Origin of the sequence: Desulfobotulus alkaliphilus (assembly GCF_007830435.1) — a bacterium.
Taxonomy (GTDB): domain Bacteria; phylum Desulfobacterota; class Desulfobacteria; order Desulfobacterales; family ASO4-4; genus Desulfobotulus; species Desulfobotulus alkaliphilus.
In genome coordinates, this window is the sequence record NZ_VLLC01000011.1 from 29,268 (window position 1) to 86,938 (window position 57,671).

General features: G+C 51.9%; 47 protein-coding genes, 1 tRNA gene and 1 other RNA gene (1 of these 49 only partly in view). 31 read left to right on the top strand and 18 right to left on the bottom strand.

The window, feature by feature from the left end; genetic code table 11:
- Positions 1-123: 123 nt before the first annotated feature.
- Together mnmA and LZ24_RS08085 are read right to left on the bottom strand one after the other, a co-directional pair.
- Positions 124-1,164 carry a tRNA 2-thiouridine(34) synthase MnmA gene (gene mnmA, locus LZ24_RS08080; RefSeq protein ID WP_144684377.1) on the bottom strand — a complete coding sequence of 347 codons (1,041 nt, stop codon included), beginning with the start codon at positions 1,162-1,164 and terminating at the stop codon, positions 124-126.
- Positions 1,161-1,592, bottom strand: a complete 432-nt coding sequence (locus LZ24_RS08085; RefSeq protein ID WP_144684379.1) for an NIL domain-containing protein — start codon at positions 1,590-1,592, stop codon at positions 1,161-1,163. Before LZ24_RS08085 ends, mnmA begins: the two co-directional genes overlap by 4 nt.
- A gap of 291 nt (positions 1,593-1,883) precedes the next feature.
- On the opposite strand from LZ24_RS08085, the gene LZ24_RS08090 reads away from it, so the two are divergent.
- From LZ24_RS08090 to LZ24_RS08110, 5 genes are all read left to right on the top strand, one after another.
- Positions 1,884-2,792, top strand: a complete 909-nt coding sequence (locus tag LZ24_RS08090) for an SDR family oxidoreductase (protein WP_144684381.1) — start codon at positions 1,884-1,886, stop codon at positions 2,790-2,792.
- Between the two features lie 25 nt (positions 2,793-2,817).
- Positions 2,818-4,980 (top strand): alpha/beta fold hydrolase, encoded by a 2,163-nt coding sequence (locus LZ24_RS08095; protein ID WP_144684383.1) that lies wholly within the window; start codon positions 2,818-2,820, stop codon positions 4,978-4,980.
- 83 nt (positions 4,981-5,063) lie between these two features.
- A tRNA-Leu gene (locus LZ24_RS08100) sits at positions 5,064-5,148 on the top strand.
- Between the two features lie 62 nt (positions 5,149-5,210).
- Positions 5,211-6,332: a tRNA-queuosine alpha-mannosyltransferase domain-containing protein gene (locus LZ24_RS08105; RefSeq protein WP_144684385.1), complete on the top strand. Its 1,122-nt coding sequence runs from the start codon at positions 5,211-5,213 to the stop codon at positions 6,330-6,332.
- A 21-nt stretch (positions 6,333-6,353) separates the two neighbouring features.
- Positions 6,354-6,554, top strand: coding sequence for a hypothetical protein (locus LZ24_RS08110; RefSeq protein ID WP_144684387.1), 201 nt, complete (start codon positions 6,354-6,356; stop codon positions 6,552-6,554).
- A gap of 74 nt (positions 6,555-6,628) precedes the next feature.
- Here LZ24_RS08110 and typA read toward each other — a convergent pair whose 3' ends face one another.
- Complete coding sequence (gene typA, locus LZ24_RS08115; RefSeq protein WP_144684389.1) at positions 6,629-8,458, bottom strand: translational GTPase TypA; 1,830 nt, start codon at positions 8,456-8,458, stop codon at positions 6,629-6,631.
- Between the two features lie 442 nt (positions 8,459-8,900).
- On the opposite strand from typA, the gene LZ24_RS08120 reads away from it, so the two are divergent.
- Positions 8,901-9,497, top strand: a complete 597-nt coding sequence (locus LZ24_RS08120; protein ID WP_246118556.1) for a recombinase family protein — start codon at positions 8,901-8,903, stop codon at positions 9,495-9,497.
- 365 nt (positions 9,498-9,862) lie between these two features.
- Here LZ24_RS08120 and ssrA read toward each other — a convergent pair.
- The 3 genes from ssrA to LZ24_RS08135 all read right to left on the bottom strand — a co-directional run bounded on the left by ssrA (position 9,863) and on the right by LZ24_RS08135 (position 14,737).
- Positions 9,863-10,209, bottom strand: a transfer-messenger RNA (tmRNA) gene (gene ssrA, locus LZ24_RS08125).
- A gap of 135 nt (positions 10,210-10,344) precedes the next feature.
- The gene (locus LZ24_RS08130; RefSeq protein WP_144684394.1) at positions 10,345-12,027 is read right to left on the bottom strand and encodes a sugar phosphate nucleotidyltransferase; all 1,683 of its coding nucleotides are present in this window, start codon (positions 12,025-12,027) and stop codon (positions 10,345-10,347) included.
- 73 nt (positions 12,028-12,100) lie between these two features.
- Positions 12,101-14,737, bottom strand: a complete 2,637-nt coding sequence (locus LZ24_RS08135) for a 1-acyl-sn-glycerol-3-phosphate acyltransferase (protein ID WP_144684396.1) — start codon at positions 14,735-14,737, stop codon at positions 12,101-12,103.
- A 510-nt stretch (positions 14,738-15,247) separates the two neighbouring features.
- On the opposite strand from LZ24_RS08135, the gene LZ24_RS08140 reads away from it, so the two are divergent.
- The 4 genes from LZ24_RS08140 (at position 15,248) to LZ24_RS08155 (ending at position 19,907) form a co-directional block, all read left to right on the top strand.
- The gene (locus LZ24_RS08140) at positions 15,248-15,502 is read left to right on the top strand and encodes a hypothetical protein (protein WP_144684398.1); all 255 of its coding nucleotides are present in this window, start codon (positions 15,248-15,250) and stop codon (positions 15,500-15,502) included.
- 115 nt (positions 15,503-15,617) lie between these two features.
- Positions 15,618-16,742: a response regulator gene (locus LZ24_RS08145; RefSeq protein ID WP_186443003.1), complete on the top strand. Its 1,125-nt coding sequence runs from the start codon at positions 15,618-15,620 to the stop codon at positions 16,740-16,742.
- A gap of 90 nt (positions 16,743-16,832) precedes the next feature.
- Positions 16,833-17,276: a hypothetical protein gene (locus LZ24_RS08150; protein ID WP_144684402.1), complete on the top strand. Its 444-nt coding sequence runs from the start codon at positions 16,833-16,835 to the stop codon at positions 17,274-17,276.
- A 180-nt stretch (positions 17,277-17,456) separates the two neighbouring features.
- Positions 17,457-19,907, top strand: a complete 2,451-nt coding sequence (locus LZ24_RS08155) for a heavy metal translocating P-type ATPase (protein ID WP_246118557.1) — start codon at positions 17,457-17,459, stop codon at positions 19,905-19,907.
- 4 nt (positions 19,908-19,911) lie between these two features.
- Here the strand turns inward: LZ24_RS08155 and LZ24_RS08160 are convergent, their stop codons facing one another.
- A complete protein-coding gene (locus tag LZ24_RS08160) occupies positions 19,912-21,318 on the bottom strand; it encodes an amidophosphoribosyltransferase (protein ID WP_144684406.1) in 1,407 nt (468 codons plus the stop codon).
- A 428-nt stretch (positions 21,319-21,746) separates the two neighbouring features.
- Here LZ24_RS08160 and ilvD point away from each other — a divergent pair, with 428 nt between their 5' ends.
- The 7 genes from ilvD to LZ24_RS08195 all read left to right on the top strand — a co-directional run bounded on the left by ilvD (position 21,747) and on the right by LZ24_RS08195 (position 31,902).
- Positions 21,747-23,417: a dihydroxy-acid dehydratase gene (gene ilvD / locus LZ24_RS08165; RefSeq protein ID WP_144684408.1), complete on the top strand. Its 1,671-nt coding sequence runs from the start codon at positions 21,747-21,749 to the stop codon at positions 23,415-23,417.
- A gap of 330 nt (positions 23,418-23,747) precedes the next feature.
- Positions 23,748-25,442 carry a biosynthetic-type acetolactate synthase large subunit gene (gene ilvB, locus LZ24_RS08170; protein ID WP_144684410.1) on the top strand — a complete coding sequence of 565 codons (1,695 nt, stop codon included), beginning with the start codon at positions 23,748-23,750 and terminating at the stop codon, positions 25,440-25,442.
- Positions 25,443-25,454: 12 nt separating this feature from the next.
- Complete coding sequence (ilvN, locus tag LZ24_RS08175; RefSeq protein ID WP_144684411.1) at positions 25,455-25,943, top strand: acetolactate synthase small subunit; 489 nt, start codon at positions 25,455-25,457, stop codon at positions 25,941-25,943.
- 535 nt (positions 25,944-26,478) lie between these two features.
- Positions 26,479-26,811, top strand: coding sequence for a CGGC domain-containing protein (locus LZ24_RS08180; protein ID WP_144684413.1), 333 nt, complete (start codon positions 26,479-26,481; stop codon positions 26,809-26,811).
- 156 nt (positions 26,812-26,967) lie between these two features.
- Entirely contained in the window at positions 26,968-28,614 is a 1,647-nt protein-coding gene (cimA, locus tag LZ24_RS08185) for a citramalate synthase (RefSeq protein WP_342779276.1), read from the top strand.
- 208 nt (positions 28,615-28,822) lie between these two features.
- The gene (locus tag LZ24_RS08190; protein WP_144684415.1) at positions 28,823-30,364 is read left to right on the top strand and encodes a 2-isopropylmalate synthase; all 1,542 of its coding nucleotides are present in this window, start codon (positions 28,823-28,825) and stop codon (positions 30,362-30,364) included.
- Positions 30,365-31,014: 650 nt separating this feature from the next.
- The gene (locus LZ24_RS08195; protein WP_144684417.1) at positions 31,015-31,902 is read left to right on the top strand and encodes a DMT family transporter; all 888 of its coding nucleotides are present in this window, start codon (positions 31,015-31,017) and stop codon (positions 31,900-31,902) included.
- A gap of 15 nt (positions 31,903-31,917) precedes the next feature.
- Here the strand turns inward: LZ24_RS08195 and LZ24_RS08200 are convergent, their stop codons facing one another.
- The 6 genes from LZ24_RS08200 to LZ24_RS08230 form a co-directional block, all read right to left on the bottom strand.
- The gene (locus tag LZ24_RS08200; RefSeq protein ID WP_144684419.1) at positions 31,918-34,539 is read right to left on the bottom strand and encodes a hybrid sensor histidine kinase/response regulator; all 2,622 of its coding nucleotides are present in this window, start codon (positions 34,537-34,539) and stop codon (positions 31,918-31,920) included.
- Positions 34,536-35,678: an ABC transporter substrate-binding protein gene (locus tag LZ24_RS08205; RefSeq protein WP_144684421.1), complete on the bottom strand. Its 1,143-nt coding sequence runs from the start codon at positions 35,676-35,678 to the stop codon at positions 34,536-34,538. Before LZ24_RS08205 ends, LZ24_RS08200 begins: the two co-directional genes overlap by 4 nt.
- 36 nt (positions 35,679-35,714) lie before the next feature.
- Positions 35,715-37,721, bottom strand: a complete 2,007-nt coding sequence (locus LZ24_RS08210; RefSeq protein ID WP_144684422.1) for a methyl-accepting chemotaxis protein — start codon at positions 37,719-37,721, stop codon at positions 35,715-35,717.
- A 260-nt stretch (positions 37,722-37,981) separates the two neighbouring features.
- Entirely contained in the window at positions 37,982-38,419 is a 438-nt protein-coding gene (locus tag LZ24_RS08220; RefSeq protein WP_144684425.1) for an acyl-CoA thioesterase, read from the bottom strand.
- A 319-nt stretch (positions 38,420-38,738) separates the two neighbouring features.
- Entirely contained in the window at positions 38,739-39,257 is a 519-nt protein-coding gene (locus LZ24_RS08225; protein ID WP_144684427.1) for a type 1 glutamine amidotransferase domain-containing protein, read from the bottom strand.
- Positions 39,258-39,831: 574 nt separating this feature from the next.
- Positions 39,832-40,815 carry a phosphotransferase family protein gene (locus LZ24_RS08230; protein ID WP_186443004.1) on the bottom strand — a complete coding sequence of 328 codons (984 nt, stop codon included), beginning with the start codon at positions 40,813-40,815 and terminating at the stop codon, positions 39,832-39,834.
- Between the two features lie 268 nt (positions 40,816-41,083).
- On the opposite strand from LZ24_RS08230, the gene LZ24_RS17840 reads away from it, so the two are divergent.
- From LZ24_RS17840 to LZ24_RS08255, 5 genes are all read left to right on the top strand, one after another.
- Positions 41,084-41,884: a lipocalin family protein gene (locus LZ24_RS17840; RefSeq protein WP_246118558.1), complete on the top strand. Its 801-nt coding sequence runs from the start codon at positions 41,084-41,086 to the stop codon at positions 41,882-41,884.
- Between the two features lie 225 nt (positions 41,885-42,109).
- The gene (locus LZ24_RS08240; protein WP_144684431.1) at positions 42,110-42,481 is read left to right on the top strand and encodes a hypothetical protein; all 372 of its coding nucleotides are present in this window, start codon (positions 42,110-42,112) and stop codon (positions 42,479-42,481) included.
- Positions 42,482-42,516: 35 nt separating this feature from the next.
- Positions 42,517-42,972 (top strand): Lcl C-terminal domain-containing protein, encoded by a 456-nt coding sequence (locus LZ24_RS08245; RefSeq protein ID WP_144684433.1) that lies wholly within the window; start codon positions 42,517-42,519, stop codon positions 42,970-42,972.
- A gap of 69 nt (positions 42,973-43,041) precedes the next feature.
- Positions 43,042-43,809, top strand: coding sequence for an SAM-dependent methyltransferase (locus LZ24_RS08250; RefSeq protein ID WP_144684435.1), 768 nt, complete (start codon positions 43,042-43,044; stop codon positions 43,807-43,809).
- Between the two features lie 3 nt (positions 43,810-43,812).
- Positions 43,813-44,562: a class I SAM-dependent methyltransferase gene (locus LZ24_RS08255; protein ID WP_144684437.1), complete on the top strand. Its 750-nt coding sequence runs from the start codon at positions 43,813-43,815 to the stop codon at positions 44,560-44,562.
- 214 nt (positions 44,563-44,776) lie between these two features.
- Here the strand turns inward: LZ24_RS08255 and LZ24_RS08260 are convergent, their stop codons facing one another.
- Positions 44,777-45,016 (bottom strand): DUF2442 domain-containing protein, encoded by a 240-nt coding sequence (locus tag LZ24_RS08260; RefSeq protein ID WP_144684439.1) that lies wholly within the window; start codon positions 45,014-45,016, stop codon positions 44,777-44,779.
- Positions 45,017-45,026: 10 nt separating this feature from the next.
- Complete coding sequence (locus LZ24_RS18055) at positions 45,027-45,185, bottom strand: DUF4160 domain-containing protein (protein ID WP_144684536.1); 159 nt, start codon at positions 45,183-45,185, stop codon at positions 45,027-45,029.
- Positions 45,186-45,639: 454 nt separating this feature from the next.
- Between LZ24_RS18055 and LZ24_RS08270 the strand changes: the two genes are divergently transcribed.
- From LZ24_RS08270 to LZ24_RS08280, 3 genes are all read left to right on the top strand, one after another.
- Positions 45,640-46,539 (top strand): restriction endonuclease, encoded by a 900-nt coding sequence (locus tag LZ24_RS08270; protein WP_144684441.1) that lies wholly within the window; start codon positions 45,640-45,642, stop codon positions 46,537-46,539.
- Positions 46,540-46,541: 2 nt separating this feature from the next.
- Positions 46,542-47,003 (top strand): GNAT family N-acetyltransferase, encoded by a 462-nt coding sequence (locus LZ24_RS08275; protein ID WP_144684443.1) that lies wholly within the window; start codon positions 46,542-46,544, stop codon positions 47,001-47,003.
- 214 nt (positions 47,004-47,217) lie between these two features.
- Entirely contained in the window at positions 47,218-48,984 is a 1,767-nt protein-coding gene (locus LZ24_RS08280) for a uracil-xanthine permease family protein (RefSeq protein WP_144684445.1), read from the top strand.
- Positions 48,985-49,154: 170 nt separating this feature from the next.
- Here LZ24_RS08280 and LZ24_RS08285 read toward each other — a convergent pair whose 3' ends face one another.
- On the bottom strand, positions 49,155-49,814 hold the full coding sequence (locus tag LZ24_RS08285; RefSeq protein ID WP_144684447.1) for a methyltransferase: 660 nt from the start codon (positions 49,812-49,814) through the stop codon (positions 49,155-49,157).
- A 433-nt stretch (positions 49,815-50,247) separates the two neighbouring features.
- On the opposite strand from LZ24_RS08285, the gene LZ24_RS08290 reads away from it, so the two are divergent.
- The 3 genes from LZ24_RS08290 to LZ24_RS08300 all read left to right on the top strand — a co-directional run bounded on the left by LZ24_RS08290 (position 50,248) and on the right by LZ24_RS08300 (position 54,368).
- Positions 50,248-50,883 carry a CatA-like O-acetyltransferase gene (locus tag LZ24_RS08290; RefSeq protein WP_186443005.1) on the top strand — a complete coding sequence of 212 codons (636 nt, stop codon included), beginning with the start codon at positions 50,248-50,250 and terminating at the stop codon, positions 50,881-50,883.
- 97 nt (positions 50,884-50,980) lie between these two features.
- Positions 50,981-52,993, top strand: coding sequence for a methyltransferase domain-containing protein (locus LZ24_RS08295; RefSeq protein ID WP_144684451.1), 2,013 nt, complete (start codon positions 50,981-50,983; stop codon positions 52,991-52,993).
- Between the two features lie 112 nt (positions 52,994-53,105).
- Entirely contained in the window at positions 53,106-54,368 is a 1,263-nt protein-coding gene (locus tag LZ24_RS08300) for a glycosyltransferase (protein ID WP_144684453.1), read from the top strand.
- A gap of 199 nt (positions 54,369-54,567) precedes the next feature.
- Here the strand turns inward: LZ24_RS08300 and LZ24_RS08305 are convergent, their stop codons facing one another.
- Together LZ24_RS08305 and LZ24_RS08310 are read right to left on the bottom strand one after the other, a co-directional pair.
- Positions 54,568-55,326, bottom strand: coding sequence for a hypothetical protein (locus tag LZ24_RS08305; RefSeq protein WP_144684455.1), 759 nt, complete (start codon positions 55,324-55,326; stop codon positions 54,568-54,570).
- Between the two features lie 246 nt (positions 55,327-55,572).
- Complete coding sequence (locus tag LZ24_RS08310) at positions 55,573-55,803, bottom strand: hypothetical protein (protein ID WP_222427583.1); 231 nt, start codon at positions 55,801-55,803, stop codon at positions 55,573-55,575.
- A 259-nt stretch (positions 55,804-56,062) separates the two neighbouring features.
- On the opposite strand from LZ24_RS08310, the gene LZ24_RS08315 reads away from it, so the two are divergent.
- The 3 genes from LZ24_RS08315 to lnt form a co-directional block, all read left to right on the top strand.
- Positions 56,063-57,166: an SLC13 family permease gene (locus LZ24_RS08315; RefSeq protein ID WP_144684459.1), complete on the top strand. Its 1,104-nt coding sequence runs from the start codon at positions 56,063-56,065 to the stop codon at positions 57,164-57,166.
- Between the two features lie 86 nt (positions 57,167-57,252).
- Complete coding sequence (locus LZ24_RS17195) at positions 57,253-57,402, top strand: hypothetical protein (RefSeq protein WP_186443006.1); 150 nt, start codon at positions 57,253-57,255, stop codon at positions 57,400-57,402.
- Between the two features lie 76 nt (positions 57,403-57,478).
- On the top strand, positions 57,479-57,671 hold the beginning of the coding sequence (lnt, locus tag LZ24_RS08320) for an apolipoprotein N-acyltransferase (RefSeq protein WP_186443007.1). 1,454 nt of this gene lie beyond the right edge of the window; 193 of the gene's 1,647 nt are visible here — the first part of the coding sequence; it begins with the start codon at positions 57,479-57,481; its stop codon lies off the right edge, out of view.

Consider the following 57,671-nt stretch of genomic DNA (forward strand, 5'->3'; position numbering starts at 1 on the left):
CTGCAAAGCTCTGATCCGAAACGATTGCAATGTCACTTGCAAATAGCCACGGAGCCTTGCAACAGTACGAAGCTGCTGCTGCAATTATAGCATTGGCAGTTCAGAATAAACGGTGCTGAACAGTTACTTACTTTTTTCCTGAATGAAACCGCCGCCCAGCACCCTGTCCTCATCATAAAACACGGCCCCCTGTCCCGGAGTGATGGCAGCCTGGGGTTCTGTAAAATGGACAGAGGCCCGACTGCTGCCCTCGGGTACCAGTGTTGCCGGTACATCCCGATGGCCATACCTTATTTTGACGGTGACCTGCATGGGGGCAGAAGGAAGGGGCATGAGCCAGTTGATATTTGTCACACGGCAGCCCGGCGCCATCATTTCTTCCCGGAATCCCACGACAAGGTGATTGTTGACCGTATCCAGTGCCAGTACATGGTAGGGTGCGGGACCGGGACAGTCCAGCCCCCGGCGCTGACCGATGGTATAGCGGTGCAGGCCCCTGTGGCGGCCGATGACTTTTCCGTCCGGGGTGACAATGGGGCCGGGGACCGGGCTTATTTTTCCTGTTGTTTCAAGAAAATCCGCATAGCCTCCCCGGGGTAGAAAGCAGATGTCCTGACTTTCCTTGTCTGAGAGAGGGGCCAGCCTGAAGGTCTCTGCTTTCTTCCGTACTTCTTCCTTGGTAAAATTACCCAGCGGAAACAGAATGCGGTCAAGGCGGTAACGGGGAAGCCGTGAGAGGAAATAAGACTGATCTTTTTTGGCGTCCCTGCCCCGGAAAAGACCGGGAAGCCCGTCTGCTGCAGGAAGAATGCGGGCATAGTGACCCGTAGCCACGGCCATGCAATTCATTTTTTCTGCCACATCCATGAGGGAGCCGAATTTGATGGCAGGGTTGCAGACAAGGCAGGGGTTGGGAGTGCGTCCTGCCCTGTACTCTTCCACAAAGTTGTCAATGACATATTTCTCAAAGTCTTTGGAAAAATCCACAAGGGCCACCCGGCATCCAAGCCTTTTTCCAAGCGTCTCCATGTCTTTTTCCGGCTTGTTTTTCTGATACCCCGTGAGAAAGTGAACGGCCCGGATTGCATGCCCTTCTTCCTGAAGAATACGGGCCGTCACCAGAGAGTCTATGCCGCCGCTGACGGCCACCAGAATGGGGCTCATTCAAAGAATTTTTCGGTTTTAGTGGCAGTCACACACATTGCCCGGGTGGGACAGGTGGGCACACAGAGCTCACAGACACTGCATTTTTCCTGATCAAAGACAACAGCCATGTCCGGTCTGTGAACATAAAGGGCTGCCGTGGGGCATACGGCGGTGCAGGCGCCACAGTGGGTACATCGGGATTCATCCCTTGTTATTTCCTGTCCGGCATTCTGCACATCAATGCCTTCACTTTCCAGATAGGCAAGGCCTTTTCTGAAATTCTCTCTGGTACCGGAGAGTTCCAGAACCATAAGGCCCTCTTTGCGGGGAAGGATCTGGGCGTGGAGAATGTTGAAGGTCAGTTCAAAGCTACGGGCAAGATTGCAGACCAGCGGTTTCTGGCTGGCTTCTGCAGGAAATCTTAAAATCAGAATTTTGGATTGCAAAGCGGTCTCCTTTTTCGGGTAGCAGTGTCTGGCAAAACGTTATTCGGGTGCGGGTGGCTTGTCAAGGAAGGCTTTGTTTTCTGGATATTTTGATAGACTCTTTCTTGACAAAAATGACGGGTTTACCTAATCTCTGCAATTTAAAAAAGCAATATCTTTCTTGTGGTTGCACAGATAAGGAGGGCAGAAATTTTGCGGGTGAGGGTATCCGGCAGTCAGGGATTGTGCATACCCTTTTCAAGTGGAACAGTCACTGATTTTTTTTGATATATGTGAAAAAGGAGGCTTCTTGTGGATCAGGAAAAAAAGCCCATTCGTTTTGATGATCAGGTTGTGCTCATAACCGGAGCCGGTGGCGGCCTTGGCCGGGCCTATGCCCTGGAGTTTGCCCGGCGGGGGGCAAAGGTTGTGGTGAACGATATCGGTGCCGCCAGAGACGGTGCAGGCAATTCCGAAGGACCGGCTGCTCAGGTGGTGGAAGAAATCCTTGCCATGGGTGGCGAGGCCATTGCAAGCATGGATTCCGTTGCAGATCCCGATGGCGGTGAGGCCATGGTCGCCTCTGCTGTGGGGACTTTCGGGCGGCTGGATGTTCTCGTTAACAATGCGGGCAATCTTAAGGATGTGAGCCTTGTAAAAATGCAGCCCCAGGACTGGAATGCCGTTCTGGATGTTCACCTCAAAGGAGCCTTCTGTGTCACGGCACCGGCATTGCGTGTCATGAAAAATCAGAATTACGGGCGGATTCTTTTTACCACATCCGCAGCAGGTCTTTACGGAAATTTCGGTCAGTCCCACTATGCGGCGGCAAAAATGGGTCTGGTGGGGATGATGCAGTCGGTCTGCATTGAAGGCAGAAAAAATAATATTCAGGCCAATGCCATTGCCCCCCTTGCGGCTTCCCGGATGACCGAAGACCTTCTGCCGCCGGAAGTCCTTGAAAATATGGACCCTGCAACGGTGGCCCCTCTGGTTCTCTGGCTATGTTCCTCTGCCTGCGGGGAAAGCGGAAGTATTTTCAACATGGGCCTTGGCTGCCTCAACCGGGTACAGCTGGTCACGGGCCGGGGTGTCCGCTTTGATCCCAAAAAAGCCATGGCACCCGAAGAGCTTGCAGGGATGTGGCCTGAGGTGCTCTCCATGGAAGGGGCTGCAGCCTATTCCGACATGAACGCCTTTATTTTCGGGCTTTTTTCATGAGCCTAACCCCTGATTCCGGGAAAACATGAACCGTTTTGCCTTTCTTTCCACTGCCTTTGCCTTAAAACGCCTTTATCGTCTCTCCAATGCCAGAACCGCCATCAGCGGCGAGGAGAACATTCCGGACGGGCCGGTGATTTTTACGGTGAATCACTTCACCCGCATCGAGACCCTGTTTCTTCCCTATCATCTGGAAGAAATAACGGGCAGGCCCATCTGGTCTCTGGCTCACCATGCCCTGTTTACAGGGGCCATGGCCGGATTTCTGGAAAAAGGAGGGGCTGTGTCCACGGCAGCACCGGACAGGGACAGTCTCATTATAAAAAGTCTGCTTATGGATGAAGCCCGCTGGATTATTTTTCCCGAAGGCAGCATGGTGAAAAGTAAGAAGGTGGTTTCTGAAGATGGCTTTATTGTGGACAACGGAGAAGAAAAAAAGCGTCCCAGAACAGGCGCTGCCAATCTGGCCCTGCGGGCGGAGTTTTATCGCAGAAGAATTCTGCACCACAGGGCAGAAGAGGGCAGGGAGGCCGCCATGGAAGTCTGTCGGCCCTTTGAGGTGGAAAGCCCTGAAGGGGTAACGGATAAGGCCGTACATATTGTTCCCGTCAATATCACCTATTACCCCCTGCGTGTGAGGGAGAACGCCCTGAACCGTCTGGCCGCCTTTCTGGTGGATGCCCTTCCCCAGAGGGTCAGCGAAGAACTGATGACCGAAGGCAGCATGCTCCTCGACGGGGTGGATGTGGATATCCGTTTTGGCCGTCCCCTGGAGGCGGGAGCCTATCTGGAGGATTCGGTCATCACTTCGGACATTGAGTCGCCATGTCCCTTTGGCCCCGATGATCCCATTGCTTCCCTTGATGCCCTGCGGCAGGCTGCCGTGACGCTGATGCAGGATTACATGGCTGCCATTTATGCCATGACCACGGTGAACCCGGACCATCTGTTTGCAAGCATCCTCAGGGAAATGCCCGGAGATCTCATTGATCCCGAAGACCTGCGGCGCAGGGTCTACCTTGCAGCGACACTCAGGCTGGACAGCCAGCGGCTTTATCTGCACAGAAGCCTTGAGTACAGTCAGATTCATCTCATCACAGATGACCGTTTCGGAAGATGTGAGGATTTTTTCCGCTATGCACAGGACACGGGCGTTCTTCTGTCTGCGGAAAACGGGGTTTTCAGGCGAAACAGCGCAAAGCTCAGCGCAGACTATGATTTCCATGATATCCGTGTTGCCAATCCCATCGCTGTGATGGCCAATGAGATTGAGCCCCTTGCCCTGCTGCGGCCCCATCTGACCCGCCTTGCAAGGGAAACCTCCTTTCACATTCAAAGGCGGCTGGTGGCCCATCTGCTGGAAAAGGGTGTGCGGAGTTTTGAGAAAGCCCGCAGCCGCTATGGTTTTCAGCATGAGTTCATGGATAAGGAAGCAGGACGGCCTTTTTTTCTGGAGGGTATGCCCGGGAGGGCAGGTGTTCTGCTGATCCATGGCTACCTTTCTCTTCCTGCCCGGATGCAGGCTCTGGGGGACATCCTTCAGAAAAAAGGTTTCTGGGTTTATGGTGTGCGTCTGCCCGGCCATGGCACTTCACTGGAGGATCTGGAAAAAGCAAAGGCTGGCCAGTGGGAAGATGCGGTTCTGGAAGGCTACGCCCTCCTGCATGTACTCTGCGGAAAGGTGGCTGCTGTCGGGGTTTCTCTGGGGGGACTTCTTGCAAGTCTTCTTGCAGTCCGTATTCCCGGTCTGAGGGCCCTGTGTCTGGTGGGAGTGCCTTCCCGCATCCAGGAATACAGACTTTGCGATGAGCCCGGATCTGCCATCTGGGATCGTATTTTTTCCCGTATCCGTACCGGAAAAAAGGAAAAAATGCGCCTTCCCTGTGGCCTTGAGGCATCCGGTATGGGATACAGGGAGCATTCGGAGACTGTTTTCAGGGAAATGGCCCTGCTTGCGGAGAAGGTAAGGACAGGGGTTCCCCTGATCCGTGTTCCCTGCATGGTCTTGCAGGGCCGGAAAGATCCTCTGGTAGCACCGGAAGCGGCTCCGGAAATTTTTAAGCGCCTCGAAACAGCGCACAAGGAACTCTACCTTGCCGATTCTCTTTTTCACGATATTCTCTCCGAAGACGGAGGAGAGAGAATCTGGGACCTGATAACGGGTTTCCTGACGAGATGGGAGGGCTGATCCTTTTTAAAAGGACTTTTGAGGGAATTTTCTGTTTTCTGCCTTGACCCCCTGCAAAAAATTCCGTAAAGACTTCCTTTAATGCCGAAGTGGTGGAATTGGTAGACACGCCAGACTTAGGATCTGGTGCCTTGCGGCGTGGGAGTTCGAGTCTCCCCTTCGGTACCAAAGCAAAAGAAGGAGCAGGCCTGCCTTGATGCCGCAGGCCATTTGTGTTTGAGGGGGGCTTCGTGCGTTTTCTCATGCTGGAAGCATACTACGGTGGTTCCCATAAGGCCTTTATGGATGGTCTTTGCCAGCATCTTCCCCACACCACAGAACTGAAGACCCTTCCGGCAAGGCACTGGAAGTGGCGCATGCGCTCAGCTGCCCTCCTTTTTTTAAAGGACATTGAAGAAATTGAAGCCTATGATGCCGTTATCACCACCAACATGACGGGTGTGGCGGATTTCAAGGCCCTTGCCGGTCCCTTATGTCCTCCTGTTTTTCTTTATTTCCATGAAAATCAGTTCGATTATCCCCCTTCTCCCCATAGCGGTCATGATCTGAATCCGGCCCTGACGGATCTGACCTCCGCCCTTGCCGCAGATTGTGTGGCCTTTAATTCCGAAGCCCACAGAATCCGGTTTCTGAAAACGGCCTCTGAGGTCCTTTCCCGTTTTCCTAAACCGGATCTTTTATGGACCCTTGAGGCAGTAGAAAAAAAAAGTGTGGTGCTGTATCCCGGCTGTGATTTTGCACTTTTTTTAAACGGTAAAAAGGATTTTTCCATAAAACCCCGTTGTATTGTCTGGAACCACAGGTGGGAACACGATAAAAACCCGTCGGATTTTTTTGATGCGCTTTCTGAAATCCAGAGGAAAAGAATTCCTTTTCACTTGATGCTTCTGGGGGCAAGGCATGCGAAAATCCCTGAAGTTTTCAATAAAGCCATGGCGGTTTTCAAAGATCACCTTGTGTATTCAGACTATCCTTCAAAAAAAGAAGACTATGCCCGCCTGCTTTCAAAGGCGCATATCTGTGTAAGCACTGCGGATCAGGAAAATTTCGGTATGGCTGTGGCAGAAGCCATGGCTGCAGGCTGTCTTCCGCTGCTTCCGGCAAGGCTTTCCTATCCGGAGCTTTTACCAGAGGAACTTCATCCCTTCCTCCTTTATAAAAACAGGGAAGGGCTGGTTTCCCGGCTGGAATGGCTTTTAAGCTGTCCGGAAAAGGAGCTTGAAAAATTAAAGGGGCTTTCTTCCTGGATCTTACGTTTTGACTGGAAGGAGAGTCTTGTTCCCCTGATGCAGGCGCTGGAGGGTATGGTGCTTGCCAGGCCATCATCCTGTTCAGAAATGATAAGGAAATAACCCTGAAACGAGGAGGATACCTTGAGTCAGTCCGTAACGGTTCATGCAACCATTGATGTCAGTCCCGAGACCCTTGCCTCCCTGGTGAGACATGCCAAAAGGCTTGCCGGTGAGCAGGGAAAAAAGGCCGACCCTGCAGAAACCCTGAATCAGATGGTGAGTCTTTTTCTGGCAAAGAATGATTTTGAAAGTTTTGTGGATGATCCGGCTAATTATTCCTGAAAACCGCAGCCGGTCCCTTTCCTCCATTGGCGGGGAAGGGACCGGCTGAACACGGGTGACAGGCAGAAATTGTCTTATCCGTTTTCTTTCTGCTTTTTTTGCCTTTGTCTCTCATGGATATCGAGATAGGTTTTTCTGAGCCGGATACTTAAGGGCGTTACCTCCACCAGTTCATCTTCGGCGATAAACTGCAGGGCCGCTTCGAGACTCATGGGTTTTACGGGTTTTAAGAGGACGTTGTCATCCTTGCCCGATGCCCGCATGTTGGTGAGCTTTTTTTCCTTGCAGGGATTGACGTCCAGATCATTGTTCTTGGCATGGGCCCCGATGATCATTCCCTTGTAAACCGGTGTGCCCGGAGTGACGATCAGCTCTCCCCTTGGCTCAAGATTAAAGAGGGCGTAAGGAATGGCGGTGCCGGATCTGTCGGATACCAGGGAGCCTGAAAAACGGGACGGGAAATCTCCCCTGTAGGGTTCATAACCGGAAAAAAGGGCATTCAGTATCCCTGTTCCCCTCGTATCCGTAAGGAATTCATCCCTGTATCCGATGAGTGCCCTGGAAGGGGCCTTAAAGTGCATACGGACCCTGCCGGAACCATTGTTTACAAGGGACTCCATGCGTCCCTTCCTGATGGACATCTTTTCCGTGACAACGCCCATGAAGGTTTCATCGCAGTCAATATAAACATCTTCCATGGGTTCTGTCCGGACACCGTTTTCTTCCCTGAAAATCACCTCAGGTCTTCCCACGCAGAGTTCAAATCCTTCCCTTCTCATGGTTTCTATGAGAATGGCCATCTGAAATTCTCCGCGTCCCTTGACAAGGAAGGTCTCCTTGTCATCGGTATCCTCTATCTGAATGGCCACGTTTCTGAGGGTTTCCCGCTGTAGTCTTTCCCTGATTTTCCGGGACTGAACAAGTTTTCCTTCTTTTCCTGCAAGGGGAGAATTGTTGGTGGTAAAGCGCATGGCCACCGTTGGTTCATCCACCCGGATGCGGGGCTGAATCAGGGGATTGTCTGCAATGGTAAGGGTGTCACCGATTTCCACGTCTTCATTGCCGGAAAGCACCACGATTTCTCCGGCAGAGGCTTCTTCCGTTTTCACAAGCTGGGTGCCTTCATATACCTGAATGGTTGAAAGCCGGAAGGGAAGCAGAGACTTATCCGCACTGGCCCTTATGAAGGGCATACGGTTTTTCAGGCTGCCGCTCTGAATTCTTCCGATGGAAAGGCGTCCCAGATAGTCGGAGTATCCGATATCGGAAATCAGCATGGAAAAAGGCCCTTCTGGGTTGACCTTGGGGGGAGGAATGCGGTCGAGGATGGTTTCAAAAAGAAGGGTCAGGTCTTCACCCAGCTGATCCGGTTCCGGACCTGCCACCCCATCCCGGCCGATGGCGTAAAGACATGGGAATTCAATCTGTGCTTCCGTGGCTTCAAGGTCAATGAAGAGATCATAGATTTCATTGAGAACTTCCTGTGGTCTGGCATCCTGGCGATCCACCTTATTAATGACAACGATCACAGGAATTTCTGCCTCAAAGGTTTTTTTGAGAACAAAACGGGTCTGGGGAAGGGGGCCTTCTGCGGCGTCCACCAGCAGAATGGCACCATCCACCATGGAAAGGGCACGTTCCACTTCCGCACCGAAGTCCGCATGGCCGGGTGTATCTAGGATATTGATTTTTATTGTTTTATAGCGTACAGAGCAGTTTTTGGCGGCAATGGTGATGCCCCTCTCCCTTTCAATATCCATGCTGTCCATGATGCGTTCAGCAACTTCCTGATCAGGACGGAAAACGCCACTTTGGCGGAACATGGTATCCACAAGGGTGGTTTTGCCGTGGTCTACATGGGCAATGATGGCAATGTTTCTCAGATTCAATGATTCAAATGACATGGGATTCCTGAAAGCCTCCCCGCCCGGGCGGGTATTGAAGGTGTAAAAAACAGTAAAAAACAGACGTATAACAGCAAAACCGCTACTTATAACTGAAAAAATATGGAATTGACAATTGATAATTTTATCATGTATTCTTTTCTTATCCATTATGCTTTTTTGTCTGTCTGCCCTTATGGCCATGAATTGATTCGGTGCCATCCCTGCCTGACAGCAGAAAGTTTATACACACGGAAAGAAACATTGGCATGATATGGCAGACCTGTCTGTCCATGGCCGGAGTAATTATCTTTTTGGAAAACTTGCGCTGGCATTGTAACAGGGCTATGGTTTCTGTTCCGCATGACTTTGTTTAATCTGTTTTTCGTCAACAGGCCGCAGCATGGGCGTACAGCCTTTGCCTCTCAGTTTTTCAGGACATCCTTGTGGAAGGGAGAATGTCATGAACGAGTTTTTAAAGAATCTCCGGTCCAGTCAGAAAGATCGAAGCCAGGGGGCAGGAAGAAGCTCTCAGGAATCCTATGGTAATCAGGAAAGAAGGGCAGCCTATGATCGTCGATCCCAGCAGAAGAAGAGTACGGCCCAGGTCGGTGAGGATTTTTTCAAGCGCACGGAGGAAATCCTTGTGGGTATACACATGCTTCTGCAGGGGATGAATGAAACCATGGGTCGCCTTGCGGATGCACGGGAGCGTTCTGCGGATGTGGAAGATAGAAAACTTGCCCTCCTCGAAGCCATGCTGCCCCTGACGCTGGATGCCCTGAAGGTGGTGGCGGAAGGCTGGTCCCCTGCGGTGATGTCTCCGGGAAATCAAGAAAAGGAAGGGGGGCCGCCGGAGCAGGAAAGGGAGGCTCCTGTTTTAAAAAAACTATCCGGTGAAGAAAAAAAAGAAATTATAAAAAAAATACGCAGTCTGCGGGAGCAGGGCTATACCTATGATCAGATTGCGGAATATCTGGAAAATAACAGGGTGCCCACCTTTTCCAATAAAGGGAAATGGCACGCCCAGACCATACACAGGCTGTGCAGAATACCTTAGGGATGTAAATTAAAGATGAGAAAGTCTGCCCAGCGTTAGGTCAGTGGACCTGACGGTTACACGTTTAAAAACAGCCCCCGCCATCTGGCAATGCTTACCGTGATTTCCTTGGTGCCTCATTTTCACACACTATTGTCGTGATTTGTTTTTTGTTGCCATATTGCCTCCGATAAGTAACAAAAGAGGAACACAAGGAACAAAATACACAAATAACCCTTGTTTGTCCCTTGTTTTTTGCTCGGTTGACCATGTTTTTTTAGGTTTTGACTGGTTGCATGCGGTTACATGAAATCGGCAAAAAGCCCGTCATTTCTGGAAAATCGGGCACAAAAAAAGCCACCCGAAGGTGGCTTTAAATATGCTGCTGGTGGAGGCGGCGGGAATTGAACCCGCGTCCGAAGACTCTCTATGAAAGTATCTACATGCTTAGTTCAGATTTTGATTTTAGTCCTTGCCAACGCCTCTGAACTGGCTGTGGTTCGGACGATCCTGCTGATTTAACCTGAAAAACCGCAGGCAGATTTTTCAAGCGGTCCCGCGAGTCGACGCCCCGTTCCAGCACTGCGGGAGTGTGCTGGCAGGACGGTAGCTATGCAGCTACGGCGTAGTTATAATCGTCTGCGATTACTTTAGGTTCCGCTGTTTTACGAGCCTGCGGAAGCTCGGCATGCAACCCTCACTTCAACATCCCCGTCGAAGCCATGTCGCCCCCAATTTTAAAGAACATGTTTTTCATGGTGTAATTGTCAATATATGAACAACCCTTTTTTAGAGCCAATCACACCGAAAGATAAGAATACAGGGCTTGGGTGAAACTGTCAATCATTATCAAAAAAAATAGCGGCAATCAGATCCGCAGGCCGGATGCCATGGTCTTCCATCTGGAATCCGCCATTATGGAGACGTCTCTGATGGCTTTCAGTTCAGGCTCCTCAAGAATTTTTTGCATAAGAAGGCTTTTCAGGGCAGGGGATATATAGTCTTTAAAAAAACTTTTGTTTTTTCTTTTCCATAAGAAAGAAAAGGCTCCGAGGATCTGAAGATTGCGGCAAAGGGCAGCGTATCTGTATCCCTTGCGGAAGGTATGCGGGCAGCAGCCTTCTTCTTCCATGAGGCCTGTGCATTTTTCCAGCAGCCTTTCCTGCATGGCAGGGGCAAGTCCTGCATAGGGATCGAGCAGGAGGGAGGCAAGATCGTACTGTAGGGGTCCCTGCATGGCTCCCTGAAAGTCAATGATGTGGATTTTTTCATTAAGGATCATGATGTTGCGGCTCTGGAAGTCTCTGTGAATGAGTCCTGTGCAGCCGTATTCAAGGGTTTTTTCCGCAAGAAAATGAAAGGCGCATGCAAGCCCTTCAGGCATATTCTCTAAGTCAAGGAGATCTTCAAGGAAGGCCTTTTTGAAGTAACCGCATTCCCGTTCAAGAATCAGATTTTTATTGTAAGCTGGAAAAATAAAGGCCATTTCAGGTATGAAGCCCGAGAGGGCTTTTTTCATTTGCGGAAAAAGGGCAAGAAGGTTTTCATAAAATGGCCGTGTTGTTTCTGTACCAGCAGCAAGAATGCGGTCGTGGAGTCTTTCATCTCCGAGATCTTCCATGGCCACAAGTCCTGCAAAAATATCGGCGCCGATACATTCCGGCACAGGAATGTGGTCGGCAAGGTGTTTTGCAATGGAGGCGCAGGCCATGGCTTCCGAAGGCCGGATAAGTCCCTGTATACCGTGGTCGGCGATGATGCAGCCTTTTCCGTCTTCCCATACGATGCGCCACCACTTCCGGTCCGATCCGTCTCCGGCCAGTGCCTTTTTTCGGAAAAGGGTGCTGGAATTCCTGATGGAAAGCAGCAGATCTTCCATGGCTGCTTCAGAAAAACGTTCGGGGGTTCCAAGGTCAGACCAGCGGGATGAAGGGGGAAGGGTGCAGGCGAAGGGAGCCTTGTCTGTATGAATCATGGACCTGTAAGCATCAATGGAAGAAAAAATTTTTCCCGATTCAAAAAAGGAAAGGGCTTCGGGAGAAAGCATCTGGATACCCGTAAATGCCATGCGACTGCACTCCGGGGCAACGCTGTCATCCCTGAAGCCTGCGATGCGTTCTCCATGAACCGCCACATGGTTCATATCTGAAGAGGCGGAAAGAACCAGTGTTGCCATGGCCTGTTTTTGCAGGTGAAAGTCTGTGAGGGCTGAAAAATCCATATCCGTTCTGATGTCGGCATTGAGGATCAGCATGGGATCTTCGGTGAAAAAATCCTTCATATTGGCAATGGCACCACCTGTGTCCAGAAGGTTTTTTTCCCTGCGACAGAATACGGGTATGGGCCAGGTGTTCTGTCGGATATGGTTTTCCAGCAGTTCTGCCAGATGGTGGGTGTTGATGAGGATGGCATCCATTCCCTGATCAGCCAGCTGGAAAATAAGGCGGTCGATGATGGGGATCCCCCCCGAAGGAAAAAGGGGTTTGGGAATATGGTCTGTGTGGGGTTGCAGCCGGGTCCCCCGGCCTGCGGCAAGGAGGATGGCGCGCATGGACAGCTTTCAGGTCTTTAAGGTGGAAGATATTTAAAAGGGCCGCCCATGGATCGGGCAGCCCTTCTGAAAATCAGGTGACGATGAGATTGATGTAATGCTGTATGCGGTTGGCATGGGCTTCTATGGCTTCCTTGTCTTCCGAGCCTTCAAGGCCTGAGCGAAGGAAAAAGGCAAGCCCATTTTTATAATTGACTCCGGACAGGGCTTCGATGCGGTTGATTTCACCACGCTTGCTCATGCGCTGGCCCATGGCCTGGATTTTTTTCAGTCGGTTTTTGGGGGCTACTGTATCCTTAGGGTAGCGCATGAAAAAGTTGAGGACCACCCAGTAAGATTCCAGATAGGTGAGAAGGAAGGCAGAGAAGAGTTTAAGTTTGCGCAGTCCAGAAGCCGTTACATTGTAGGTGTCCGGAAGGGTGGGGTGGGGCACCAGTATGGCATCATCAATGAAGGCCTTGAGGTTTTTACGGACAAGCAGTTCTGCACTTCGGTCGGGATCCTGAAAAAATTCATCGTTGAAAAATTCTGTCAGCCTGCCATAGGTCAGATGCAGATCCCCTGATGTGAACTGCAGGGCATCCTGCTCCAGAATGGCAAGGGATGTGTAGGCCGCAGGGATGAAAAAGGCGATCACGTTGTTTTTATAGTAATCCAGTATGGGCCTTTTGGATTCATTGAGTACAATCCGCAGATCATCGCGGTTTTCCGTGGCAGCGTCCACAAATCCCCTTTGCACAAAGGCTTCGGCTACCTGACGCAGGGCATAGTCAGGGTTAACCTGCAGGGTGTCTGCCATGCGTATGTCCATTCGGTAAAGGTAGGAAAGGTAAGCTTCCATTACCTCTTCTAAGCGGGCATAGGGAATGGTTGGCTGAAAAAGGTTGAGGAGGGCACCCGCCACAATGCCGTAGGGCGTTGCTACGCTGACCTGATTGATGGAATGGATGCATCGGTAGGCAAGGTCCGTGCATATTTCCTGGTGGGTTATTTTGTCCAGTTCAGCCGGGTTGAGATTTTTTTCAGCAAAATAGTCGTTTAGGGAAATGGGGTTGTCAAAGTTCACATAAACTTTGCCGTATCGGACTTTTAAGGACTTTCTGGCTTTGACCAGCTGTCCCATGCTTTCGGGTTTTTTCTCTCCCCCTCCCAATTCATGGAGATAGGATTTTTCTTCCAGTACCCGGTCATAACCGATGGAAATGGGAACAATGGAAAGCTCCGGAGCCACGCCTTTGCCATAGGCGGAAAGGGTTTGGGAAAGGAGTCCCATTTTTGGGGAAAGAAGTTTGCCAGTCCGGCTTCTGCCGCCTTCAATGAAAAATTCAATGTTAAAACCCTCCGAGAGAAGGGTTTCCACATAGGTGGAAAAAATTCGGGCATAGAGACGGTTGTCTTTGAAGGTGCGCCTGAGGAAAAAGGCACCGCCGCCCCTAAAGATTGGGCCTAAGGGCCAAAAACTTAAATTTTTGCCTGCTGCAATATGGGGGCAGGGCATTTTATTGTGGTGGAAAAGGTAGGAAAGTACCAGATAATCCAGGTGGCTTTTATGGCAGGGTACCAGAATCAGGGGGCCTTTTTTGGCGGCCTGCCTTATTTTTGCCAACCCTTTCTGGTCTACGGATATTCCTTCAAAAATATTTTTGAGCATCCAGGTCAGAGCAATATCATAGACCTTGATCCAGCCCATAGAATAGTTCGCTGCAATTTCATCAAGGTAGTCATTGGCTTTTTTTCGTACCGCAGGCAGATTTTTTCCGGAGTCCCGAACTTCTTCCTCTAGGATGCGCTGTACTTTTTCGCTGGTGAGGATGGATTCAATCAGTTCTGTCCGTTGCTTCAGAACAGGGCCGGTGATGCTCTGGCGCTGAAGGGTGAAAGTTTTCTGAAGTCTTCTGCGGAGCTGAAGGGTTTGATTTTCTGTGGAAAGTCCTTTGATCTCCGGCTCCGCCAGAAAGTCTTTCAGGCAGATGGGTTCGGAAAAATCCATGAAAACCTTTTGATTGTTTCTGCGCACAAGGGTCAGGAGCCGACGGATTTTTCCCGGATCTTCGGCAGAGCCAAAGATGAGGTCTATGATGGATGGCGTATCCCTGTGGGGGGTGATGCCAAAAAAAAGGGTCTGGGGGATGATGTAGACGGGTCGTTCCGTAATCTTTTGCAGGTCGATGATGTGGCTGAAGGCATCGGTTCTGGACTTTAAAAAACGACGCTCAAATCCCCTTTTGCTGGAAAGGTAGATGAAGCCCGTATGCCCCTCCATGAGGCGGTTTCTGTAAAATCCCGTTGTATACGGGTCTGCAAGGCGGAAATGGGTTAAAAGGTAAAGAGCTCTTGTGAAAAAAATCCGGATTGAGCGGAGGATGGGCTGAAAAATAATGACTTTGTAATCCAGTCCGATCCTTGGGGCAGGCATGCCCATTCTCTGATAACGAAACCAGGAGAAGAGAAATTCAAGAGTGCTTCGCCTGGGCGTGGCGTAAAGAACAATAGCATCTTCAGGAAGGCGGTCCATGGTTTCTTTGAGCTCAGGACCCGTATGGATGTTACGGAAAAAAAAACGGAATATAAGGATGGAAAGCCACCCGGCCTTTCTGTTGAGAACAGAGGTGCTGGATTCTTTTTCGTGGGTCATCTGGTCTCTGGACCATTTGCGCAGGGAAAAGGAACGGCGTTTTACAGGGAATCCCGGCTCAGGCATTTCATGCATGGTAAATCCTTTGACTTATAAAACGGTGGGAAAAGGCCTTCCGCATGCTGTTGGCAGCACACACTCAAGCAGTAGCAGAGAAAGCCCCTGCTGGCAACGGTAAAGGAAGGGCAATTAAGGCAATCTGGTTTCTGTATTTGATTTTCTTCATGATAAAGCATAAGTCTCTGGTCCTGACATTTTTTATCAAACAGATTCCTTGAGCCATGGTCTGTTTTTTGATGATTTTTTCGTTGCGGGATAAAGTGGCTTGTGGCAAGGTCTGAGAGTTGAAATTATTTTCAGGCTTGTCTTGCTTTCTGGGCTGTGATATTTTCTCCAAAATTTATCAGGATTCAGAAGAACGTGGGTGTGTCTTTTGAAAAACAACCCCAAAGAGGGCGGTGATACAGGAAGGATCTGAAAAACTGAAGGATAATGTTTGCTTTTTGCCTAAGCATTATCACAGACTGAAGGATAATTTTGTAGATCGCCAGGAATGATAATTATTTTAAAGGAGGCTTGTTTCCAATGAAAACGTTAGTGGGTGGTGCGGTTGCTGCTGTTCTGGGTGTTATCGGTCTTGCGGTATGGTTTGGTGCCTTTCTCCAGTTGATTGCCGGTGCCCTTCCGATCATGCTCCTGATCGGTGGTGGCCTTGCCCTTTACCTTGGCTTTGATGAACTCAAGGACAGCTGGAAAAACGAAGAGGGCGTGGAAGTAAAAAGCGACAAAGACCGTATTGAAGAACTGGAAAAAGAGCTGGAAGCCCTTAAAAAAGCCTGATTCCATATCCTTTTTGCTGTGAAAGGGGGCTGCGCTTTATCAAGCGTTCAGTCCCTTTTTTCGTATGGCGAATGTATCTCCCTCCCCTTTGCCCTTGTCTTGCAGGAGAATTTTCATGTCACGTCCTCTGGAAATACTTGTGGTGGATGACAGCGCCCTGATACGGAGACTGATCAGGGAGGAGCTTCAGGCTGCCGGTTACCGGGTCAGCGAGGCTGCCAACGGATTTGAGGCGCTGGCAAGGGCTGCGGAGCCGCCTTCTCCGGACCTGATCACCCTTGACATTGATATGCCCGGACTTGGGGGTTTTGAAACCTTCCGCAAGCTTCAGGAAGACCATTACCGCCGTTTTTTTACCCATGTGGAAGATGCAAGGATACCGATTATTTTTGTCACAGCCAATGACACCCTGAGCATCCGCCAGAAGGGCTTTGCACTGGGAGCTGCGGATTTTATTACAAAGCCCTTTGCAAGGGGAGACCTTAAAGCTGCAGTGGAGGCCATTTTAAAGCCGCCCCAGCCCATGGAAGGGCTTAGCGCCCTTGTGGTGGATGACAGTGATACGGCAAGGAGTATTGTTGCAGAAAATTTACGCAGGGAAGGGTTGCAGGTAACAGAAGCCGAAGACGGGCAGGCGGCCTGTGAAATTCTTTCGGACAGGCTGTGGGTCATGGATATGGTGGTTACGGATCTTGTCATGCCGAGAATGGATGGCATTGCCCTCTGTCAGGAGATCCGCAGGCATGAATCCATGGAGGATACGCCGGTTATTTTTCTTACGGCCCTTGCGGACCAGAAGGAGCTTTTGAAGATTTTTGCATCGGGTGGCACGGATTATCTGGTAAAACCCTTTTTTAAGGAAGAATTCCTTGCACGGGTGAATGTCCATCTGGAAAGAACCCTCCTCACCCGGAAACTGCGTAAAACCATTGTCGAGCTTCAGCATGTTCATCTTGAAAAGGAAAAACAGCAGAAGCTTGAAGGCGCTCTGGGCATGGCCGCAACCATCTGCCATGAACTGAACCAGCCCCTTCAGAAAATCAGTGGTTATTCAGAACTCCTGAAAACCCTTGGAATTCCCGAAAGAAAAGAGAGTGTATATGCGGACCACATTCTTCAGGCTGTTCAGGAAATGGGGGATCTCACACGCAAGCTGATGACCCTGACCCAGTACCGTACCCGAAAATATCCCGGTGGCGAGAGCCTGCTTCATCTGGACGCCGAGGATCCTTCCGGCTGATCAGAAAAATCTGCAGTTCTTATGCATGGCTTTATTTTTCCCATGCGCTTTTTGCATGGGTGGATAGCAGATTTTCTCTGGAGTGAAAGCATGCCCCGGATACAGATTCATCGCCTTGTTTCCCGCAGTACTTTTTCCTACCGTATGGATGTGGACAGTGAAGGTCAGCACTGGCAGGGCAGGGCGCAGATGGTTTGCAAGCCCCTGCAGGCTTATCAGAAGGTCCGGTTTTTTCCCACAGATGATATCTACGATACCTGCCTTGCCTGTGGCGTGAGGTCGGATCAGTGGATAGGTCATCTGCGTATTTTTTATCCCAACGGAGATGCGGCCCCTCTGCATCGTATGCGTATGGGTGTGGGCACTCAGGTTTTGTGTGCCATATGTGCAGATCTTTCCTCCGCAGGTGGCGCCCTTCTCTATGCCCTGCCCACATCGGAAAGCATGCGGGAATTTTTGAATAAAAAACAGTTTATCCCTTCTACAAAGTTTCCTGAACACTATTTCAGACCCCTGCCGCAGTCTTTATCCTGAAAATATGAAAGAAGTGCCGGAGGATTTTTTTGCCCCGTGAAAAATATCTTCTTGCATTAAGAAAAATTTGTGCCTAGCTTTTGGCTCAGGCAGGTTTTTTTATTGTTTCTGTTTATTCATTGAATATCCGGTGCCGTGCTGGTCCATATTCTTTATATGCCATGGAAAGGCAGGATGCTTATGTTGCGTAAGATTCGTTTACCCATAACTGGCATGCACTGTGTCAATTGTGCCAGTGGTGTGGAAAAGGCGGTTTCAGCCCTTGAAGGTGTCCATGGGGCAAGGGTGAATCTTGCTCTGGAAAACCTTGATGCGGAAGTTGATCCGGAACGAACATCCCTTACGGAGCTCGTGGATGCGGTGAAAAAGGCAGGGTTTCAGGTACCTGAGGCCCGGTTGCGCATCCCTGTTACGGGCATGCATTGTGTCAATTGTGCGGGGGGGGTTGAAAAGGCCCTGTCCGCTGTTTCCGGTGTGCTGGATGCAAAGGTGAATCTGGCCGGAGAAGAAGCCCATGTGGTCTATCTTCCGGGAGAAACAGGGCCTTCTGAACTGGCCGGCGCCGTCCGAAAGGCCGGATTTACCCCTGTAATGGAAGAAGGGGGAGGAGAAGCCCTTGAAGATGTGGAAAAGGCGGCAAGGGAAGCCGAAGTGGCGGAACAGAAGAAGAAATTTCTCGTGGGTGCGGCCTTTACCCTCCCCCTTTTCATCCTTTCCATGGGCCGGGATTTTGACCTCATGGGGGCGTGGAGTCACGGGGTCTGGGTGAATTACCTGCTCTGGTTTCTTGCAACACCTGTCATGTTTTACACCGGTCTGGATTATTTCAAAGGTGGCTGGCAGAGCCTTAAAAACAAAAGTGCCAACATGGATGTGCTGGTCAGCATGGGGACATCCGTGGCCTATGGATACTCTGTATGTATCGTTCTCTTTTTTCCTGACGGCGGCCATGTCTACTTTGAAACCGCTGCGGTGATCATTACCCTGATCAAGCTGGGCAAGCTCCTTGAGGCGGGAACAAGGGGAAAAAGCGGGGAGGCCATCCGCAAACTGATGGATCTTTCACCTAAAATGACCATCCGCATCGAAGAAGGCCTTGAAGTGGAAGTTCCCGTTTCCGGAATCAGAAAGGGAGACCGGATTGTCTTGCGTCCGGGAAGTACTGTTCCCGTAGATGGTGTGGTGGAAGAAGGCCGCAGTGCCGTGGATGAATCCATGCTCACAGGGGAATCCATTCCCGTAGATAAAAAGCCCGGTGATGCCGTAACCGGAGGTACCATGAACCATGGGGGGCGCCTGATTATGCTTGCGGAGCGGGTGGGGTCTGAAACGGTTCTTGCCGGTATCATCCGCATGGTCCGGGATGCCCAGGGCAGCCGCACCCGTGTGCAGGCACTGGCGGACAGGGTGGCTGGGGTTTTTGTGCCTGTGGTTGTGGCTGTGGCCCTTTTGACCTTTGCCATCTGGTGGCTTGCTGCGGGCGATGGCCTGGAGGGTATGGTACGCCTTGTGGCTGTGCTGGTCATTGCCTGCCCCTGTGCCCTTGGCCTTGCAACGCCTACGGCTGTGATGGCCGGAACGGGCCGTGCTGCGGAAAGGGGGATTCTCTTTAAAAACGGAATGGCCCTTGAGGATGCCGCAGAGGTGGATACGGTGGTGTTTGATAAAACCGGCACCCTTACCTTTGGGCGGCCAGAGCTGACGGATGTTTTGTCTCTGGATGCGGGTTTGTCCGAAAAAGAGCTGCTTGCTCTGGGGGCTGCTGCGGAAAGGGGATCTGAGCATCCCGTGGGCAGGGCCGTGCTCAGGGCCGCGGAGAATCAAGGATTGTTTCTTCCCACTACAGAGGATTTCAGCAGTGTGGGAGGTGCCGGTGTCAGGGCCTTTGTGGATGGCCATGCCATTCTGATCGGTCGTCCGGACTGGGTGGCGGAGGAAGGCGTGGATACGGCATCCGGTGAGGGGGCAATCTTAAAGCTGCGCAGGGAGGGGAAAACCGTTCTGGCCCTTGGCATGGGGGGAAGGCTTGCGGGGCTTTTTGCCGTGGCGGATACCCTGAGACCGGAAGCCGTAGATGTGGTATCCCGCTTGAAGTCCATGGGGATGCGTACGGTGCTCATGACGGGGGATACGCCGGAAAGTGCAGCCGCCGCTGCTTCTGCCTGCGGTGTGGATGAGGTATTTTCCGAAGTCCGGCCCGAAGGAAAGTCCCTTACGGTGCAAGAGCTTCAGAAATCCGGTCGCAGGGTGGCCATGGTGGGGGATGGTATCAATGACGCACCTGCCCTTGCGGCTGCGGATCTGGGCATTGCCATGGGTTCCGGAACGGATGTGGCCATGGAAAGCGGTGGTGTGGTTCTGGCCGGAGGCCGGCTTTCCCAGGTGCCCATGGTTTTCAGGATGGGCAGGGTGAGTCTGCGGGTTATCCGTCAGAACCTGTTCTGGGCCTTTTGTTACAATGTGCTTCTCATTCCTGTGGCCGCAGGGGTACTGGCATCCTTTGTTTTTCTTCCGGCCATGCTGCGGCATCTGGATCCCATGGCTGCGGCACTGGCCATGGCCCTGAGCAGCCTTACCGTGGTGAACAACTCCCTCAGGCTTTACCGCTCCCGGCGTCTTTTCCGGGAGTAAGGGGTCAGTGACCGTAGCTGGAGCCATCCCAGCAGTGGGTGCAGAGCTTTTCCTTTGGAAGGCCAATGGCCGTAACAAGGTCTTCAAGGGTCTGAAACTTAAGGGATGTCAGTTCCATGCGTTTTTGTATCCATGCCACCATTTCCGCATTTTTGGGGTCAAAGGCATCGGCATAGCGGTGGATGTTGCCCGTTTCATTGCCCTCAAGATCCAGAATGGCTTTGCGGCCAATGAGTTCAAGGGAGGATCTTGATGTGGAAAAATTTATGAATTCACAGGGGAAAATCAGTGTGGGGCAGGCAACGCGCATGTGTACATTTTCAGCGCCGTAGTTGCGGAGAACCCGTGCATTGTCCGAAAGCTGGGTACCCCTCACAATGGAGTCATCCATCAGTACCATGGATTTTCCCTCAATGAGGCTGCGGTTGGGAATCAGCTTCATCCTTGCAACCAGCGCTCTGGTTTTCTGATTCTGTGGCATGAAGCTTCGTGGCCAGGTGGGGGTGTACTTGACGATGGGCCGCTGATAGGGAATTCCCCTTGCATTGGCATAGCCTACTGCATGGCCGATACCGGAATCCGGAATGCCTGCGGCAAAGTCTGCGGGTACAGTATCTTTTGCGCCCATGGCCGCACCACAGCGGTAGCGGAAGGCTTCCACATTAATCCCTTCATAATTGGAAGAAGGGTAGCCGTAATAGACCCAGAGAAAGGAGCAGATCTGCATCTTATCCCTGGCCGGAATGCGTGTTTCCCAGCCCATGGGATTGATGAAGACCGCTTCTCCGGGTCCCAGATCCATGAGCGGCTCATAACCAAGGTTGACGAAGGCACTGGATTCCGATGAGAAAACAAAACTTCCCTCCTTTTCTCCCAGAATCAGAGGGGTTCTTCCCAGAAGATCCCTGCATCCGTAGAGGCCTTTTTCCGTCAGAATGATAAAGGTGCAGGAGCCTTTTACCTTTTCCTGTACGGCAAGGATACCCGCCTCAAAGGATTCTTCCGCACTAATGAGCATGGCTATGATTTCAGTGGGATTGACATCGCCTGCGGAGGATTCGCTGAAGGCATAGCGCCTCTGGTGGGCTTCTTTGGTCAGGGCTTCAATGTTGGCAATTTTACCTGCGGTCACTAGGGCAAAACGGCCCAGATGGGATGAGAAAACCATGGGCTGGGCATCCGTGTCGCTGATGACCCCAATGCCCATATTGCCGGAAAAAAGGCCCAGATCCGGTTCAAACTGGGTACGGAAATAGGTGGATTCCAGACTGTGGATTTTGCGGGTAAAGCCCGCAGGTCCGGCAACGGCCATGCCGCCGCGTTTTGTACCGAGATGGGACAGATAATCCGTTCCGTAGAAAAGATCCCCTACGCAATCCGTTTTCCGGGCCACTCCGAACACGCCCCCCATGATGCTCCCCTCTTTTGGACTTCTTTGATGATTCAGTAGAAAGTGAAATGGCAGGATGAATAAAGATGCCCATCCTGCATGGCGGTTTCCATTGTTTCAGACAGGGGGCTTTATAGGCCTCATTGGCTTTCAAGTACAGAAAAAAAGTACCAAGGACTCGGATTTTTGATGGAAAAGGGTGTTGACAGCAGGGGTTTGCGCTGTTAAAGGACAGTTTCAAATAAAGATTTTTAAGGAAAGACAGATATGTTTAATTTTGTACTTACCAGCCTTATTCTCCTTCTTATCGTTCTCGTGGTGGTGGCGCCACCGCTTGAGGGCCGGGCTTGGTAATGGCATTATAACCGCCGAACGGAAGATTCAGAACCGTTATCAGCCTGGCAGCTGGTAGCGGTTTTTTGTTTTTTACATGTATGAAAGGAGTGTCCATGCGCAGCGGGCAAGTAAAAGACGGCATAGAAAGGGCTCCCCACAGGTCCCTTTTCAAGGCCATGGGGTATACGGATGAGGAAATCCGACGGCCGATCATCGGTATTGCCAATGCAGCCAATGACATCATACCGGGGCATGTGCACCTTGATAAGATCGTGGAAGCTGTCAAGGCCGGTATTTATATGGCAGGGGGGCTTCCCGTCACCTTTGGTGTGATTGGTGTCTGCGACGGTATTGCCATGAACCATACGGGCATGCATTACTCCCTCGGAAGCCGGGAACTGATCGCCGATACCATTGAAGTCATGGCTACGGCCCATGCCTTTGACGGTCTGGTCATGGTTCCCAACTGCGATAAGATTGTTCCGGGCATGCTCATGGCTGCGGCCCGCCTTGATCTGCCTACGGTGGTCATCAGCGGTGGTCCCATGCTGGCGGGTAAGCACCCAGAAAAGCCGGGCCAGAAGGTGGACCTCATTTCCGTATTTGAGGCTGTGGGTGCCGTCAAGAGGGGCACCATGGATGAAAGGGAGCTTGGGCTGATTGAGGATGCCGCCTGCCCGACCTGCGGTTCCTGTTCCGGCATGTTCACGGCCAATTCCATGAACTGCCTGACGGAAGTCATCGGCATGGGGCTTCCCGGTAACGGCACCGTACCTGCGGTTATGGCGGAGCGCCAGCGCATGGCCAAGTATGCGGGCATGAAGGTGATGGAGCTCCTTGGGGCAGGTATCACCCCCCGCAGCATCATGACGGAAAAGGCCTTTGAGAATGCCCTGGCCGTGGATATGGCCTTAGGATGTTCCACCAATACCGTGCTGCATCTGCCGGCCATTGCCGGTGAGGCCGGAGTGAAGATTGACCTGTCCATGATCAATGAGGTCAGCGCCAAAACGCCCCACCTCTGTTCCTTGAGCCCCGGTGGCAAGGATCACATTGAAGATCTCAACCGGGCAGGTGGCATATCCGCAGTGATGAAGGTGCTGGCCGATGCGGGCCGGATTCACGGAGACTGCATGACGGTGACAGGTAAAAGCGTTAGCGAGAATATTGCCGCAAGCCGGGTGCTGGATGCGGATGTGATACGGCCCCTCAGCAATCCCTACCATGAGCAGGGTGGCCTTGCCGTTCTCTTCGGCAATCTGGCACCCGAAGGCTGTGTGGTAAAGCAGTCTGCGGTTCGGGATGAAATGATGGTCCATGAAGGCCCTGCACGGGTTTATAACTCCGAGGAGGCTGCTTCCGCTGCCATTATGGCCGGGGAAATCCGCAAAGGGGATGTGGTGGTGATCCGCTATGAAGGCCCCAAGGGTGGTCCGGGCATGCGGGAAATGCTCACTCCCACTTCCACCATCGCAGGCATGGGGCTGGACGGGGATGTGGCACTGATCACGGATGGCCGTTTTTCCGGCGGAACCCGTGGTGCAGCCATTGGCCATGTATCTCCCGAGGCCAGCAGCGGTGGTCCCATTGCCTTTGTGGAGGAAGGAGATATCATTTCCATTAATATCAGGGAAAAAAGTATTGCCCTGAAGGTGGAGGATGCGGTGCTGGAAAAGCGGAAAGCCTCATGGACGCCGCCAGCAGCGAAAATTACTAAGGGGTATATGGCCCGTTACAGCCAGAGGGTATCTTCCGCAAGCAGGGGTGCCGTGCTGGATGGGTAGTTTGTTTTTTTGTAATTATTCAGAACAGTTTAATCTGAATTGCTAATGCTGTAATTGTAACAGGTTCGTACTGTTGCAAGGCTCCGTGGCTATTTGCAAGTGACATTGCAATCGTTTCGGATCAGAGCTTTGTCCGGCACTCAAGATCCTTGAAGCACTTTTGCTCCCGTAAAGGGCTTGAGCTTTTCAGCTTGAGTGCCGGATTGCGTCACGGGCAAATAGCCCGGGGTCTGTGCATCTGCCTTGCAGGTATGGTACTTGGAAAACTGTGCTGAACAGTTACGTTTTTTATTACATCACTTTTTTTACCCAAAACGAAGGATGATCCCTATGGAGTTGACAGGCGCACAAATTCTCTGGCAGTCGCTCAAGGACGAGGGCGTGGATACGGTTTTCGGCTATCCCGGCGGCGCTGTCATCGATTTTTATGATGCACTGGTACAATATGATATCAATCATATTCTGGTTCGCCATGAGCAGGGTGCCGTTCATGCGGCAGATGGTTATGCCAGGGCTTCCGGTAAGGTCGGTGTCTGCATGGTAACCTCCGGTCCCGGAGCCACCAACACGGTAACGGGCATTGCCACGGCCTACATGGATTCCATTCCCATGGTGGTGATTACCGGTCAGGTTCCCACCAGTCTCATCGGTAACGATGCTTTCCAGGAAGTGGATATTGTGGGCATTACAAGGCCCTGCACCAAGCACAACTATCTGGTGAAGGATATCACCAGGCTGGAGCGCATCATCAAGGAAGCCTTTTACATTGCCCGCTCCGGACGTCCCGGACCGGTTCTCATTGATATTCCCAAGGATGTGACCAACAGCCGTACGGTGTATCAGGCCATTCAGGCTGTTCAGATGGAATCCTACAACCCCACCTACCACCCCAACACCAAGCAGCTTGCCAAGGTGGTGAACCTGATCAAGGAAGCCAAAAAGCCCATTATCTTCACGGGCGGCGGGGTGGTGCTTTCCAAGGGCGCCGAGGCCCTGACAAAACTGGCCCAGAGAACCAATATCCCCGTAACCGGCTCCCTCATGGGGCTGGGAAGTTATCCCGGTACGGATGCAAAACTCTGGCTGGGGATGCTGGGCATGCACGGTACCTACCGGGCCAATATGGCCATTTCCGATGCGGATCTCATCCTTGCCATCGGGGTCCGTTTTGATGACAGGGTGACGGGCAAGACCGATGAGTTTGCCAGAAAAGCCACCATTGTCCATGTGGACATTGATCCCACCTCCATCCATAAGAATGTCACCGTGGATGTGCCTGTGGTGGGTGACTGCCGCCTGACCCTTGAGGCCCTGAACCAGCTTCTGGATGCCGAAGATCCGGCTGTGATCGGGCCGGAGCGCACGGAGTGGCTGGGCCAGATTAAAAAATGGAAGGACACCAATCCCCTTGGCTACAACCAGAAGGATTGTGCCACCATCAAGCCCCAGTATGTCATTGAAAAGCTTTTTGAGCTGACCAAAGGCGATGCCATCATCAGCACGGAAGTGGGGCAGAACCAGATGTGGGCGGCCCAGTATTATCATTTCTCCAAACCCAATCAGTGGCTGACCTCCGGTGGCCTCGGTACCATGGGTTATGGATTCCCTGCGGCCATTGGTGCCCAGATGGCTTTCCCGGATAAGGTGGTGGTGGATGTGGCAGGGGACGGCTCCATTCAGATGAATATTCAGGAAATGGCCACGGCGGTTCAGAACAAGCTGCCCGTGAAAATTGTCATCCTGAACAATCAGTATCTGGGTATGGTACGTCAGTGGCAGGAGCTGTTCTATAAAAAGAATTACTCCCAGACGGACATGACCCATGCCCCTGATTTTGTAAAACTTGCCGAGGCTTACGGTGCTTCGGGTTTCAGAACGGAAAAGCCCGATGAGGTTGAATCCGTACTGAAAAAAGGTCTTGAGACCCCCGGCCCTGTAATCATGGAGTTCATGGTTTCCCGTGAAGAATGTGTGTATCCCATGGTTCCTGCCGGAGCCCCCATCACCAACATGCTCTTGGTCTGATACGGAGGCAAAATGAACGGAGACAAAAGTATTCTTTCCATTCTGGTGGACAACGAACCCGGTGTGCTTTCCCGCATTACAGGGCTGTTTTCCGGCAGGGGCTACAATATCGAATCCCTTTCCGTGGCGGAAACCATGGAACCGGGTATTTCCCGCATCACCATGATTACCCGGGGGGACAAGCACATTGTCGAGCAGATTAAAAAGCAGCTGAACAAGCTCATCAATGTAATTAAGGTATTGGATTTTACGGAACAGCGTCATGTGCTGCGTGAACTGGCCCTGATCAAGGTCCATGCCCGTGCCGAAAGCCGGGCGGAAGTGCTGCGCATCGTGGATATTTTCAGGTGCAAGATTGTGGACTCCGGTCCGGATCACTATACCCTTGAAGTGGCCGCAGACGAAGACAAGCTGTCTGCCCTTCTCAACATGCTGCAGCCCATGGGTATCAAGGAAATTGCCCGTACGGGAAGCATTGCGCTGGTCAGGGAAATGCATTAATTTTTGTAATTATTCAGCACCGTTTATTCCGAACTGCCAATGCTGTAGTTGCAGCAGCTTCATACTGTTGCAAGGCTCCGTGGCTATTTGCAAGTGACATTGCAATCGTTTCGGATCAGAGCTTTGCAGGCCTGTGCGAAAGAAGCGGCAAACTGTCTGAGCCGCCACAAAGGCAGCGTACCAAGGCCTGCTATGGTAATCAAAAAGCTTATCCTGCCTGTGGCGGGGAGTTTTTGCCGCTTCCGCACAGGACAAGAAGCTCCCGAATAAGATTGCGTCACGGGCAAATAGCCAGGGGCCTGTGCATCTGTCTCGCAGGTATGGTACTTGGAAAACCGTGCTGAACAGTTACTAATTTTTTGAATTTATCCCTGAAGGGCAGAAGATGTTCTTCAGGGGTGAGGGATGTATTTTTATCCCGGCGGCCAGTCGCGTGGATTTTAAAAAAAGACCTGTTCTTCCTTAACAAAGAGGGCAGGTCTTTTAAGCCTTTGTGTGAAATGGGTGCAAGAAATGATGTGAAAGGAGGCCTTGTATGAAAAAAGCAGGTATTATCCGTTGTCAGCAGACCGAGGATATCTGTGCCGGAGCAATGGATTTCAAGGTGGCAGGGCAGGGTAGCCTTGCCTTTGAAAAAACAGGCCCCGTGGACGTGGTGGGTTTTGTCTCCTGCGGCGGATGTCCGGGAAAAAAGGCTGTGATGCGGGCAAAAATGATGGTGGATAAGGGTGCCGGGGTTATTGCCTTTGCTTCCTGCATATCAAAGGGAAATCCCATTGATTTTGCCTGTCCCCATTTTGAAAACATGAAGGCAGCCGTAGAAAATAAGCTGGGTTCGGATATTGAGATCCTTGATCATACCCACTGATTATTTTGTATCCTCTTTTTTAAGGCTGTCTCTTAACAGTAATTGTTCCGGTTTTCTGGATTGGCCGGACTGGGTTTTGGCCAATCCAGGCAGCCGGAAAGATCTTTTTTATAGATTTTTCCGGTAAGGGGCCTTTCTTTGAGGATAAGGTTTCCCGTGAAAAAGACCCTTTCCCCGGCCAGAGGCCGGGTTATGACCATAAAGGCGGTTACCATGACATCCATGCTGCTCTACGACACCACCCTCAGGGATGGCGCCCAGGGAGAACACATCAATTTTTCCGCTGAAGACAAGATGAAAATTGCCCTGCGCCTTGATGATATGGGTTTTCATTATATCGAAGGCGGATGGCCCGGAGCCAACCCCAAAGATACGGCTTTTTTTGAAGCTGCCAGATCCATTACCTTTAAGAATGCAAAGCTTGCTGCCTTCGGTTCCACCTGCAGGCCGGGCATGAAGCCGGGCGATGATCCTCTTCTCAAGGCGCTGGCCGCAAGCGAAGCACCGGTGGTTACCCTTTTTGGGAAAACCTGGGATCTCCATATCGAGCGTATCATGGAGAACACCCTGGAAGAGAATCTGCGCATGATCCGTGAGTCCGTGGCCTGGTTTGTTTCTCTGGGCCGGGAAGTGATTTACGATGCAGAGCATTTTTTCGACGGCTACAAGGATAACCGGGATTATGCCCTTGAAACTCTGGCTGCCGCATGGGAAGGCGGGGCTGAGGTCCTGACGCTTTGCGATACCAACGGCGGCACCCTTCCCCACGAGATTGAAGCCATCATGGAGGATGTGAAGGGCTGGTTTGCGGATCGTCCCTTTGGTGATCAGCGTCCTCTGAAGCTGGGCATCCATGCCCACAATGACTCAAACCTTGCCGTTGCCAACAGCATTACCGCCGTGCGCAGTGGTGCTGTCATGGTACAGGGGACCATCAACGGATACGGAGAGCGCTGCGGTAATGCGGATCTCACATCCATTATCCCCGTAATGCAGCTGAAGATGAACATCGACTGCATGGGGCAGGAGCGTCTGGCCCGCATTAAAAGTCTCTCACGTTTTGTCAGTGAGACAGCCAATGTGCCGCCCTTAAACAGCCGTCCCTTTGTGGGAAAAAGTGCCTTTGCCCACAAGGGAGGCGCCCATGTGTCTGCGGTTCTCAAGGAGCCAAGGGGCTATGAGCATATGACGCCGGAGCTGGTGGGGAACGAGCGGCGGGTAATCATGAGTGATTACTCCGGCAAAAGCAACGTGACCTACAAGGCAAAGGAAATGGGCATTGATCTGGAGGGTGTGGACTCCAGGGAAGTGGTGTCCGAAATCAAGCGCCTTGAGCAGGAAGGGTATCAGTTTGAGGCGGCAGAAGGGTCCTTCCGGCTGCTGGTGGAACGCATGGCCGGCCGCTTCAAGCCCCGTTTCCAGTTGAAAAATTTCCGTGTTACGGTGGAAAAGGACAAGGACAGGCACTGCAGCTCCCATGCGATTGTGCACATTGACACACCCTTTGGCGAGGAGATGAGTGCCGCATCCGGAGACGGACCTGTATCTGCTCTGGACAATGCCCTGCGCAAGGCACTGGAATGCTTTTACCCCAGAGACATGGCCCACATGCAGCTTGTGGATTACAAGGTTCGTGTGCTGGACGGGGCAGGGGGGACGGGGTCCAAGGTGCGGGTACTCATTGAGTCCAGAGATCCGGATACCATATGGAGCACCATCGGCGTTTCCGAAGATATTATTGAAGCCAGCTGGCAGGCCCTTGCGGACAGCTTCCACTACAAGCTGGGGTCTTCCGAGATTTAGGCTGACGGGCATTCTGTTTAAAAAAACGGGAAAGGATCAATGACTTTGATTCCATGGAGTGTATACGCCGCAGGCAAGGCACAAGCCCCTGTCCTGCGGCCCATGCTTAAAAAATATCGGGATGTGTTTGTTTGAATTTTTTTTAAGATAAAAAAATGATGGCCAGATGAATCTGTCCGTTTCTTTAGGATCCTGAAAGGAAATCCCGATGAATAATCGCGTAATTATTTTTGATACCACCCTGCGGGATGGCGAACAGTCGCCCGGTGCCAGTATGAACACCCAGGAAAAAATCCGCATCGCAAGGCGTCTGGAAGAGCTGGGCGTGGATGTGATTGAGGCGGGTTTTCCTGCGGCCAGTGAGGGCGATTTTGATGCGGTGCGCCGCATTGCAGCTTCCGTGGAGCGGGTGCAGGTGGCCGCCCTCTGTCGGGCTTCCAAGGCAGATATTGACAAGGCATGGAATGCCATCAAAGAGGCCAGACACCCCCGCATCCATACCTTCCTTGCCACCTCAGATCTGCACATGAAGTACAAGCTCCAGATGGACCCGGATACGGTGGTGGCCAAGGCCGCCGAAGCGGTGCGCTATGCCAAAACCTTTACGGACAATGTGGAGTTTTCCGCAGAGGACGGTTCCCGTTCGGATAAGGATTTTCTCTGCAGGGTTTTTGCCGCCGTGATTGAAGCAGGGGCCACCACCCTGAACCTGCCGGACACGGTGGGCTATGCCGTGCCGGAAGAATATGCGGCCCTCATCCGTTATGTGCTGGCCAACACGCCGGGCATTGATAATGTGGTGCTGTCCGTGCATTGTCACAACGACCTTGGCCTTGCCACGGCCAACACCCTGGCAGCCCTCATGGCCGGAGCCCGTCAGGCGGAAGTGACCATCAACGGTATTGGTGAACGTGCCGGGAACACGGCGCTGGAAGAAGTGGTCATGGCCATCAATACCCGCAAAAATGTATTTGGTCTGGAAACGGGCATTGATACCACAAAGATTTATCCCGTAAGCCGTACGGTCCGGGAGATTACGGGCATGATCGTGCAGCCCAACAAGGCTATTGTGGGGGCCAATGCCTTTGCCCATGAGTCCGGCATTCATCAGGACGGGGTTTTGAAAAATCCCATGACCTATGAGATCATGCAGCCGGAAACCGTGGGCCTTGCCAAGAACAATCTGGTTCTGGGCAAGCATTCCGGCAGGGCTGCCATCCGTGCCCGTCTGGAAGCCATGGGGTATACCCTGGAGCCCGACGAGGTCAATGTGATCTTTACCCGCTTTAAAGCACTGGCGGATAAGAAAAAGAACATTCAGGACGAGGATCTGGAGGCGCTGGTCACGGAAAGTGTACTCAGGGCCAATGACATCTTTGAGGTGGGGGATGTTCAGATTTCCTGCGGTAACACCTTCCATCCCATGGCAGGGGTAACCATCCGGCGGGAAGGGGTGCTTCTGGGCCCTGTATTCACCAGCGGTAACGGTCCCATTGATGCGGTTTTCAATGCCATCATGCAGTTGACGGGGGTCTGTCCGGAACTTTTGCGTTTTACGGTTTCCGCCATTACCGGGGGAACGGATGCCCAGGGTGAGGTGACGGTGCGGATCAGGGAAGGGGAAACCGTGGCGCTGGGAAGGGGTGCGGATCTGGATATCGTCACGGCCAGTGCCAGAGCCTTTGTCAATGGTCTGAACCGCCTTGCGGCCATACAGCAGAATCCGGCCCGCAGCACGGAAACGATCTGATAAGGTAATTTTCACCAGAGTTGTAACTGTTCAGCACAGCTTTCCAGGTACCATAGCTACCAGACAGATGCACAGGCCCCAGGCTATTTGCCCGTGACGCAATCCGGCACTCAAGCTGAAAAGCTCAAGCCCTTTACGGGAGCAAAAATGCCTATGGATCTTGAGTGCCGGATTCGGGAGCTTCTTGCCCTGTGCGGAAGCGGCAAAAACTCCCCGCCACAGGCAGGATAAGCTTTTTGATTACCATGGCAGGCTTAAGCACGCTGCCTTTGTGGCGGCTCAGACAGTTTGCCGCTTCTTATTAGCACTCCGGCACTCAAGCTTGCAAAAAACCATTTTTTTCATCGCAGGCTCTGGGTTTATGGCTTGAGTGCCGGAATCCGAAACGATTGCAATGTCACTTGCCAATAGCCACGGAGCCTTGCAACAGTACGAAGCTGCTGCAACTACAGCATTGGCAGTTCGGAATAATTACCCAGAGTTTTTTAAAACGACTGGAATGTCACTTGCAAACAGGCAGGGTATCTTTTCCTGACTTGAGGTGTCTGTGTCTGAAATATCGTGGCGTTTCGGGCCTTTTTTGTACAATAATATCCAAAGCCGATGATCCCTTTTGGGATATCGGCTTTCGGGTTTTTGGCGGAGTTTGGATGAGAATCAATGAGCTGCAGGCTTTTTTACGTTCCCCTGCCGGAGCCGTGGCGGGCGGGGCGCTTTTTCTGACCCTTGCGGGTTTTTTTCTTGCCCTGATGGGGGCCATTGTCAAGGCTGTGTCCGCTGATCTGCCCAATGCCATGGTGGTTTTTTTCAGGAATGCGGCCACCTGTCTCTTTATTCTTCCCCAGCTTTTTCTGGGGTCGGGTTCCCTTACGGGACTGAAGACCAGCCATTTTTCCCTTCACCTGCTTCGCTGTGGCAGCGGTCTTGCGGCCATGTATGCCTATTTTTATGCCTTGAGCGTGCTTCCTCTGGGTGAGGCGGTTCTTCTGTCTTATACCAGTCCCCTTTTAACCCCTGTGGTGGCCCGTGTATGGCTGAAGGAGCCGCTGGGCTGGGTGCACGGGGCAGGGGGCCTGACGGGTTTTCTGGGAATTCTTCTGATTCTCCGTCCCGGTTTCCATGAAATCCATCCCGCTGCGCTGGTGGCACTGGTATCGGCATTTTTTGCCTCCATTGCCATGGCTTCGGTCAGGAAGATGGGTTCAACGGAGCCACCTTTTCGTGTGGTGGCATGGTTTACCATTCTTGCCACCCTGTTTTCCGCACCTGCCGCTTTTTCTTCATGGCAAACCCCGGATCTTTCGCTGGCAGGACTCTTTTTTTGTCTTGGTGCCGTGGGTTTTGTGGCACAACTTTGTCTCACCCGTGGTTATGGCATGGCACCGTCCGCCCGGATAGGCCCCTTTACCTACACAACGGTTTTTTTTGCCAGCATCCTTGGAACCATTTTTTGGGGGGAGGTTCTTCACCCCATGACCCTGATCGGTGGGGTGCTGATTGTTACCGGAGGAATGCTTGCGGGCAGAAGCAAAGGCTGAGTAATTCCGGGTATTTTATTCGCCCTGACTGAGAAGCTCTTCCATGGTAAACTGCAGGGCAGCCATGGAAAAGGGTTTTTTAAGGAAGCGGGACGGAGAATTTTCCGTAAAGCTGCCTATGGTTTCCTGTTCATTGTAACCACTGCAGAGGATAATTTTCATATCCGGCCGGATGCAGCGCATGGCCCCAAGGGTGGCCTTGCCATCCATTCTGGGCATGGTCAGGTCAAGGATGACGCACAGAATATGCTGGCTGTATCGATGGAAAAGTTCCATGGCTTCCTGACCGTCACGGGCCGCAAGGGGGGTGTAGCCCATCATTTCCAGTGCATCGGCGTATAATTTTCTGAGCATTTCTTCGTCATCCACAACAAGAACCATGCCCTTATTTCCATTTTCCTGCCGTTCGCTTTGAATTTCTGCTGACTTACTGGCTTCTGCCCCTTTTAACAAATCTGTTTCTTGAAGTGCCGGGAAGAAAACCTGAAAAGATGTTCCCTTATCTGGCCTGCTATCTACCATGATGGCTCCCTTATGCCCCTGCATGATACCCAGCACCGCAGAAAGGCCTAAACCCCGCCCCGTGAATTTTGTCGTGTAAAAGGGTTCAAAGAGACGATCCAGACTTTCTTTATTCATGCCGCAGCCCGTATCCTTAACCATAAGAAAAATGAAATTGCCGGGAGCTGGCTTTTTGAGTCCCCGGCTGTTTCTGAGAAAATCCTGATCGCAGAAACGGACACCCGTATGGATGGACAGGGTGCCGGGCTGTTCTTCCATGGCTTCCGATGCATTGGTGATGAGGTTGATCACCACCTGCTGAAGTTGTCCGGGGTCCGCCATGATTTCAGGTAATTCCGGGGCAAGGCGGGTTTCCATGGTAATGGTTTTGGGCATGACAGCCTGAAGCATGGTCATGTTTTCTTCAATGAAGCGGTTGAGGCCGATGCGCTGGACCAGAAACTGTCCTTTGCCGGAATAGGCAAGCATCTGTCGGGTGAGATCCGTAGCCCGGGCCACAGCGGTACCGGCCTTGCCGAGGCTGTCATGGGCAGGGGAAGAAACGGGAGTATCCAGCAGGGCCAGTTCCAGATTGCCCTGTATGGCCGCAAGGATGTTGTTGAAGTCATGGGCAATGCCTCCGGCCATGACACCGAGGCTCTCCAGTTTCTGGGAGTGCAGCAGACGCCGCTCCATTTCAAGGCGCTGGGCCTGTTCTTCCCTGACTCTGGTTACATCAATAATGAAGCCCCGGATACCCACCGGTTTTTCATTGTTGAAAATGGTGGATATATGGAGCTGCGCACTAAAGGTCTGCCCGTTTTTGCGCAGGGCCGTGAAAGAGAGGGGAGCGATGATTTCCTGACCGATGGTTTTCCAGAGGTAATCAAAAATCAGATTGTGTTCATCCCCAATGGAAAAATCCATGAGGCTGAGACCGGCAGCCTCTTCTTCCTTGGTATAGCCGAACTGCTCAAGGGTTTTCTGGTTCATGTATTGAAAATTATAGGATAAATCCGTTTCAAAAACACTTTCCGGCAGTGCATCGGCAAGGTTTCGGAACCTGCTTTCACTGCTGCGCAGGGCCTTTTCCCGCTGGGCAATGGCTTCTGCCATATCAATAAAGCCCTGCCTGAGGATCTGAAATTCCTGAAAAGGTGTTTTTTTAAGATTGGCCAGATACCGGATATTTTTTTCTTCTCCCCTTTCAAGGCTGTCCATGGCCTCTGCAAAGGTGGCAAGGGGAAGGGAGATTTCTTTGTTCAAGTTGTGTTGCAGCAGCCATACCGTTGTGGAAAGGAGGAGGAGAAGCAGCACCGTCAGGACGCCCATGGTGGTAAATACGGAGAAAAATTTTTCTCTGGCATTCCATGCCGTAAAAACCACCCAGTCTCCGCCAAGAACCGGTGCTGAGCTGAAAAGATGGTGGACACCATTGGTTCTGTGGATTCCAAGAAATATGGCCTCTCCCCCCAGCCCCTCCTGTACAGGCTGAAGCTTGCCCAGATTGGTTTGCTCTTCCACCATTTTCTGATCCGGGTGGGCCACAAGGTTGCCATAGCGGTCTGTGATAAAGAAAAATGCACTGTCTCCGGTCTGACCGAGGCCTGCAATAAAATTCTGCAGGCTGCGCAGATTCAGCTCTCCGGCCACAACCTTATGGTTCACGGGATAGCTGAAGAGGCTGGCTGTGATTTTGCTGCTCAGGGGAGCCTGATAGGGGGAGGAAATATAAACATCCTGCTTGTCCCTGTTTCTGTGGTTTGCGGGCATGAGTCTTGAGTAGTCTTTCAGGGAACCCATGGGTGGGATGGTGGCCATGACCTCTCCCTGATCCGAGAGCAGAAGAATTCTTTCAAAGGCGTTGGAATGTTTGATAAACTGAGGGATCACCTCTGGAAAACCCCTCAGGTCTGAAGATTCAGCCATCAGGTTGATAATTTCTCTGGAAAAGCTGAGGTAGGTGGCCACATACTCCGAGAGGGCAAGGGTCTGGAGATGCTGTTCTCTCTGAATATCCTGCCAGCGTTGCCAGCCCAGCAGGGCGGAAAGGGTCAGCACCAGAAAAACCACAGGCAGAAGAAGCCGGAGGGCCAGATAACGGCGGAGCAGGGTGCTGATGGAGGCGGCTGTCATGGCTTGGGTTCCATAAGGATGGTACGGAGAATACGGAACTGTCCGTCCTTTACTTCTGTAATAAATATGGAGCTGACCACGTCACCATAGGCATCAATGGAAATGGGCCAGCGCAGACCGGGGTAGTTCCGGGTTTCCAGAAGGGCCTCTGGCAGGCCCTTTTTCCGGCCGCCTGTTTTCTGGAGGGCTTTTCCCAGAATGCCCATGGTATCATAGGCATAATCTGCGGCAAAGGAAGGCCAGTGCCCGTAACGTTTGTGATAATTTTCAAGAAATTTTTCATATTTTGGTGTGGGTTTATCACTGAAGGCATGACCGGAAAATATCATGGTTTCCACGGTTCTGCCCCCTGCGGTGAGAAGCTCTTCGGTCATGGCCCAGTTGGCACTGAGCAGGGGCAGTACCGCCTGACGTGCATGCATGGCCTGGGTCAGGGCGGCGGCATCCCTTGCGGAAAGCACCACAAGAAGGGCGTCCGGTGCTGCTTCGGCCAGCTCGTCAGCAAGGGCATCCCAGTCGGGCCTTTCAGGGGAAGAAATGGTTTTTTCCAGCACAATGCTTTTTCCATGGGTGGTAAATTCCTCTGAAAATGCATCGTGGAAGGGCTGGGCAAAGGCCCTGTTGTTCATGTCCGATACGGATGCGATGCGTTTTAAATCCATGTTCTGGGCAGCATAGCGGGCAAGGGCCGTTGCCGCCGTATCTGTTGTGGGCTGTATGCGGAAAAAGAAATCTTTTATGCCGCTGAGCTCCGGTGTGGAGGTGGTGGGGCTGAACAGCACCATTTCGGCTTCTTCAATGAGGGGCATGGCCGCAAGGGTCTGGGAGCTGGTCATGTGTCCGATGATGGCCACAACCTTGGCTTCTATCAGTTCCCTGTCCGCCTGAATGGCCCCTTTCGCAGTTCCTTTGTCGTCCCGGCTGATCATCTCCAGCCTGCGGCCTGCAATGCCGCCCTGGGCATTGATTTCCTCCAGGGCAAGCTGGGCACCGTTGCGGCCATGAACCCCCAGATCCGCATAGGATCCTGTGAGGGGGCCGGAAAATCCTATTAGAACAGGCGGTTTCTCACAGCCAGTAAGCAATATACAGGCAGCAAGACCCATCAGCAGGCAGATGCTTTTCATGTATGCCCCCATGGTCACACTCCTTTATTATTGAGGAAAGGGCGTGGCTCAGGTCCGGAATCTTCCCAGAAGGGCCTGAAGCTCTTCGGCCAGAGCCCGGAGATCCTGGGCATTTCCGGCAACGTCCTGACTGTTGATTTTCATTTCTGCTGCGGCATGGCTCACATCCCCCACATCCTTTGTGATTTCCTTTACCACATGGCTGCTCTGGGCTACGTTGCCCGTGACTTCCTGAAGGCCTTTGGATGCCTGTCCCACATTGTCGGCAATTTCACGGGTGGCTGCGGACTGCTCTTCGATGGCCGTGGCGATGGTGGCAATGATTTCATTGATTTCAAGGATGGTTTTATCAATGGTACGGATCTGGCCGATGGTGTTGTGGGTACTGCCCTGAATGTCGCTGATGCGCTGCCTGATATCTTCCGTGGCCGTGGCGGTCTGTCTGGCAAGCTCCTTGATTTCATTGGCAACTACGGCAAAACCCTTGCCCGATTCACCGGCTCTGGCAGCCTCAATGGTGGCGTTCAGGGCCAGAAGATTGGTCTGTTCCGATATTTCGCTGATGGTGGCCGTCACCTTGCCAATGGCATCGGCGGCTTTTCCGAGCATATCCATGGACTCTGTGGCATCGCGGGCTTCCTTTACCGCCTGATCCGCAATGGCTCTGGCATTTTCCGTATTCTGTGCGATTTCAGAAATGGTGGCAGACATTTCCTCGGAAGCCGTTGCCACCATATTGGTATTCTGGTTGGCTTCTTCCATGGCTGCGGCAATGGCAGTGAAACCCGCATTCATTTCTTCAATGGCCGTGGCCACAGCCCGGGCCTTTGTCGCGGTTTCTTCCACTTTTATATCCATGCTGCCCGCAATATCCATGAGCTGGCCTGAGGACCGGTTTACAAGGCCGGCTCTGGATATGACATCGGAAACAATCTCCCTGATTTTATCAATAAAGGTATTGAAGCCCGTGGCCATGACACCGATTTCATCACTGCTCTGAACCTTCAGCCTGCGGGTGAGATCCCCTTCGCCCTCGGCCACATCCTGAAGCATTTTGGTTGTTTTCTGGATGGGGATGGAGAGGGAAAGGGCCATAATGTAGGCCAGACCCATGAAAACAGCAAAAACAAGGATGCCGATGACAACCATGAGGCGCATCATGGCCCTGAAGCCTTCCATGACTTCGTCTCTTTCAATGAAGCCCACAAGCTTCCAGCCCAGATCCGGAAGGGTGTGCACTTCGGCCAGCCATTCTTTCCCCTTGATTTCAAGGGATACGCTTCCCCTGTCTGTTTTGTCGAGAACCCTGAAGGCCTCAATGCCGCTTTCCGTCAGTTTTTTGAAGTTGGTTTCAGGGTTTCTCGGGTTGGCAAGGATGACACCGTCGCCCTGCACCAGCATCACATAGCCCGTTTCTCCGATCTGACTTCTCTGGATGAGGCTGGTCAGGGCACCGAGACTGACATCCAGACCGGCGATGCCCACAAGTTCATTTCTTTCGGACTGTATGCCATGCATGAGGCTGATGACGGGTTCTCCGGTGGTGGACATGTAGGCGCTTGTGATACTGGTTCTGGCTGGATTTGCAAGGGCCGTCTGATACCATGGGCGGGATCTCGGGTCGTAACCTGCGGGCAGCGCATCCTCTCCGGCATAGGTGAATCCGCCCCAGCGGCTGCCCAGAAAGACTTCAACCAGATGGGGGCTGCTGGCTTCGATGAGTTTTAAAAAGGTAATGATTTTTTCTTCGGTCTCACCGGGTGTCATATCTGAAGGGCGGGTGGGTCGGGTTGTCCGGGTATGGCTGGACAGGTTTTCATCTATTTTTTTGACTTCCGGATGCATGGCAAGCATGCGGGTGATGTTGCTGGCGTTTTCCATGAAAATGTCCATGGCCGCCTCTATGTGGGTCAGCTCTTTGGCTGTGCCCGTATGAAAATTCTCCACACTGTTTTTGCGTATCTGTATCCCCAGAAAGAGAAAGGTGAGGAGAAGGGGAACAAGAATGCTCATGGAAAAGGCAAACAGCAGTTTCTGGCGTATGGAAAAGTGCATGGCAGGCCTCCTTCGAGGTATTCAGGTAAGGTTTTTAGGGAAAGGCTTTTTTTAAACAGGAATCCCTGCGTTTCTTTACAGGGACTGGAAAGAACTTATTGTCTGGGTGAGACGTGAAGGCAGTAACAGAATTATTATGGGGTATTTTTCCTGAAGAATCAAGGAAAAATGTGGGGGAGACGGGAGAAGCGCTTCTTCCCGCTTCCCGCTATTATATGGGCAGGAAAGCCCTGCGGGAGGGGGAAAAAGCGGTCATCATTTCAGGAAACACCCTGAAAACGGCGGATGCTTTCCTTTAAGCCTTCAGGTATCTGGGCTGCGGTGAATGTCGGGCCGATGCAGACCAGAATGATTTCTGCCCTGTTACAGAGTTCTTCCATGCCCTCTGTTTCCTTGCTTATTTCCTGAATGACCGAGAGGCTTCTGCTTTTCATCCAGTTGAAACGGGTGCGGATAATGGCGGTTTCCATGTACCTGACAGGTTTGCGGAACTGCAGGTGGGCATCGGCCACGGCCAGATGGTAGTCCTTTTCCATCAGGAGGGCATAGCTGTGGCCTGCGGCATCCATATAGCGGTCACGGGCTTCGTGGTAAAGATCCAGATAACGGCTGTGGTAAACAACATTTCCCTGATCCACCATGGACATGGGGATACGGATACGGGTTTCATGGGGGAAAAAGGTGTCAAACTGCTGCATGAAAAAAGATTCCTTGGTATGGCGTTAAATAATGGGGGTTGAAAGCCCCCGTATCGGATAAATTTTTATTCTGATTACCACTGTTTTTCAGCCATAGGGAGTTTAATCCATGGAAATTATATGACCATATTTTACGGTTGTTGGCGGGCACCCGTAAAGGGTGCCCCTACAAAACAAGGGCCGAAAAAACATTCGCAGGGGCAGGCCTTGCACCTGCCCGTATGAAAGCTCTCACCATGGGCCTGACAACAATCTGACCAGCAGGGTCTGGCTGAGTCAGGGTAGTAATCAGAAATTTTATTGTCTTACCTTCAGTTTTTTATCGGATGCTTTGGATAACCGCCTTCATGAAGGCCGGAAGATCATCGGGTGTGCGGCTTGTGACAAGGTTTTTGTCCACACACACCTCCTGGTCCACCCATGTGGCTCCGGCATGTTCCAGATCATCACGGATGGCAAAAAAGGAGGTGACGGTTCTTCCTTTGAGAATTTTTGCGGATGCCAGCATCCAGCCCCCATGGCAGATGGCGGCCACGGTCTTGTTTTGGGCATCAAGGCCGGAGACAAGGGCCACCATTTCCTTTGACCGGCGCATGAAATCCGGGGCAAATCCACCGGGAATGACCACGCCGTCCGTATTTTCAAGCTTGATGTCGCTGGCAGCCGCATCCACCTTTGTTACGGTTCCTGCTTTCCCCGTATAGGTCTGTGCTGTTCCCGTTCCCACCACAATGACACGGGCATCGGCTTCCAGCAGCCTGTAGTAGGGATACCAGAATTCCTGATCATTGAATTGCTGTTCCACAAGAAGCAGTACGGTACGGCCCTGAAGTTCCATGGGGTTCTCCTTTTTTTAGGGGTTTTATTGCCTGTTTGTAATTATTCAGCACAGTTTATTCTGAACTGACAATGCTGTAATTACAGCAGCATCGTACTGTTGCAAGGCTCCGTGGCTATTTGCAAGTGACATTGCAATCGCAATCGTTTCGGATTCCGGCACTCAAGCTCTAAAACCAAAGCTAGTCATGTAAACGATGCAGCCTTTTCAGGCTTGAGTGCCGGAGTGCTAATAAAAAGCGGCAAACTGTCTGAGCCGCCACAAAGGCAGCGTGCTTAAGCCTGCCATGGTAATCAAAAAGCTTATCCTGCCTGTGGCGGGGGGGTTTTTCCGCTTCCCCACAGGGCAAGAAACTCCCCAATCCGGCACTCAAGATCCATAGGCATTTCTGCTCCCGTAAAGGGGCTTGCGTTTTTTAGCTTGAGTGCCGGATTGCGTCACGGGCAAATAGCCTGGGGCCTGTGCATCTGTCTTGCAGGTATGGTACTTGGAAAACTGTGCTGAACAGTTACTTTTTTTATTGCTATCCGATGACAGCGAAGAAATATAGCTTTTTTTTAAGACAAAGGGGTTTTCACAACTCTCCCTGCAGGGAAAGCCAGAGTCCGGAAAGCGCATCTTCGTGGGATACCAGCAGTTCCAGATAATCGCATTCCAGATCAATCATTTCCGCATCCTGTTTTCTCAGCCATTCCGAAAGCCAGCAGAAGCGTATGGCCGCCACCATGGGGGCCAGCGCCTGCCAGCCCGCAGGGGATATATGTCCCGATGCCCGTAGTTTTTTAAGCAGATCCCGTACAAAGGGCCCCTGCAGTGCCATGGGGTCTTCACTGCCAAGGCATCCCAGGAGATTGGCCGTATCATGGATGTCTGGTTTGGGGCCGAAGAACTCCCAGTCAATGAGGTAAAGCAGCTCTTTTTCGCCGAAAATGGCATTGACCGGGTGCAGATCCCCGTGGCTGAGGGTGAGGGGAACGGCTTCCAGAAGCGGGGCAAGCCGGGTTTCAATTTTTTCGCTGAGGGGATGCAGCCGGTCATGGAGCCGGGTTTCGCGGATTTTAAGAATCTGCATCAGCTCCCTGATGTATGCGAGGATGTTAAAGGCCTGTGCATGGACAGGGATCATGGGGCCTTTTTCCAGAAGTATGCGTATAAAGTCTGCAAAGGCTTCGCCCCGCCAGCCGTCTCTGGTGTATTCGGGTCTGGGAAGCTCTTTTCCCTTGATGTAGGGCGTGAACTGGAAGAAGGCGGCATTTTTTTTGATCAGCGCCCTGCCCCTGTCATCCCGCAGGGGAGGAAGGATGTGGGGTACGCTTAAGGCTTCAAGGTGGAAAAGAAGATCTGCAATGCGGTTTTTACGGGGCCCCTGATTCAGGGAAAAACGCTCCAGAACAAAGATTCCCTTTTTTGTTTCCACAGCCATGCGGCTCTGGCTGCGTTCCGGACTGCCCGCAAGGCAGATCTCAGGCAGGGGGGTGCAGCTTCCAAGGTCCATATGCGCGCAAAGGGCTTTAAGGGTATGGATATCCATGAAAGAGGGCTGGTTATGAGCATTCATAGGGGCCTTTTCAGTCATGCAAAATAAGGGGTCATGGGCAGATACATGAACCACTAGCCAGATTTTTCATCAAAAAGCTTAGTATTTTTATAGCCGGATTTGGGTTCCTTGTGACAACTGCATTTCTTATCCAGCTGTGTTATAAATGTCATAAGAGAAAGCCAAATGCAAAGACAGGCTCGTTCTTCTTATTCTCATTTGCCTGATTTTTGAAGTTTTTTTGTCAGAAAAGATTGTTAAGGAGAAAAGCCATTCAGGGAGACATTCGTTGGCAGCAGCCTTTTGCCAATTGCAGAAATGCCTTTGTGGAACCGCACCATGCCGCGCCTTTGTGGGAGAAGGGTTAAGCCTGAAGGAGCTGAGCCGTATCCGTTTGCGGCTGGATGATCTCTGCCTTCCCTACACCATCGACCATGTGGATTACGGAAATACTCAGGATCTGCGGGTTAAGGCGCACATTGACCGTAAAGGCATTGTGCCGGCATCCCGGAAGGAAAAAAATGACTCCCTTCTCCCTGCCCCCCTATTTATCCTCAGATATCAGGAGGCCCCAATGAAAAAACTGCTTCTGGTCATCGCTGTTCTCATACTCGGCGGCTGCATGGGGATGCCCCAGTCCCTCCGGCCCGTTTCGGATTTTGAGCTGAACCGCTACCTTGGAAAATGGTACGAGATTGCCCGTCTGGATCATTCCTTTGAAAGGGGCCTGAGCCATGTCAGTGCGGAATATACGCTGAGAAAAGACGGGGGGGTGAGGGTTTTGAACCGGGGCTTTCTGGCATCGGAAAACCGCTGGAAGGAGGCCGAGGGCAAGGCCTGTTTTGTGGGCAAAAGCTCGGAAGGCTATCTGAAAGTCTCCTTCTTTGGCCCCTTTTACGGCTCCTATGTGATTTTCGGGCTGGACCATGAAAACTATCAGTATGCCTTTGTTTCAGGGCCAGACACAAAGTATCTCTGGCTTCTCTCCCGGACGCCTGTCGTGGAACCGCAAATTCTTGAAAAATTTATCGAAACCTCCAGAGCCGCCGGTTTTGATACGGATGCCCTGATTTTTGTGGAGCAGAACTGAGGAAGGGAGCATCGTTTTTTCCATCCCGCTACGGAACCGTCCGGACATGCCAACAAAGGTGGCGGCGGCAGGGGCGTTGGCGCAAACAAAGGTCTTAGGGTTTTTTTTTGCCATTTTTGCAAAAGCTTGAAATAAATGCTTTTATTGTATGGCATGAAGAGTGCTATGGTTCAGTATATCGGATGGACAGGTCTTTTCGGATTAACAGATCAGGGAGGCACGACCATGAATACGCTGATCCCGCTCCGCTCCACGCTTTTCTGTACAGGCCGGATTCTTCTCCTCATCGCTGCGCTGACACTCCTGACCGCAGGACATCTTTTCGCCCGGACCCTCGTCTGTCAAAACAACCCCGACTACTTCAGCAAGCGCTGCACCCTCCACCCTTACGCCGTTACCAGGATTGTGGATGGTAAGGTTGTCAAGGGGCATCTTGTGGGGTGTCAGTTTAAATCCCATACCTGCATGGATGGGGTATGCAGGGATAATTACGGATATTCCGAGATTCCTTATGACATTTCCATGGATGATCATCAGGGGTTTTGCAGTTTGCTCTGCAACAATCCCTCCTGCAACGATCCTCAGGGATGGCGGTAATTTTTTAGCTTGCATCCTTAAAAAGGAGGAACATCATGGGGGAAATTCGGATCAGCTTATTGAAACCGGTTGCAATGGTCTTCATGCTCTGTCTGGCCGGACTTATCATGTCCGGAGAGCTTTATGCCAGTCGGTTTCTGGACAACGGAGACGGAACCATGACGGATTTGCAGACCGGCATGATGTGGACCAGAGAGCCCATACCGGTTGGTGAGGTTGTCTGGAATAAGGCGGTTTCAACGAGCCAGTCTTTCAGCATTTCCGGCATTGGTGGCTGGAGACTGCCGGAAAAGGATGAGCTTGCGATTTTTGCCCGTGCCCTGCGGTCAGAGCCCTTCCCCGGAGTGTTCAGGGCCACCTGCTGGTCCAATACGCAGGATGTGGCGGTCAGGGATAATGCCTTGTATGTGTACATGAAATTTGGCACTGATTATAGCGACAGCATGTGGTTTTCCAGACATTGCGTGTGGCCCGTCCGAGCCAGCCAGTGACGGGAGAAGGATCTTTTACTGTCAGGAAGTATGCAGCACCTGTTTCCGTTTTTCTCCAAAGGAGCCTTTATGAACGAACTCAGCCCCCGTTTTTGGGAAATTTTCTTTGAGGTTTATGGAAGTCTGCCCCGTCAGGGGCCGGGAAACCGGGCTTCTGCCGCCAGAGCCCTTGATTTGTGCCCAATCCCAGAAAAACCTTTGAGGATACTGGATCTGGGATGCGGGACGGGAGCCCAGACCTTCCATCTTGCGGAACTCACCACAGGCACCATCGATGCCCTTGATAATCATGCTCCTTTTGTGGATCTGCTTCAGGCAGGCGTCGTAAAACGGGGATTATCCCACAGGATACGTGCGAAGGTCGGGGACATGGCGGCTCCGGAATACCTGCCGGGCGGTTTTGATCTCATCTGGTCCGAAGGTGCGCTTTACAGCATCGGGCTGCGGAACGCCCTTTCTGTCTGCCATGGGCTGCTGCGTCCCGGTGGCTTTCTTTGCTTTACGGATGCCATCTGGCGCAGGGATGATCCACCCGCCGCAGTCAAGGCGGGTTTTGATTTTGATTATCCCACCATGGGGCGACTGGACGATGATCTGGCAGCAATAAAAGACAGCGGCTTTGAGCTGATCGGACATTTTACCCTGCCCGATGAGGCCTGGTGGGAGGATTTCTACACGCCCATGGAAACCTCGATTGCAGACCTGAGTATGAAATACGGCAGTGATCCCGAGGCTTTGTCCATACTTGCCCAGCTTGCTGAGGAGCCGGAAGTGCACCGCTCTTATTCTGAGTATTATGCCTATGAATTTTTTGTGGCGAGATGCATTAAGGAGTGATTCATGGAAGATACCTGTCGTCTTTATACGGATCTGGCTTGGCTCTGGCCCATGTGGGGGGAGGCGGCCACGGAATATGCCCCTTACTGCCAGTATGTCACGGCCCAGATCCGACGCCATGCAAAGGGTCCGGTACATACCCTGCTGGATATCGGGTGCGGTGGCGGAAAGAATGTCTTTAACCTGAAGCGGGAATTCAGGGTTACCGGTCTGGATTTAAGTCCTGCCATGCTTGCACAGGCAGGGGAGCTGAACCCGGAGTGCGTCTTTGTCCATGGGGACATGCGGACCGCAAGGCTTGGGAAAACCTTTGACGCCATTCTCATGGATGATGCGATCTCCCACATGAACTGCAGCAAAGACTTTGAAGCGGCCTTCCGCACAGCCTTTGCCCACCTGAATCCGGGCGGTGTTCTGGTTGTAACCCCGGACGTGATGACCGAAACCTTCCGGCAGAACAGAACCACCGTTACGCCTGTCCTGCAAGGCAGCCTTGATCTTGTCATCATCGAAAACGTGAACGACCCCGATCCCTCAGACGGGCAGTATGAAACGACCATCCTGTACCTGATCCGGGAGCAGGGCCGTCTGCGGATTGAAACCGATCACTGGACCATGGGGATCTTCCCACGGGAAACATGGAAGCAGGTTCTTCGTGAAACGGGTTTTCATGTGCATGAAGGGCTGTACTGCCATGGAGATGATGAATACACCGTATTTACCTGTGTGAAGGATTTTGCCTCTTCCATGTGATTTTGCGCAGGGGCATGCAAATAAAATGGTCAGTGTGTGACAAAAAACGTTATAATAATTTGGAACAGTAAAATTATCTGCAAGAATGTGAGCCTGACACCGTATTTTATGGATTAAATATTTGATATAATAATATGATTTTTACAGGTGGACGTGTGGGTAAAGCTCGGGTCGCTAACAGAATAAACTTAACTCTGGTTTGTAACGACAGGTTTTATTTAATGGATAAGCTGCACTCATAGAGCGTTTCCGAGTCTATATCAATATTACCGGGCCATACAACGGTTCCATTTTCCACACTTGCTGCCATAAAAACACCCTTCGTTTTCAAACGATTCCACGGCTTTTGCTCCAGATATTTTCCCATGTCCATGCAGCGTTGTTCACCGTTTTCAAATAAAAGCAGGAGGCGGAAGCCTTCCATAGGTTTTACATTGACCACATCCAGTAGCATAACATCTCCTTTATTTTAGAGGATCAATACGGAAAGGTTGTTCGCCCTCTTGCATAAGCTCCCAGTTGGCAAGCAGTTCTTCCCGATGTAAATCCACCCAAACCTGTGCCATGCGTAGTTGTCTGGCGGGAAGATTACCCGCAAGGACAGAGCTGTCATGGATGGAAATGGATGCTTTGTTTCATTATTTGTAACTGTTCAGCACAGTTTATCTTGAACTGTCAATGCTGTAATTACAGCAGCTTTGTACTGTTGCAAGGCTCCGTGGCTATTTGCAAGTGACATTGCAATCGTTTCGGATCAGAGCTTTGCAGGCCTGTGCGAAAGAAGCGGCAAACTGTCTGAGCCGCCACAAAGGCAGCGTACCAAAGCCTGCCATGGAAATCAAAAAGCTTATCCTGCCTGTGGCGGGGAGTTTTTGCCGCTTCCGCACAGGGCAAGAAGCTCCCGAATAAGATTGCGTCACGGGCAAATAGCCTGGGGCCTGTGCGTCTGTCTTGCAGCTATGGAACTTGGAAAACTGTGCTGAATAATTACCATTATTTTATATAAGGCCTGAAAAATCAGATTGCAATTCGTAATAAAAAAAGGGACATTTTTTCTTTTTTTGAATGGAGCTGTGAATGGCTAAAAAAAGGCAGAAAAAAGCAGAGTTTGTCAAATGGATGGGGCCTTTGCTGGATGCGCTGCGTCAGCTTGGAGATTCCGGAACCCCAAGGGAGGTTTCGGATCTGATTGCTGTGAACCTTGGTCTGCCCGATGAAAAAAAAGAAGAGCTGATGGAAAGCGGTACGCCCAGATTCCACAATCAGGTCTGCTGGGCAAGGCAGTACCTTGTGTGGGAAGGTTTCATTTCTGCTGAAAAAAGGGGTGTCTGGCAGTTGACCGGAAAGGGAAGGGATACCTTTCTCACTGAGGAAGATGGCCGGATTCTTTTTAAAAAATGGGTTGAGATCAATACCAGACAGCGTAAGGCAAAGCAGGAGGCCGTTTCTCCTGATGACACACAGGAAAAGCAGGATGACAGTAACGGGGAAAAAGCAGAGGAGCCAGAGGAAGAATATCCCCATAGGGAAAAACTTCTGAATGTTCTCAGAAAGATTTCTCCGGACGGTTTTGAGCGCCTGTGCAAGTATATCCTCAGATTGTACGGCTTTGAGAATGTTCAGGTAACACCCAAAGGCAAAGATGGCGGCATTGATGGTTATGGTACACTGAAGCTGAATCCCTTTGTGAGTTTTAAGGTTATTTTCCAGTGCAAGAGATATCAGGGGACCGTATCCAGAGCCCAGATAGGGGATCTGCGCAATGCCATGCTCGGAAGGGCTGACAAGGGAATCATGATTACAACGGGCAACTTCTCAGAGGATGCCAAACGGGAAGCGGACAGGGAAGGTGCACCGCCCATTGAGCTTATTGACGCTGAAACCCTGATTGAAATGATGGAAAAAGAGGAAATTGGCTTAAAACCCAGAACGGTTTATGATGTGGATTATCCGTTTTTTGAAAAATATATGGATTGAAAATGGAATTTTTTCAGATGGATTTTGGTTCTGATGCCTATGCCATAGCATGTGATCTGCGCCATGAGATCCTGAGAAAGCCCATAGGCCTCAGTCTGTATGAGGAAGATCTTGGGCAGGAAAAAAATCATCTGCATTTCGGGTTGAGGGATGCACGACAAAAGCTTCTGGCCTGTGTGATTGCTGTACCGCTTTCAAAAAGCGAGGCAAGAATACGGCAGATGGCCGTTGCACCCCGGCAGCAGGGGCAGGGATGTGGCAGATACCTCTTGCTTGAAATGGAAAATCTGCTTGCGGAAAAAGGGTTTACCCGCCTGAGCATGCATGCCCGCAGCAGTGCGGAAGGTTTTTATGCAAAGCTTGGTTATCTGCCTGTGGGGCGGGTTTTTATGGAAGTCGGACTTCCCCATCTTCCCATGGTAAAAAATATAGAGAATAAAAGCGGTGGAACCTTCATTGGGTGATCCATGTGTTCTGGGGGGCTCTGTTATACTCTGCGCACTCATTCCTGATACATGGGGCACCCTTGAAACGATATGGAAAATCTCTTGATCGGTGCATTTGATATTTTCTATTGTTTCAAAGCCTGCCCTGTTTTTGGGCAACCGAGTGTACCTGCAGAAAACCCATTTCCGATTCAGGTTCGTTTTTTAGATATCTGAAAGATCAGGAGGAAAAATGGCAGGCAGTCTGTCCCCTCAGGGTGTGAAGAACGGCACCCTTTCAACATCTCCGCTGCTGTATGCCGTGGACGAAACCCCGCCGGAATGGATGAGTGTGTTTCTGGGCCTGCAGATGGTGATGCTCGTCCTTGCCCCCATCGCCGTGACGCCCATTGTGGTGGCCCGCATGGCGGGAATTGATCCCGGAGAATACGGCTGGATCATCTTTGCCTCCCTGCTTGCCAGCGGCATCGGTACCCTGATACAGGTCCGGCGTTTTGGCGCTGTGGGTTCGGGTTACTTTCTGGTCATCGGGTCTTCCGGTTCTTTCATCGCCTGCGGTCTGGCTGCGGCCCAGATGGGCGGCATGGCCCTTGTGGCCACCATGGCCGTGCTCACGGCCCCTTTGCAGCTCTTTTTGGCCTGGTTTCTCGGCCCCATGCGCCGCATCATCACGCCGCTGGTGGGCGGGGTGGTGATCATGCTCATCGTGGTGAGTGTTCTGGGTATCTCCTTAGATATGATGGCCAATACACGTTCCTCCGTCCCTTCCCTGCACAGCTTCTGGGTATCCGCAACCACCCTTGCCGTGATTCTGGGACTGGCCATATTCGGAAACAGGCACCTGAGGCTCTGGAGTCTGGTCATCGGTCTGCTGGCGGGAACTCTGGTGGCTGCGGGTCTGGGGCTTGCGGATTTTTCTGCGGTGGCGCAACGGCCCTGGCTGGGACTGCCCGATGGGCAGTGGCAGGGCTTTGCCCTTGATTTCAGACCGGAGTGGATTGGTCTTTATCTGGCCTTTGCCATGGTGACCCTTGTGGGTGCGGTGGAAACCCTGGGGGATGGCATGGCCATTCAGAGGATTTCCCAGAGAAATTTCCGGAAAGTGGATTATGAGCGGGTGCAGGGGGCCATGTACGCCGATGGGGTGGCCAATGCCGTGGCAGGCACGCTGGGAACCCTGCCCAATACCACCTACTCCAATGCCATCGCCGCCGTGCAGCTTACGGGAGTGGCCTCCCGGCGGGTGGGGCTGTATGTGGCCCTGTTTCTCGGGCTTCTGGCCTTTTCCCCGAAACTTTCCGCCCTCATCACAGCCATTCCTTCCCCCGTTGTGGGTGCCTTTCTCTTTATTCTCCTTGCCATGCTCTTTGTGACGGGCATCCAGCTTGCCGCCTCCGAAGGTCTCAACTATGAAAGCGGTGTCATCATCGGTGTTTCCTTCTGGATGGGCTATGTGTTTCAGAACAAGCTTTTTTTTGCGGATCTCATGCCCCTCTGGCTGGGGCCTTTTCTCAACAACGGCATTGCCGCAGGCGGGCTTTTTGCCATTGTGCTGAGCCTTCTTTTTCAGATGAAGCCCGCAGGCAGGGCCCGGCGTGTGTTTTCCCGTCAGGCGGCCGCCATGACGGATCTTCAGGATTTTATCAATGAATATGCCGCCGTCCGGAGAATGCCCGTTCAGGTTCTTCAGCGTCTGCACCTCACGGCAGAGGAGCTTTTCATGCATCTCTGCGGGTCGCAAACCTTCAGGGGGCCTGAGCTTAAGGTGCTGCTGCATTTTGCAGACGGCAGGGTGCATGTGGAGTTTGTGGACGCCTCGGATCTTAAGGATCTGGATTTTGTGGTGGAAGAGGCGGGAGAAATGAATGATTTCATGGATCCCGATCTGCTGGGTCTCCGGATTCTCAACCGTTTTGCCTCGGGTCTGCGGCATCTGCGTATCGGTGGCGTGAATTATATCTCTTATCATCTGGCTGCGGATGATGCTTCTTATGGGTAAAAACTAAAAAAACAATGGAGAGCTGTTGCTTCGGGCACATCCTGTTTTTTTTCGACAGAACGCCTTTCAAACCGGGGTGATTTTCCTTTTAAAAAACATCAACACATGGGGAGATTCGGATGCGCTGTATCCTGATGTTCAGGTGACACCCAAGGGCAAAGATGGTGGCCTTACGCCCCCGGTTCTCCCATGAGCAGTCGGTTTTTGGGGGTAATGACCGATGGGATGGCTGCGGTATAAATGTCATATCCAGCCGCCCGGAGTTTCAGTGCCCTGACCGCATCCACGGCCAGATCCGGCGGCATCCATGGGGTAAGGCCGCCCGTATCACAGGTCTCAAGATCGTGGCAGCAGGGCAGCACGGCCACTCGGGTACGGGCAGCCACGGCCCTCGTCAGAATGCGGTCGGTCAGGCAGCCGCAGGCATGGGCGGAGACCACAAGATCTTCGGGTAAAAGCGTAATTTCTTCCATGTCCCGGGTTTCAAAGCAGACCCGGTCCTTCAGAAAGGGCCAGGTTTCGGCCATGGCGGCAAACAGCGCTTCAGCACTTTTGGGTATCCGGGTATCCACAGCCAGACCTGAGGGGGATGTCTGGTCCAGAATCAGCAGGATCTGGGCCAGAAGGCCGTGACCGCAGGCCAGATCCACCACCCTTCCCCCCCGGAACCGCCGCCGTATCCTTCTGGCCATTTCCCAGGCCTCGTAGAGTTCTTTTCTGGGCAGGACGCCAGCCCGGCAGACAGTCCGGGCAATGCGGCAAAAAAGGGTGTCTTCAGGGAACAGATCCTGATGCATGGGCATGAGACGGTTTTTGCTGGAAAGTTTCATGTAAGATCTTCCGGTGAAAGGGTTTTTATCCGGCCCACAATGAAGGCAGGATTTATTCAAAAAATGCCCCTGATGTTTGTTTTGTTCGCCCTGATCATCACCAGAGTCAACGGGAAATACCGCAGGTGCGTAAGCATATATCAGGAAGGTATAAAAATATACCTTCATTCCAGTATATTATATAATGCATTGTAAAAGATTTCATATGATTATATGATTGTACGAAATAACTGGTATCTGCTTCATTGATATTCCCATGAAGGGTTTGCCCGAGACTGAATTCTGAGTGTATCGCCAGACTTGGCACCTCATCTTATCTCTCAAAAACTTGAAGACCACCGGGTGAGAAGATTTCGGAACCGGAGACCTTTCTACACTGGCTGCCCCCTTGTGTTCCACACACCTTCAACCCCTTCTTTATCTGGATATGCCCATGAAGAAGATCGACCTTGCCACCTATAAGCGAAGGGGAATGTTTGCGGCCTTCAAGGATCGGGATATTCCTTTTTTTTCAACCTCAAGCCATATTGACATAAGCAATCTGAAAAAATTTATTGATGACCAAAGGTGCGGTTTTTTTCTGTCTGTCAGCTTTCTGATCACAAAAGCCGTGAATTCTGTACCAGAACTGCGGCACAGGGTCATTGATGGGGATCTTTTTGAATTCAAAAGGGTGGCTCCGGGCTTTACCGTGCTTTTGGAAGATGAGACTTTTTCCTTTTGTGATTCCCGGTATTTTGATTCCTTTGAGACGTATCGGAGATATTCGGAAGCAAAAATTCAGGAGGTGAAGGAATGTCCTGACCAGAGCACCGGGGAAAAACATCACATGTTTTTCATCACCAGTCTGCCATGGTTCAGTTTTACATCCATTGTGCATCCCCATGACAGGCAGTATGGGTACATTCCTGTGGTGAGCATCGGAAAATATTTTCAAGAAGGCGAGAGGCTCCTGCTTCCCGTCGGAATTCAGGTCAACCATGCCCTGGTGGATGGTATCCATGTGGGCAAATTTTATCGGCAACTGTCGAATATGTGTGAGTATCCTGAGCTTTGGCTGTCCGTATGAAGGGGGGGCACAGGTTGTCAGGCCGGTGAGGAATCGTAAGCGTACGCTCGTCTGGAGATACCCGTCCAGTTTATTCAGATCCTGATGGAGGCATGGCATGGAAAAACAGGTGCAGCATGTTATCATCGTTGATGGCTTTTCCACCGGAACTTTTTATCCGCCGCTGCTGCGGGAGCGTGGAATTCCGGCAGTGCATGTACGTTCCGGTACCGTTGTTCCGGATGGACAGTTCGGAAAGGTTGTGGAGGAACTCCTCAGCCGGGTAAGCCGGGATTATGCGGCCATGCTGGAGGAAGGGCCGGATCTTGATGGCCTTGTCCGGAATCTTTCGGCCTTTACGCCCTGTGCCGTGCTTGCGGGCTGTGAAACGGGCGTGGAACTGGGTGATCTTTTGGCGGCACGCCTTTCCCTTTCCGGCAATGATCCGGCCTCAAGCGCCACCCGCCGCAACAAATATGAAATGCATCAAGCCCTTGCCCGTGCCGGACTGCGGCATCTCTCCAGTCTGCTGACCGACAGCCTCGATGCCCTGCTCGGCTGGATACGGGAGGGAGACAGGCTGCCCGTGGTTCTCAAGCCGACAAGCAGTGCCGGTGCCGACGGGATTCATGTTTGCAAAACCTTGGAAGAGGTGCGTAAGGCATTCCATGTGCTGATGGGAGCATACGACTTTTTCGGTCGGAAACTTGGACTGGTTCTGGCCCAGGAATTTGCACCGGGGGTGGAGGTGGTTGTGAACACGGTTTCATGTCAGGGCCGTCACAGGGTCAGTGACCTTTGGCGCTACAGCAAAATGATTACCCCCGAAGGCCGCTCGGTTTATGACGGTGGAGGACTTGTTGCGGATTTCGGGGAGGATACGGAGCGGGTTCTGAAGTATGCTTTTGCCGCACTGGATGCCCTGAATATCCGTTTCGGACCGGCCCACAGCGAAATCATGATCACCCCCTCGGGGCCCGTACTGATCGAATGCGGCGCGAGGCCCATGGGTGCCTCTTTTCCACAGGATCTGCTCCGGGAATCCGTCGGGCATACCCAGCTGGAGCTGGCCCTGCAGGCCGTCCTTGATCCTGAAGTCTTTATGGCCCAGCTGAACACCCCTTATGTTCTTCGGAAACACTTCTTCATTAAAAACCTTGTCTCTAACAGGCAGGGCGGTCTCGATGCCACCCCGGCCGTGACCCTTCTTTCAGGCCTGCCTTCGGTGCGCAGCGGCAACTTTTTGCATTGTCTGGAAAGTGGCCATGTGGAGCAGACCGTGGATCTGCTCACCTCACCGGCAACCCTTTTTCTGTGCCATGAAAATCCGGATGTGCTCCGCGAGGATCATGAGCTGATCACCTCCCTGGAAGAGGAAGGCCAGAACCTGCTTTTTGAGCTGACATCCATGGACGGAGCCCACCCGGATCCGGACTGGTTTCAGCGGATACCCGATGAACTCTGGCTCCGTCCGGAAAGCGAGGGCGAAGTGGATGCGGATACGGTGTGGAAGGCCCTCGGGCTTTTGCCCGGTCAGGAGGTGCTGGACTGTCCCTGCGGAGATGCCCGCTTCGGACAGAATCTTGCCCGCAGGGGTGTCCGCTATACCGGCGTTGACATCAACCCCCGTTTCATTGACCGCGCCCGTCAGCGTTTTTCCGGTCTCGGGCTTGAAGGAAGCCTTTCCGTCGGGGACATGCGCTCACTTGGTTTTGAAAACTGCTTTGATGCCGTGATCAACTGGTTCAACAGTTTTGGGTATTTTGATGTTGAAACGGACTTTCTTGTTCTTAAAAATCTGGCGGCTGCCCTGCGGCCGGGAGGTCTGCTCCTCATTGAAGCCCCCAGCCGCAGCAATATCATTGTTAATACAACGCCTAAATTTGACAGTGACGGAAAGGAACTGGAGCGCCGCTGGGATGAAATCAGCGAACGCATGTTTCTGCCCGTGCCAGTAACGGAAGAGGGCAGGATTGTGCATGTGCTTACCGGCCCGAGGCTGTACTCCATCAGTCAGTACAAACTTCTGTTCCGCCTTGCAGGGCTGACCTTTGTAACGGTATATGACGAAAAACTCGGACCCTTCACGGATACTTCACGGCGGATGATTCTGCTTGCACGTAAAAACTGAAAACAGGAGGCGGTGGATCTGTATATAATGTGGGCATCAGCCATGTCCAGACACTGACCCTTGATTTTTTAGAAAATCATCTTAAAAAACATCAAAATACAGGGAGATTCAGATGCGCTGTATCCTGATACCTGTAGGCAGCCACGGAGATGTACATCCCCTTCTGGGGCTGGGAGTTCATTTGCAGGAAGAGGGTCATGAGGTGATCGTCTGCACCTGCGGTTACTTCAGGGAGCTTGTGGAAAAGTGCGGCCTGCGCTTTGAAGAGGTGGGAACTGCGGAAGATTATCTGGATCTTATCGCCAGCCCGGATCTCTGGAATCCATTGAAAAGTTATACCTATATGTTCCGAAAAACGGGAAAGGCACTCATGCAGACCCAGTTTGAAACCATCTCCCGCCTGCATGAACCGGGAAAAACCCTTCTGATCAGCAGCTATCTGGCCATGGGAGCACGTATTGCCCAGGAGAAGCTGGGGCTTCCCCTGATCTCGGTCATCTACCAGCCCGCTGCCCTCTGGAGCATCCATGATACGCCCCGCTATTTTGGCATGCTCACCGGCCCGAGTGTGCCAAAATTCCTCAAACGACTTCAGGGCTGGCTCCTGCTTGACGGCCTCATCGGTGCCGTTATTGCACCTCCCCTCAACCGTTACAGAAAAAGTCTGGGTCTGGCTCCTGTCCGTAAAGTGGATCAGTGGCTGCTTTCCAACAGCTTTGTGCTGGCGGCTTTTCCCAAATGGTTTGCCCCCGCACAGCCGGACTGGCCCCGGCATATCCTTCATATTGGCTTTCCCATGTGGGATGGTATGGGAGAAAAAAATCTTCCTCCGGAAGTGGAAGACTTTCTTGCACAGGGCGAAGCCCCCCTTGTTTTCACGCCCGGAACGGCCAATATGCATGCAGTCCGCTTTTTTGAAAGTGCCAGAGATGCCTGTGTCATGCTGGGAAAAAGGGCTGTTTTTCTGACAAGATTTCCGCAACAGCTTCCCGAAAACCTCCCGGCCTCCATTCTCTGCCACAGTTATCTGCCCTTAAGTCTTCTTCTGCCAAGGGCCACGGCTCTGGTGCACCATGGGGGCATTGGTACGGCCTCTCAGGCCTTCCGTGCAGGTATTCCCCAGCTCATCATGCCCATGAGTTTTGACCAGCATGACAATGCCGAAAGGGTCAGGCGTCTTGGAGCAGGGGCCTTTCTCAGTCCTGGAAGGTTTACGGCTCCAAGGCTTGCAGGCCTTCTGCGCAGAATTTGTCAGGACCTGAAAATCCGTCAAAACTGCCGGGAAATCAGTCTCGCCATGCAGGGGGAAAATGCTTTTACCTGCGCCCGCAGGGCCCTTGAAATGTTAGGGGAAAATGCAGGAGCTGTTTTGTGATTTTTTTGTGTGTATCTGATTGGCAGGTCTCTTCTGAGTAACTTCAAAAGTTACTTTATGACAAAACGCCGCAACACGGCGTGGGTTGCTTCTGAGTAACTTGTGCCGGATGCAAACCCATTTCGATCAGTGATGGATGGTTGGCCATTTTTTAAGCTTTTGAATTAAAAGAACTAAATTTAAGCTGCTCAGGTGTTGTTTATCGGGAGGACATTTTGGGTTTAATGCTTTCCCAGCCCTTGGGAGATGCCAGCGCACCAATGGTCAGGGCGAATGTATTTATATCCTGACTGGGCGTATCTAATTCTAACTCACCTAATAAAATAGCGACAATGGCCTGTGCCTGACGGCAGCCTTTTTTTCCACCTGTCTTTAGTTTCCTTAATACAGGCTCAATTTCCGGACGAGCTGCATTTTGAAGGGCCTGAGACATCCGGTTCCTATCTTGTCCTGAAGTGCCCTGAATTTTTTTCTGTATCACCCGTCCAGCGGAGTAGAGCATTTCGAAAGGTGAGCCGACAACGGTACCTGCAATGGCTCCACGAGCCGCGCGACTGTTCAACTGATTACAAATAAATGTTAAAACCTCAGAGCAGTTCGCAACCGGTACCATTGCGATTTTTTTGAAAATTGGGGCAGTACAAGTGCATGGATAATCCCCCAGCTTGTATAATTTGTAATTTTTTGCATACTTTGCATCGGTTAGTGCCCAAAGCGTTTCTTGCAGGCTTCCTGCTTTATATGCCTTGTATGCTCCCACAAAAGGTGATGCTATCATGGTTAATGGGTTCAGGTTATGCAAGGCCTGCCCGATGGCATGGCTTGATCCTGTCGTTGCAACCGGATTAAGGGTAGATACAATTTTATTGAGGCGACGGTTCCAGTCCACTTGGCTGGCATAGTCTTTGTCTGTTGACATATACGCTATTATTTCATCGAGTTCGGGTATCTTTGCCATTTTTTTTCTCCTTTATTAAAAATTCTGATTGCTACCCTGACTCAGCCAGAGCCTGCTGGTCAGATTGTTGTCAGGCCCATGGTGAGAGCTTTCATACGGGCAGGCGCAAGGCCTGCCCCTACGAATGTTTTTTACGGTCCTGTTTTGTAGGGGCACCCTTTACGGGTGCCCGCCAACAATCGTAAAATCTGGTCATGTAATCTCCATGGCTTAAAGTTCCTATGGCTGAAAGACGTGGTAACCCGATTAAAAATAAGCTGCTTTTTCGTGTCTGTCCTTAAGCCTGTTCGGGGCAGACGGGAAAAGAGCCTGTCTGCTGTACCAGTGGCTGATGGTGCTCCATGAATATTCCCTGCCGGAGGTAATGGTGACATCAGGAAGTTCCGTTACGGCTGCATTCCCCGCATTAAGATTGCCATTGCTGCACGCATAGAATGCCATTTCAACCTTCCGGTGCCGTTCAGGTTTACAAGACATGGAGCGGTTATTTCCAGCTTTTTACCGAGGCTCTGAGTATCTGAGGATGACTCCGTTTTTCATGGGCAGGATGTTTTCATACTCTTTTTAAATAATTCTTTTTTTTACAATTTGCAATAAAGACAAAAAATGGGGTAAGGCCTTCCGGAGGAGGCCTCTGAAATCCGTCTGCCGCCTTAATACGGAACCGGCAGGGGGGTGAGCCGAAGGAAAAGGGCGGGCCTTTTTTATTCTTGAACGATTATTCTGGGAAAATGGGATGGCAGTGACCCTTCATGTCATTTTGCGGAGTATCAGGGACAACTGGCTGCTGGTTCTGCTCACGGCGGTACTCCTTCTGCTGCTGTGGGGACGTCCTGAAAAGACTCTGGAGCTGGATCGCTTTGTACACTGGCCCACCCTTGCGGCCCTTGCAGGGCTGATGATTCTCAGCCGGGGGCTGGAAGACAGCGGTATGCTGGCCAGAGCAGGACATCTTCTCCTTGGCTGGGTTTACGGTCAGCGGCGGCTGGCCTGTGTGCTGGTTCTGTTCTCAGCCCTGCTGTCGGCCATTGTCACCAATGATGTGGCACTTTTCATTGTGGTTCCCCTGACGCTGGCCCTGCGGACCGTAACGCCGCTTCCCATTGGCCGGATGGTGATCTTTGAAGCCTTTGCCGTGAATGCGGGTTCTGCCATCAGTCCTGTGGGCAACCCCCAGAATCTTTTTTTGTGGCAGGCCTCGGAGGCAGGCTTCATGGATTTTCTTTTTGCCATGATGCCCCTGAGTGCCATGCTTCTGCTGCTGGTTCTTCTTCTGATTCCCCTTGCCTTTCCTGCCATGCCCATTGAATCCGCAGACCTTGGTGATTCCCGGCCCGTGAAATTGCCCATGGCCCTTGTTTCCCTTTTCTTTTATCCTGTTTTTCTTTTCATGCTGGAGCAGGGATGGGCACTGGCTGCGCTGGGGCTGATTGCTGTGGTGTATCTTGTTTTCTGGCGCGGTGTGCTGTGCGGGGTGGACTGGCTGCTGCTGATGGTTTTTGTGCTGATGTTCATGGTAACGGGCCTTCTGGCTGCCCTGCCATGGATGCATGGTGCTGCCGGGCTGGGGGCAAAGCTGCCGGGTGGTATTTTCACATCCGCCATGCTGCTTTCTCAGGGGATATCCAATGTGCCGGCAACCCTTTTTCTCCATCACTTTACCCATGACTGGCAGCTCCTTGCCTGGGGAGCCAGTGTGGGAGGATTCGGGCTGGCCACAGGCTCCATGGCCAACCTGATTGCCCTGCGTCTTGCCAGAAACTACCGGCTCTGGTGGTCTTTTCACCTCTGGTCCCTGCCACTGCTGGTCATGGGCTGGCTTGCGGGTATGATTCTATAAAAAGGTTTTTTTCAGAGCCCCTGATTTCAGGCCCAAAAATAAAATGTCTCTGGCTTTGCTCCCGGATGCCCACCATGGAGCCACAAATGCTGGAAAAGGTCATCGGAATGTCGGGAGCGGGCGACTTTGAAACGGGTGCCATGATTTTTGTGCGCAGAACTGAAGGGCAGCAGATTGTTTGTTTCTTAAGGAAAAGAACTGTCGGCCCTGAAGATAATGGCAAAGTTTTTGCATAAACAGGCGCGTGTACTGACAGAAGATTACCGAAGGGCATGGGCCTTTAAAGGTTCCCATGGGGGGAGGGAGAGGCTGATGGGGCAGCGATATTTGCCCGTGGCATGCCTGAAGGCCCTGTTTGGCTGGGGGCTTCTTTTGGGTGCTGCTCTGGTACTTGGTCTCTTTTCTCCACTGGAAAAGACGCCATGGCTGGCCTGTGTTCTGCTTGCGCCCCTTATCCATATGCTGAACCATGGGGGAAGAACGGGAATCCTCAAGGGGCTGATGG

Coding starts and splice junctions, on each gene's coding strand:
- mnmA (WP_144684377.1), bottom strand. CDS start 1,164: ATGAGCCCCATTCTGGTGGCCGTCAGCGGCGGCATAGACTCTCTGGTG.
- LZ24_RS08095 (WP_144684383.1), top strand. CDS start 2,818: ATGAACCGTTTTGCCTTTCTTTCCACTGCCTTTGCCTTAAAACGCCTT.
- typA (WP_144684389.1), bottom strand. CDS start 8,458: ATGTCATTTGAATCATTGAATCTGAGAAACATTGCCATCATTGCCCAT.
- LZ24_RS08120 (WP_246118556.1), top strand. CDS start 8,901: ATGAACGAGTTTTTAAAGAATCTCCGGTCCAGTCAGAAAGATCGAAGC.
- LZ24_RS08130 (WP_144684394.1), bottom strand. CDS start 12,027: ATGCGCGCCATCCTCCTTGCCGCAGGCCGGGGGACCCGGCTGCAACCC.
- LZ24_RS08135 (WP_144684396.1), bottom strand. CDS start 14,737: ATGCATGAAATGCCTGAGCCGGGATTCCCTGTAAAACGCCGTTCCTTT.
- LZ24_RS08140 (WP_144684398.1), top strand. CDS start 15,248: ATGAAAACGTTAGTGGGTGGTGCGGTTGCTGCTGTTCTGGGTGTTATC.
- LZ24_RS08145 (WP_186443003.1), top strand. CDS start 15,618: ATGTCACGTCCTCTGGAAATACTTGTGGTGGATGACAGCGCCCTGATA.
- LZ24_RS08150 (WP_144684402.1), top strand. CDS start 16,833: ATGCCCCGGATACAGATTCATCGCCTTGTTTCCCGCAGTACTTTTTCC.
- LZ24_RS08155 (WP_246118557.1), top strand. CDS start 17,457: ATGTTGCGTAAGATTCGTTTACCCATAACTGGCATGCACTGTGTCAAT.
- LZ24_RS08160 (WP_144684406.1), bottom strand. CDS start 21,318: ATGGGGGGCGTGTTCGGAGTGGCCCGGAAAACGGATTGCGTAGGGGAT.
- ilvD (WP_144684408.1), top strand. CDS start 21,747: ATGCGCAGCGGGCAAGTAAAAGACGGCATAGAAAGGGCTCCCCACAGG.
- ilvB (WP_144684410.1), top strand. CDS start 23,748: ATGGAGTTGACAGGCGCACAAATTCTCTGGCAGTCGCTCAAGGACGAG.
- ilvN (WP_144684411.1), top strand. CDS start 25,455: ATGAACGGAGACAAAAGTATTCTTTCCATTCTGGTGGACAACGAACCC.
- LZ24_RS08180 (WP_144684413.1), top strand. CDS start 26,479: ATGAAAAAAGCAGGTATTATCCGTTGTCAGCAGACCGAGGATATCTGT.
- LZ24_RS08190 (WP_144684415.1), top strand. CDS start 28,823: ATGAATAATCGCGTAATTATTTTTGATACCACCCTGCGGGATGGCGAA.
- LZ24_RS08195 (WP_144684417.1), top strand. CDS start 31,015: ATGAGAATCAATGAGCTGCAGGCTTTTTTACGTTCCCCTGCCGGAGCC.
- LZ24_RS08200 (WP_144684419.1), bottom strand. CDS start 34,539: ATGACAGCCGCCTCCATCAGCACCCTGCTCCGCCGTTATCTGGCCCTC.
- LZ24_RS08205 (WP_144684421.1), bottom strand. CDS start 35,678: ATGGGGGCATACATGAAAAGCATCTGCCTGCTGATGGGTCTTGCTGCC.
- LZ24_RS08210 (WP_144684422.1), bottom strand. CDS start 37,721: ATGCACTTTTCCATACGCCAGAAACTGCTGTTTGCCTTTTCCATGAGC.
- LZ24_RS08220 (WP_144684425.1), bottom strand. CDS start 38,419: ATGCAGCAGTTTGACACCTTTTTCCCCCATGAAACCCGTATCCGTATC.
- LZ24_RS08225 (WP_144684427.1), bottom strand. CDS start 39,257: ATGGAACTTCAGGGCCGTACCGTACTGCTTCTTGTGGAACAGCAATTC.
- LZ24_RS08230 (WP_186443004.1), bottom strand. CDS start 40,815: ATGAATGCTCATAACCAGCCCTCTTTCATGGATATCCATACCCTTAAA.
- LZ24_RS08240 (WP_144684431.1), top strand. CDS start 42,110: ATGAATACGCTGATCCCGCTCCGCTCCACGCTTTTCTGTACAGGCCGG.
- LZ24_RS08245 (WP_144684433.1), top strand. CDS start 42,517: ATGGGGGAAATTCGGATCAGCTTATTGAAACCGGTTGCAATGGTCTTC.
- LZ24_RS08250 (WP_144684435.1), top strand. CDS start 43,042: ATGAACGAACTCAGCCCCCGTTTTTGGGAAATTTTCTTTGAGGTTTAT.
- LZ24_RS08255 (WP_144684437.1), top strand. CDS start 43,813: ATGGAAGATACCTGTCGTCTTTATACGGATCTGGCTTGGCTCTGGCCC.
- LZ24_RS08260 (WP_144684439.1), bottom strand. CDS start 45,016: ATGCTACTGGATGTGGTCAATGTAAAACCTATGGAAGGCTTCCGCCTC.
- LZ24_RS08270 (WP_144684441.1), top strand. CDS start 45,640: ATGGCTAAAAAAAGGCAGAAAAAAGCAGAGTTTGTCAAATGGATGGGG.
- LZ24_RS08275 (WP_144684443.1), top strand. CDS start 46,542: ATGGAATTTTTTCAGATGGATTTTGGTTCTGATGCCTATGCCATAGCA.
- LZ24_RS08280 (WP_144684445.1), top strand. CDS start 47,218: ATGGCAGGCAGTCTGTCCCCTCAGGGTGTGAAGAACGGCACCCTTTCA.
- LZ24_RS08285 (WP_144684447.1), bottom strand. CDS start 49,814: ATGAAACTTTCCAGCAAAAACCGTCTCATGCCCATGCATCAGGATCTG.
- LZ24_RS08290 (WP_186443005.1), top strand. CDS start 50,248: ATGAAGAAGATCGACCTTGCCACCTATAAGCGAAGGGGAATGTTTGCG.
- LZ24_RS08295 (WP_144684451.1), top strand. CDS start 50,981: ATGGAAAAACAGGTGCAGCATGTTATCATCGTTGATGGCTTTTCCACC.
- LZ24_RS08300 (WP_144684453.1), top strand. CDS start 53,106: ATGCGCTGTATCCTGATACCTGTAGGCAGCCACGGAGATGTACATCCC.
- LZ24_RS08305 (WP_144684455.1), bottom strand. CDS start 55,326: ATGGCAAAGATACCCGAACTCGATGAAATAATAGCGTATATGTCAACA.
- LZ24_RS08310 (WP_222427583.1), bottom strand. CDS start 55,803: ATGTCTTGTAAACCTGAACGGCACCGGAAGGTTGAAATGGCATTCTAT.
- LZ24_RS08315 (WP_144684459.1), top strand. CDS start 56,063: ATGGCAGTGACCCTTCATGTCATTTTGCGGAGTATCAGGGACAACTGG.
- LZ24_RS17195 (WP_186443006.1), top strand. CDS start 57,253: ATGCTGGAAAAGGTCATCGGAATGTCGGGAGCGGGCGACTTTGAAACG.